This is a genomic window from Parabacteroides sp. 20_3, from assembly GCF_964238835.1.
Classification (GTDB): domain Bacteria; phylum Bacteroidota; class Bacteroidia; order Bacteroidales; family Tannerellaceae; genus Parabacteroides; species Parabacteroides distasonis.
In genome coordinates, this window is the sequence record NZ_CAXSNO010000007.1 from 1 (window position 1) to 57,671 (window position 57,671).

Sequence of the window (57,671 nt, forward strand, 5' to 3'; positions counted from 1 at the left end):
AAGACGAAGGCTAAGAACTCCGATATCGGTAACAGCACGACCCTTTGGGTAAGCTCACTCTCGATTCTGGTATCTATCGCCGGTTTATTAGTGAACATACTTAAATAATAGTTGACAGGTGACAGTTGATAGTTAAAGATTATTGATAAACGGATAAATAATGAACTATATAAAATACGATGGTAGACGAACGAAATAATAACACAGGGATAGAGAACGAGGGACAAGATATCAATTTATATGCTTTGTTCTTCAAGTATATGGTTTATTGGCCATGGTTTGTAGCAAGTGTATTGGTTTGCTGTATAGGAATGTATATTTTCTTGCGTTATCAAACTCCCGTTTATAATATCACTTCTTCCGTATTAATAAAGGAAGATGAAAAGAAAGGTGGTAATGCTGCTGCAAATGGTTTAGCAGCAATTCAGGATTTGGGAATGTTCTCGATGAGCAATAATTTTGATAATGAAGTAGAAATCTTGAAGTCGCGTACCTTGATTAAAAAAGTGGTAAACGATATGAGACTTTATATAAGCTTGGAACAGAAGAATATTTGGGGCTTTAATCCTCCTTTATATAAAAACTCTCCTGTGGATGTCTTTATTACGCCTGAAGAAGCGGAGCGTTTGGTTAGCCCTGTAATTTTGAGTATGCATTATACTAAAGATGGAAAATTAACGGTTGAGGCAGAATATAAAATAGAAAAGAAGGGAGATGCGATATTGTTAAAACAGTCTTTTGAAAGTCTGCCAGCTATCCTACCGACACCGGTCGGTGTGTTCAGTTTTACAAGTTCAGACTCAATACCGGAGTTAGAAGATGGGAAAATTGATTTGGTAGCTCAAATCTATACACCCACGGCTACGGCGAAGGCATATGGAGAAGACTTAAGTGTGACACCTTCTTCCAAAACTACGACAATTGCAGAGATCGCATTAAAAAATACGGTGGAACAACGAGGAACTGATTTCGTGAATCGCCTAGTCGCTTTTTACAATCAAGATGCCAATGACGAGAAGAATGAGGTCGCTCAAAAGACCGCTGAGTTTATAGAGGAACGAATAGCTATCATCAATAATGAGCTGGGAACGACAGAGAACGAGCTGGCCGCTTTCAAGCAACGCTCTGGCTTGACTAATTTGACAAGCGATGCCCAGATGGCTTTGCAGGAGAGCTCTCGTTATGAGCAGCGGCGTATGGAGAACGCCACGCAAATCAGCTTGGTTCAGTATCTTCGCAATTACATGAATGACCCGGTGAACGAGGACGAAGTGATTCCGGCGAACGTGGGTTTGCAGGATCAAAACCTGACCTCCGTCATCGATCAATATAATACGATGCTAATTGAGCGTAAACGTCTGTTGCGTACCTCTTCGGAAAGCAACCCAGCAGTGATCAACATGAACGCCGGTATTGAGGCGATGCGCCGCAACGTGAAAACTACGGTGAACAGTGTCCTAAAAGGCTTGCAGATTGCGAAGGCCGATATCGATCGCCAGGCGAGCAAGTTCGAGAGCCGCATCAGCGATGCCCCGAGGCAGGAGAAAGAATTCATGACCATTTCCCGTCAGCAGGAGATTAAGGCCACATTATATATCATGTTATTGCAAAAGCGGGAGGAGAATGCCATCACCTTGGCAGCCACGGCTAACAACGGACGTATCATAGAAGACCCGCAGGCGGATGAGCATCCTGTGGCTCCGAGGAAGTTCCTTTTTATGCTGGCGGCTCTAATTCTTGGCTTTGCCATTCCGATAGGAACTGTCTACCTGCATGATCTATTGAAATATAAGATCGAGAACCGGGATGACGTGGAGGCGCTAACCAATGTGCCGATTTTGGCGGAATTACCCTTGGTCAAGAAGAAGGGTGAAGGTGCCATCGTGGTACGAGAGAATAAGAACGATATCATGGAGGAGACTTTCCGAGGCTTACGCACCAACTTGCTTTTCATGCTGGGCAAGGATGAGCGTGTAATCATGTTTTCCTCGACCCAGCCCGGTGAGGGAAAGTCGTTCGTGGCAGGTAATACTGCGGTCAGCCTAGCCTTTTTGGGAAAGAGGGTGATTGTGGTGGGCATGGACATCCGAAAGCCGGGTTTGAACCGCGTCTTCAATATTTCCCGTAAGATGGAAGGTATAACGAATTACCTAAGCGACCCAGATCATGTCGATCTATTCAGCATGATTCAAAAATCAGATATCAGCGACAACCTCGATATCCTTCCGGGAGGTCAGATACCGCCTAATCCTACGGAGTTGGTCGCTCGTGACGTGCTGGATAAGACCATCGCATTGTTGAAGGATCATTATGATTATATCATCCTGGATACAGCCCCGATCGGAATGGTGACGGATACGGCGATCATCGGTCGTGTAGCAGATATGTGCGTATATGTCTGTCGTGCTGACGTGACCCCGAAAACCGGCTTTAGCTACATCAATGTCTTGCAGAGAGAACATAAGTTCTCTAAGTTGGCCACGGTGATCAATGGCCTTGACATGAGTAAGCGTAAGAACAACTATGGCTACGGTTTCGGTAAGAAGTACGGCTATGGGAAGGGCTATGGCTATGGCTATGGCTATGGCTACGGGTATGGCTATAGTTATGGTTTTGAGTCGGTTGATAAGAAGAAATAAAAGAGATAATATGAAAGGAATCGTTTTAGCCGGTGGCTCGGGCACCCGATTGTACCCGATCACCAAGGGAGTGAGCAAGCAGTTGCTCCCTATCTTCGATAAGCCGATGGTGTATTATCCCATCAGCGTATTAATGTTGGCGGGTATCAGGGAGATCTTGATTATATCAACGCCATACGATCTGCCGGGATTCAAGCGACTGCTTGGGGATGGTTCTGATTATGGAGTGCGTTTTGAGTATGCCGAACAACCTTGGCCGAATGGATTGGCGCAGGCATTTACCATTGGCGCCGAATTCATCGGCGATGACAGCGTTTGCTTGGTGCTGGGCGATAATATCTTCCATGGTAATGGATTTATCTCGATGCTGAGAGAGGCGGTATGTACCGTGGAGGAGGAGAGAAAGGCTACGGTATTCGGCTATTGGGTGAGTGATCCAGAGCGTTATGGGGTGGCCGAGTTTGATCAGGTGGGTAACTGCTTGAGCATCGAGGAGAAGCCGACCCAGCCGAAGAGTAACTACGCCGTGGTAGGTCTCTATTTCTATCCGAACAAGGTGGTAGAGGTGGCTCGTAATGTCAGGCCCTCCGCTCGTGGCGAGTATGAGATTACCACGGTCAACCAACAATTCTTGGAGGATGGGGAGCTGAAGGTGCAGACTTTAGGCCGTGGTTTCGCATGGCTGGATACCGGTACGCACGATTCCTTGAGCGAGGCATCTACCTATATTGAGGTATTGGAGAAGCGTCAAGGCTTGAAAGTGGCTTGTCTGGAGGGGATCGCATATCGTCAAGGTTGGATAACGGAGGAGCGTATGCGAGAGTTGGCGCAGCCGATGCTGAAGAACCAATATGGCCAGTATTTACTAAAGGTAATAGAGGAATTAAAAGGGACAGGAAAACCAAATTTAGAATAAGAAAAGCAGAATCATGACAAAGCAAAATATTGTAATAACTGGTGGAGCAGGCTTCATTGGCAGTCACGTGGTACGCTTGTTTGTAAACAAATATCCGGAGTATAAGATTATCAATTTAGACAAGTTGACCTATGCAGGAAACTTAGCTAATCTGAAAGATATCGAAAACAAACCGAACTATAATTTTGTAAAGATGGATATCTGTGACTTTGAGGCGTTCTATAAACTAATGGAGGAGGAACGGATTGACGGTATCATTCATTTGGCGGCAGAGAGCCATGTCGATCGTTCTATTAAGGATCCATTCACTTTCGCTCGAACGAATGTGATGGGAACTTTAGCTTTGTTGCAAGCAGCCAAGTTGTATTGGGAGAGCTTACCTGAAAAGTATGAGGGTAAACGTTTTTATCATATCTCCACAGACGAAGTTTATGGGGCATTGGTAATGAATCACCTTGATGGAATAGAACCTCCGTTTACGACAACAGCGTCCTCCAATAAACATCATTTGGCTTATGGAAATGAATTTTTCTATGAGACGACGAAATACAATCCCCATTCGCCCTATTCGGCAAGTAAGGCGAGCAGTGACCATTTTGTGAGAGCTTATCATGATACCTATGGAATGCCGACCATTGTGACCAATTGTAGTAACAATTATGGCCCGTATCAGTTCCCTGAGAAGTTGATACCGCTTTTTATCAACAATATCCGTTTCCGTAAGCCACTGCCTGTCTATGGTAAGGGTGAAAATGTACGAGACTGGTTATTTGTAGAAGATCATGCACGAGCGATTGATGTTATCTTTCATGAAGGAAAGGTGGCGGAGACCTATAATATCGGTGGTTTTAATGAGTGGAAGAACATTGACATAATAAAGCTTGTGATAAATACAGTGGATCGCCAGCTAGGGCGTAGAGAGGGAGAGGATATGGATCTCATCACCTATGTGACTGATCGATTAGGACACGATGCTCGCTATGCCATCGATTCCACTAAATTACAAAAAGAACTCGGTTGGGAACCGTCCTTGCAATTCGAGGAGGGGATAGAGAAGACTGTGAAATGGTACTTGGACAATCAGGATTGGATGGACAATGTGACTTCTGGTGATTATAAAGTCTATTATGAAAACATGTATAAAGGAAAATAAATAATTGATTATGGATAATAAAATGATTACGGTAACTTCACCGTTACTGCCAAATTTAAATGAATTCAACGAAATATTAAAACAGATTTGGGGGAGTAAATGGATTACTAATAATGGCTCATTCCATAAACAACTGGAAAAAGAGCTTGCTGATTATTTAGGTGTCCCTTACGTAAGTCTTTTCACGAATGGTACGCTTCCTTTACTTATCGCTTTACAGGCTTTGAGAATAACAGGTGAAGTAATTACTACTCCCTATAGTTTTGTCGCTACGAGTCATTGTATTTGGTGGAATGGTTGTAAGCCTGTTTTTGTCGATATTGATCCTGCTACAGGAAACCTTGATCCTGATAGGATTGAGGCTGCTATAACTCCTAGGACAACAGCAATTATGCCTGTGCATGTTTATGGAAAACCATGTGAAACTCAACGTATTCAAGAAATCGCAGATCAATATGGTTTAAAGGTGATTTATGATGCGGCTCATGCTTTTGGTGTAGAAGTCAATGGAAAAAGTATTCTTAATGCAGGAGATATGTCTACCCTAAGTTTTCATGCGACAAAAGTCTATAATACGATTGAAGGTGGTGCTTTGATTATGCAAGATGAACGGACGAAAAAGCGAATTGACTATTTGAAAAACTTTGGTTTTGCAAATGAAGTAACGGTTGTTGGGGCAGGTATTAATAGTAAAATGGATGAGGTTCGTGCCGCCTATGGATTGCTTAATTTGCGACAAGTAGATAAAGCGATTGAAGCTCGACATCAAGTTGCTATGCGTTATCGGGAAGCATTGAGAAATGTGCTAGGCATTACATTTTTTGATGATATGACAGGTGTAAAACACAATTATTCTTATTTTCCTATATTTGTTGATGCGAAATTATATGGAATGACACGGAATGAATTATATTTTAAAATGCGTGAAGTAAATATCCTTGGGCGTCGATATTTTTATCCGTTGATATCGGAATTTTCAGTATATAAGGGACTCCCTTCTTCTGTTAAAGAAAATTTGCCGAATGCTCATAAGATGGCAGATCGGGTAATTTGTCTACCTATGCACCATGAGATGTCTGAAATTGATATAGATCGTGTTATAGAAATTATCAAGCGATAATTTTTATAGTAATTATTCGAGTTTATATAGAATAAGGAATAGGGATATTGAAAATCAATACCTTAAAACTTTAGGTTGATATATTGTTTCAAAATCAATATGCAAGGCTCATTAAAAGGGAAAACAGTTCATGGCGTAATATGGAGTCTAATAGATAATGTGTCAAGTAGTGGTGTTATCTTCTTTGTAGGCATCATATTGGCCCGTCTTTTGACTCCGGAAGAATATGGAGTTATGGCTATGGTTTCTATATTCATAGCCATATCAAATTCTATCATTGACAGTGGTTTCTCTAGTGCTTTGATTCGTAAGGTGAAGGTTAAGCCGATTGAATATAATACGGTTTTTTATTTTAACTTACTGATAAGTATATTACTTTATATTTGTTTATTTTTTATATCTCCTTTCATAGCTTTATTTTTTAGAGAGCCTATTTTATGTGAAGTTATGCGTGTAATAGGCTTAATTTTGATTATCAATGCATTGTCTATTATACCATACACGATTTTTGTTCGAGAAATAAATTTTAAGACACAAACAATTATATCTTTGATAGCGTCTGTTGGGAGTGGTGTCATCGGAGTATGGATGGCTTTTTCTGGACAAGGGGTTTGGAGTTTAGTCGGGCAACAATTGGGTCGGCAATGTCTGAACACACTATTCTTATGGTTCTTTTGTCATTGGAAACCTACGGTGAGCTTTTCAATGACAGCATTTAAAGAAATGTTTGGTTTTGGGTCGAAATTGCTATTGTCAGGACTTTTGGATACAATCTATAAGGATATTTATTATATTGTTATTGGGCGATGTTTTTCATCTTCTATATTAGGTCAATATACTAGAGCTAAGCAATTTAGTATGGTCTTCTCGACAAATCTGACTACGGTTGTCCAACGGGTAAGTTTTCCAGTACTAAGCAGTATTCAGGATGATTCAATCCGTTTACGTGAGGCGTATAGGAAAGTTATTAAATCAACAATGCTTGTTTCTTTTGCTTGTATGCTAGGACTAGCTGCTATCGCAAAGCCTCTTTTAATTCTTTTGATAAGTGATAAATGGTTACCGGCTGTTTATTTCTTACAAATAGTTTGTTTTTCTAATATGCTCTATCCATTGCATGCAATCAATTTGAATATTCTAAAAGTAAAAGGTCGTTCAGATGTCTTTCTTAAATTGGAGGTGATTAAAAAAGTATTAGCGATTTTCCCTATACTGGTAGGTGTGTATCTAGGCATAGAAATGATGCTTTGGGGCAGTGTCATTATATCTGTAATATCTTATTTTCTAAATGCTTATTATTCAGCAAGTCTAATAAATTATTCAGTGTATGAGCAACTTAAGGACATATTCCCTTCATTTATAGTTTCTCTAGGAGTCGGATTTTTGATGTGGAGTATTTCATTGTTATCCATTTCTTATTATCTCATGCTGATTATCCAGCTTTCAACAGGTTTCATTTTGGCTTATTTGATTTATAATTGGTTGAGACTTGATGAGTTTTTAGAGATAAAAAGTATTGCGAATAACTTTGTAAGAAAATTTTGTAAAAGTAAGTGATGATATGCATAGTAAAGGTTTAAGGTATAGTACGTTCTCTATATATAGTATTCTTTTGGCCATGTGTGCGTCTATGGAATTGTATTTTACATGGAAGCTTCCTATATCTTTTGTTAATATAATGTGTGCCTGTGTTTTACTTCCTTATTTAATGAATCTTCGGAAGTGGGATTTATCAATAGGGGTCTGTCTTTTATCTGTAGTGTGTTGGATCTATAATTTCACTCACAATACAATTGATTTTTCTTTATTTGCCTATTTGAATCTATTAAGTGTGATTTTTATAACAATCACTTTTTTTGTATCTACAACCTCTTTTAAGATCAATTTATATCATACGTTTGATTTCTTTATAAAAGTTATTTGTTGCATATCCCTTTTGGGATGGCTGTTATATTTGGTAGGAATAAATTTGCCTCATTATCGCTCAGAGACTAGTGATTTTTACATTCATGATGTTTATTATTTCTTTGTTATGGGAGCTGATAATATGTTTGAAATTCTTCCTCGATTTTGTGGAATGTTTTTGGAGCCAGGGCATGTTGGTAGTACTAGTTGCTTGTTGTTGTATATTAATAAGTTTAACTTTAAGAATAAATCCAATTACATTTATCTTTTATCTATTATATTCTCGCTTTCTTTAGCGGCCTACTGTCTTTTTTTTATAGGTTTATGTTTATATTTTTATTTGAGAGGTAAAGATCTATTTAAATATTTGTTAATCCTTGCTGTATTTGCGGGTGTATTTACATATATAGGTTTGAATTATAATCGAGGAAATAATGTGATTAATGAAAAAATTCTAAGCCGACTGATTATTACAGATGGAGAGTTATCAGGAGATAATAGAACATCTATGGTTTTTGATAAATATTATGATAATTGGCTTAAACATGGGGATATATTTAATGGATATGGTAGAAAGGCTTATGGTGATGGTAATGCAACATCTAATATTTTACATGGATGTGCAAGTTTTAAAAGATTTTTCTTTATCAATGGCATAATAGGAACGGTATTGATTTGTTTGTTGTATTTATGCTTGTATCTTCGATATCGATCTAAACAAGGGTTTGGCTTTTTTCTGGTAGTGATCATCTGCAATATGATACGTGATTATCCATATAGGTTAATGTGGATGTTTTTATTTGTTTTAGGTATAACAGTTCTATATACTTCAAATAAGGTTGGATATATAGAGAGTTTAAATGATAAGTAATTGTTGTATTAATGAGGCCCTATTTTATTTGTTATATATCAGTGTTTTTGTTGGTGAAACTATGCTTTATTTGTGATATTTACGCTCAGGAAACATCGATTTTTGTAAGTACTTACTTGAATGAACGTAACGAGCTAATTATTGATCGTCTGCCAAAAAAATACTCAAAACTTGTCGTGGATAAGACTTGTGATTTAGCAGGTAAATGTTTACGATTACCCGCTAGTGCGGAATTATGTATAGAGCAAAATGGATTAATAGATAATGGCATAATACAAGGAAGAGGAAATAGTCTTTCTGTTTTAAATATAGATAAACCTGTTATAGGATGTAAATTACGCATTTTGGGTGAATGGAAGAATCAAGTTGTATTTGATAGTTGGTTTTGCTTTGATAAATCTCCAAGTTTTGTGTCAAATGATATTATTAAAAATATTTTATCATTGACGGATGGAGAACATTTCTGTCATATTTATTTTCAGGCAGATAGAACTTACTATTTTGAGTTACCTTATAAAGGGGAAACCAATTTTGGGGATAAGGTTTCATTTACGATGTCTGGTAATAAGAAGAAACGGAAATGGTCTGATCTAAATAAAAATGAATATTCTTTTCTGAGAATATTTACAATTCCTTCCAACACTCATTTGACAATAGATAACCGTTTTCAGATGCTTCCGACGAATCAAGGTGTTTATTATATCTTTTGGGAATATGGAAAACAGAATATTACAATTGATGGTAAGGGGTGTATTGCGGGTGATGCTAAAAATCATATCTATAATTCTCCTATAGTTAAGGGATCTAAGTATTATGGAGAATGGGGGTATATTTTTTGTTGTCAAGCTTGTTCTAATTTTAAATTTTCGGGTATAACATTGGAATATGCTTTTGGAGATTGTATTTCGTATACGGCAGACTATTCAAATGAAAATATTCGTAACCGGGTAGCAAATGATTTGTTGATAGATAATTTGAAAATAAGGTATGCACGTAGGAATGGAGTGACAGTTGCGGCCACCAATGTTATTGTTCAAAATACGTTTTTTGAAGGATGTGGAACTAACTCTATCCATGGAACAGCCCCTAAGTCTGCAATCGATTTTGAACCCGATGAAATACGCCAATTTCCAGAAATAGGAAATGTAAATGTTCAAATGAGATATTGTCGTTTCATCAATAACATACATGATGTTTCGTCTACTTTTAACAATTTGTATGATTATGGAAAGATTGTGACCCGAATTTCAAATTGCATATTTACAGCACCAATCCGACTGAATACAACGAATTGGATTGAATTTTCCAATTGTGTGATTCCTGATATAACAAATTACCAAAATAAGATTGCAAATCATTGTCCAGTTAGGCAAGTACTGTTTAAGCAGTGTCATATAAAAAAAATGCCTCGCATATTATTTTTACGGGATTGGTATAACAATTTTGAAGATTGCCAAATTGACAAAATTTATGAATGACTAACTTGAAGAAAATAAATTCTAAAATCTACTTATAGTATGAACTTACATCTTTGTCTAGATGGCAATTTTATTCAGCAAGCCATCGATGCATTTGAACGGTTTTATCCAAAAGATAACCTTTTCATAATGTTCAATACTTCAAAAAAAGGAAAATATATAGATGATGTTTTTCTCTACCGTTATGAGCTGGATGATCCTGATATCCTAATGAAAATTCAACATATATGTTGTGAGTATAAAATAAAACATGTTGTTATTCATGCTTTAGTGTTTCAGTATTATCCTATATTAATACAGCTGAAAGAAAAAAAACTATATGATGGACAAGTGTTTTGGATTTTTTGGGGGTATGAACTTTATAATGCTTTAGGGGAAATAGGTGCATATAAACTGATTGATAATATGTCGCCATTTTCTTGGTTGACTTATATTGTTCCGACTCCATTAAGTCGAATTGTAAAGAAGGTATTAGGAAAGAATTTGCGGTCAGAATATTTGAAAAAATCACTCCCGTATATAGATTATTTCTGTACATGGTTTTCTTATGATTTTGAATTGCTGAATAAATATTTTGATTCTAATTTGAAATTTAAGTATTTTAAGTATTTGTCCCCATATAAAGATACTGTTAAAAACGATAAAATATTTCTTTGTTCTAAGAAAAAGGATTTGATTATGGTTAATCATCAAGCTTCATTGACAGGAAATCATATTACATTGTTTCATAAATTGAAATCCTTAAAAGGTATAGATTATTTTACGATTTGTACTCCATTATCCTATGGATCAAAATATATTAGGAAAAATGTATTAAGGCAAGGTAAACGTGATTTTGGCTTAAAATATGTTCCTCTTTTAAAATTGTTGCCAGTAGATGAATACAATAAGTTTTTAGATTCAATACCAGTAGCAATATTTGGTGCGCTTCGTCAGGAAGCTGCAGGAAATATTATGAGATTGTTGAAAAGTGGTACAAAAGTATTTCTTCGGGATGGAAATCCATTATTATCTTATTATCGGGAAAAAGGATTTATTGTATTTTCTTTTGAAAGAGATTTGAATAGTATTGAAGATCTTCAGCCTTTATCACAGGAGCTGCAATTGCGTAACATGAAGATGGCTATAGATACACGGATTTTCTATGAGGATTATATGCCGACTTTTTTTGATTGATTGGATTTAATGTCTTGTTAATTATTGTGTTGATATGAAACAGTTAGTTATTGTTGGAGCTGGAGGGATGGGACGGACTTTCTATTCTAACGCTTTGGAGAGTGTAGGATATGGTAATGAATTTGTCATTAAAGGTTTTATTAATGATTATCCATCATTGGGTAATTTTCAAAATTATCCAGCTATTATTGGGACAATTGAAGATTATGAACCGATGGAAGATGATGTTTTTATATGTTCTATAGGTGATAAATTAAGGAAGAATTGTATTGAGAAAATTCGAGCAAAAGGAGGAAAGTTTATAAATTTAATTCATCAAACTGCTCGTCTTTATACCAATGTGGAAATTGGTGTAGGTAATTTTATAGGAGCTTATACCGTAATAGGAAATGATGCTAAAATTGGTGACTTCAATATGATTCAATCTTATACGGTTATCGGGCATGATGACATAATAGGAGATTGGAATCGTATTGATACACATGTAACTTGTGTTGGTGGTATTGTAATAGAAAATCATGTTAATATCCATACGGCAGCTGTTATTGGTCATCATGTTGTAGTCGAGTCTGAGGCAAATGTAGGTGCATGTAGTTTTGTTATTCGACGAGTGAAGTTTGGAACTACAGTTTTTGGTAATCCCGCAAGAAAATTGATTTAAGTAACAATAATATTCAGTATTAATTTTACAGCAATGGAAATACAAGAGTTTATTCAGAATTTTGCGGATCAGTTTGATGATACTGACACTAGTGTTTTTACTCCGGAGACTGTTTTTCATGATTTGGAGGAGTATTCATCGATTGTCGCTCTTTCTATTATTGCGATGGTGGATGAGGAGTATGGGGTGACGTTGAAAGGGGCGGAGATGAGTGCCGCTGTTACGATTCAAGATTTGTTTAATATGGTCCAAGCTAAGTTGTCTTGATGGTTGGGTATAATCCTTTTTCTCTTCAAGGAAAAACGATCTTAGTTACCGGTGCCTCTTCTGGTATCGGGAGGGCGACTGCAATCGAGTGCTCGTACTTGGGGGCGAAATTGTTTGTAACCGCCCGGAATGAAGAACGGTTGCGTGAGACTTTTGATGCTCTGGAGGGGGATGGCCATGCGATGGTCATTGCGGATGTGGCCAAGAGCGAGGAGATGGATTCGTTGGTTGGATCCGTATCTGCGCTGGATGGTTTTGTTTGTAATGCAGGCATTACCAAGCGAAGACCGATTCATTTCATTAAAGAAGATGAGTTGCGTGAGGTGTTCGAGATTAATACGATCTCGAGTATTTTGCTGACGAAAGCGTTGGCCAAGGCGAAGAAATTTAATAAAGGAGCCTCGATCGTGTTTACCTCTTCTAAGGCTGCGAGAATCGTGACTCCCGGTAATTCTATGTATGCGGCTTCTAAAGCGGCTATAGAGTCCTTCGCGCGTTCTTGCGCTTTGGAGTTTGCGGCTAAAGGGATTCGTTCGAATGCGATATTGCCGGGGATGGTGGAGACGCCTCTTGTTTTGAACGGTACGCTTTCGGAAGAGGACCTGGAGCGGGATAAGGCCAAGTATTTATTGAAAAGATATGGTAGGCCGGAAGAGATTGCTTGGGCTATTATCTATCTTTTGTCTGACGCAAGCGCTTGGGTAACATCTACATCTGTTGAGATTTCAGGATAAGGCAATTGTTTATCAAATTGTTAAGGTATGAGATTATTAGAAAATAAAGTTGCATTGATAACTGGTGCGGGTCGTGGTATAGGCAGGGTTATCGCCGAGCGGTTCGTCCAGGATGGCGCTACCGTTTATGTCAACGATCTGCAAGAAGGGGATATGCAGGTCTGGGTAGATGAATACGCCTCAAGGAATGGGGGTAAAGTCGTGCCTGTTTGTTTCGATGTGACGGATACCGCCGCTTTAAAGGCTGGCTTGATGTCTATATATAAGGCTGAGGGGCGCATTGATTGTATTGTTAATAATGCCGCTATCATAGCAAATCAGAAATTGGGTATGGTGACGAAGCCTTTGCTGGAGAAAATGTATTCGGTCAATGTTTTTGCCGTAATCGATATGCTCCAGATTGCGTCACGCTTGATGGCTCGTAATGGAGGGGGGTGCTTTGTGAATATCGCTTCTATAACGGGAGTCGTGGGAAGTCCCGGACAGGTGGCTTACAGCTCTACGAAAGGTGCTGTCATCGCTCTGACGAAATCTGCGGCAAAGGAACTCTCACCTATGAATATCCGGGTAAATGCTGTGGCTCCCGGTATTATTGCGACTGAACGCTTCAAGGAGTTGTATGAATGCGATGGGGATAAAATAGATGGGCGTATCTCTCGTATAGCGTTAGGGCGGCTAGGTACTCCACTGGATGTGGCTGATGCCGTCTCTTTCTTGGCTTCTGATCGTGCGAGTTATATATCCGGTCATATTTTAGGAGTGGATGGTTGTGCGTCGATTTAATGTTGTTGCGTATGTTTTTGAATTTAGATAGGAAAGATCCGAGTGCTTTAGCGATCGTTGATGATAGCGGAGAACGATTAACCTATGGCGATTTATGTGATAAGGCGAAAGAGTTTTCGGAGGTGCTTCCTTATCGGACGCTTATTTTTATTCTTGCTGAGAATTGCAATGGATCGCTTTTAGGATATACTTCTGCGTTAAGTAATGGTATTGTTCCGCTTATTATTAGCAGTCATACCGAGCAATCATTGTTTGATGCCCTTTATGAGAGATATCAGCCGGAATTTCTTTGGCTTCCGACGGCGAAGATAGTGGATTATAATTTGCGGGAGGTTATTTATTCGACTTCCGGCTATTCGCTTACTAGAACAGGGTTTGTGACTCCTGCTTTGTATGAGGACCTTTCATTACTATTGCCTACGTCTGGCAGTACGGGAAGCCCTAAACTTGTCCGTCATAGTTATCGTAATATCGAGGCTAATGCGGAAAATGTCATGAATTTGTTTGGCTTGACATCCTCAGAACGGGCGATGGCGGTACTTCCTATGCACTATACGATGGGACTTTCGGTCATAGCGAGTCACTTATATGCGGGGGCAACCGTGCTATTATGCGGCAAGTCATTGCTTGACCCTGGTTTCTGGAAAATGTTGAAAGACGGGGCTACCAGTTTTACGGGAGTACCTTATAGCTTTGAATTGCTTTCCAAATTGCGTTTCTTCCGTATGGATCTGCCAGATCTTAAGATCGTGACTCAGGGAGGTGGTAAATTAACAGAAGAGATGTGGATGCAATTGGCAACTTATGCGAAGGATAAGGGTAAAAAGTTTATTGCTACCTATGGTCAGAGTGAGTGTACGGCGCGTATGGCTTATCTTCCAGCTGAATTAGCCTCTGCCAAAATCTGTAGTATTGGTATGGCTGAGCCTGGTGGACAGCTCTCTATCATCGACAATGACGGCAATGAGACCTTTGATGGGGAAGCTGTCGGAGAGATGGTGTATCGTGGGGAGAATGTTACGTTAGGTTACGCTACTTGCAAAGAGGATTTATTGAAAGGTGATGAGAATCATGGGGTCATGCACACTGGCGATTTAGTAAGGAGAGATATGGATGGCTGTTATTTTATCGTAGGCCGCTTGAAGCGTTTCCTGAAGATTTTCGGATTGCGTATAGGGCTTGATGAGGTAGAGAACTTGATTCGGAGCAATTTCGACACGGACTGTTATTGTAGTGGCGATGACGAGCATTTGCTGATTAAGTTGACCAATGCGAATATTGCCAGTCGGATACCTTCTTTTATAGAGGAAAAGACACGTCTGTTTTATCAGAGGGTTCAAGTGGAGATTGTAGATAAAATTCTTAGAAACGAGGCCGGTAAGGTTATAAATCAATAATAATAGAAATAGTTATGGCTAATATAGATAAATTGAACGAGATTTTTTGCGAGGTGTTTAATGTGAATGGTTCCGCTCTTGGAAAAGGGTTTGATAAAGACAGTGTGGATGGTTGGGATAGTGTACGCCAATTGTCCTTGACCTCTTCTCTTGAAGACACCTTCGATATCATGTTGGATCCGGAAGACATAATCAGCTGTAATTCGTATGAGGCTGCTAAATCCATGCTTTCTAAATACGAGATTGAGTTATAATGGCACAATGGCAAATTAAGAATGTAGCTCTTAGGGGGGTGACAGGCACTGTGCCTAATAATCCTAAGACTACAATGGATTTAGGCCTTTTTACGCAGGAAGAGGCGGATACGTTTGATAATACCGTAGGTATCAAAAAGCGTTATGTGGCGACAGATGACATTTGCGCCAGCGATCTTTGTTATGATGCTGCAGAACGTTTGCTTGTTAGCTTGGGGTGGGAGAAGGATAGCGTAGATGTCCTCTTGTTTGAATCAGTCTGCCCTGATTATAGGACTCCTCCTACGTCAGGTATTTTGCAATATCGCTTAGGCTTACCTGCATCAACATTTGTGATGGATATACCTATGGGATGTTGTGGCTGTATCTATGCTATTAATGTTGCCGGTAATTTGTTGACAAATGGGAATGTCAAGCGTGCATTGCTGCTTGTGGGTGATACCGCAACAAGAATGGGGTCACCTACAGATAAGAGCCGTGTACCATTATTTGGAGACTGCGGAACAGCTCTTGCGCTAGAGTATGACCCAACAGCAGAGGATATCATAATAGATTTTAATACGTTAGGATCCGGCTATGAAGCTCTTATGACACCTCATGGTGGATTCCGCCATCCTGTTACGCCTCAATCTTTCGAGTATGAGGATTTTGGTAATGGCATTATACGTGCTCCCAAAGATACATTAATAAACGGAATGGATGTGTTTGCTTTCGCTATTTCAAGACCGCCTGTAAGTATTAAGAAAGTGATGCAAGAATATGACCTTAGCTCAGATAATGTTGATTATTTTCTTATTCATCAAGCAAATAAGCTTATAGTTGATAGAATAGTGAAGAAGTTGAAACTACCATTGGAAAAGACTCCATATGATTTACAGGAGTTTGGCAACTTAGGTGGCTGCTCTATCCCAATGCTAATGACATATAATCTTAAGGAAGAGTTAACTACACGTTCTTTGACATTGGTATGTTCTGCTTTTGGCTTAGGATTAACATGGGGAACTATGGTGTTGAGAACCCAGAAGATGGTTGTGGAACCTGTGAACTACCGTGCTATCGAATGAGCTGCATTTAAAAAAGCCTTTACGTTTTACTGTCTCGTTCATAGTGCTTTACATTTGTAGTGAATCTAGTTGTAAAAAGGGCTTTCCAAGCCGTAAGTTATTCACTTGGGAAACCATATATAGTGCCACTGGAGAGCAATGAAAAGTTCGTCAGAATTGGCAAATATTTTATTTGACCACTAGCCCCAATACGCTGACCGCAAATCTCTAAACCAGCGCAATCAGATTGAAAATGAATTCCGTCAATGGGTATATATAATGTAAAGCAGCGAAGACTTAGAGCTTTTTTATTTACAGTGTCATGCTGCGTCATCGCAAATATTGAATTAAGAACTTGTTTTTAACACAACTCGATCTAGGGCACGGTAAAGTGTCCTTTCAAAGGGATATGCCCTAAATTGAGTACTTACAATCTATATTTTATTATGTATTTGATATTTAAACGATTGATTGATGTTTTGGTCTCATTGGTTATCCTTTTGTTTTTATTCCCATTTTTGATATTAGTTGTCTTTTTGATAAAAATAGATTCAAAAGGACCTATTTTCTATTTGCAAAGTAGAGTGGGTAAAAATAGACATCTTTTTAAGGTCTATAAGTTTCGTACTATGACTAATAAGCAGAGAGATCCTAATGCTAAGCAAACATTTTGGGATGACCCTGATATAACTAGGATAGGTGGTTTATTAAGACGTTTTAAAATTGATGAGTTGCCTCAAATATGGAATGTATTTGTCGGGGATATGTCATTGGTTGGACCTCGTCCAGCTTTGCCTAGTTTATATGAAAAGTATGGTGACTTAGCAAATAAACGGTGTTGTGTTAGGCCGGGGATGACCGGATGGGCTCAAGTGAATGGAAATATCTATTTACCTTGGGAAAAGCGTTTGCTTTTGGATAGTGAATATGTTGATCGTATATCGTTTATGTTTGATTTGAGAATTTTAGTTAAAACAGTTGCGATCGTTTTACTTGGAGAAGATAAATTTATAAAGAAATGAGAGTTGGGGTAATAGGCAGTGTAGGCAGTAGTTTGTTGACATTGCAAAAGCTGGTTGAATATTCATTTAATATTGTTGGAGTTTGGGGCTATGAGCCTCATTCTACTTTAAATGTAAGTGGGTATTGCTCAATGCGTAAGTTGGCCGAGGATAATAAAATATCTTATTATCCTTTTGTGAAAATAAATTCTAACGATATTAAAGAACAAATTAGAAAGTCTTCGGTAGATATTCTTTTTGTGGTTGGTCTATCACAGTTGATAGATGAGGATATTATTAGAATGCCTAGGTTTGGATGCGTAGGTTTTCATCCTACAAAGTTACCGAAAGGACGAGGTCGTGCTCCTATGGCATGGCTTATTCTTGATAGAGGAGAGGGCGCTGCTACATTTTTTAAAATAGATACGAAGGCTGATGAGGGTGATATATTTGTGCAGGAACCTTTTTGTATAGATGATAAGGATGATGCTTCTTCAATTGGCATCAAGTTGAAGGAGGCTATGGTACGGGCTTTGGATCGTTGGCTTCCTTCTTTGTCTTCTGTCGGATTAAAAGGGATTCCTCAAGATGGGAAGGCGGCTACTTTCTATGCTAGGCGGGCTCCTTTGGATGGTTGTATAGATTGGTCGAACACGGCGAAAGATATTGATCGTTTGATAAAGGCTAGTACATCGCCTCATCCCGGGGCTTTCTCTTTCTATGGTAATAATAAGGTTCTGATATGGAAATCTAATTATTATGCTTCTGGATATGCGAAAGGTGTTATTGGTCGTGTAGTGAATTTCAATAATGATAATCCTGTTGTTCAAACAGCTGATGGTTATGTTGAATTGGTGAAATATAACATGGTTGATTATTTGGATAGACCAGTCGATGAGCATTTGGTTGTAGGTTCTAGATTAGGTTATTATGATCAACATGAGATTTTCCGTTTGCGGAATGAGATAGAAATGATAAAGCAAGATTTAACGTTGTTGAAAAATGAAAAATAATGTTTTGTTTATCGCACCTCATGCGGATGATGAAATATTGGGCTGTGGGGCAACTATTTATAAGATGATACAAGAAGGTCATAATGTGTATGTGCTGATTATGACAAATGCCAGTAAATCTGATCCAAATATTTTTTCCGAAAAAGGTATTCAGCGTGTTAGAACAGAGGCACTGGAGGCTCATCGTTTACTAGGTGTAAAACAGACCTTTTTCTTTGATTTTCCGGCTCCTGCATTAGATCAATATCCAGGTTATATCATGTCTCGTGAAGTTTCAAAATGTATATCCGAAAATCAAATAGATACAGTGTTTATTCCCCATAGAGGAGATATACATAAAGATCATCGGATGGTCTTTGACAGTGTATTAGTCGCTTGTCGTCCTGTTGGAGATTATACGGTTAAGCGAGTTTATACCTATGAAACGTTATCTGAAACGGAATGGGCTGCTCCTTATGCGGATGATGCTTTTATTCCCACGGTATTCATTCCTTGTAGTCAAGATGGAATGAAAATGAAATTGAGAGCGATGGAGTGTTATCAATCTCAACTAAGGCGGTTCCCTAGTTCTCGTTCTTTAGAGGCTTTGGAAGCTTTGGCGAAATATAGAGGTGCTACAATTAGCGTAGAAAGAGCTGAGGCTTTTATGCTGATCCGAAGTATTTTCTAAAATCACAATAATAATGAATAAACGAATTTACCTTTGCCTTGCTCACATGAGCGGCAAAGAACAAATGTATATCAAAGAAGCCTTTGATACGAACTGGGTCGTGCCTTTAGGTCCGAACGTGAATGGATTCGAGAAAGATCTGGAGGAATTCGTGGGTGAAGGTAAACATGTGGTAGCTCTGTCTGCCGGTACTGCCGCAGTGCATTTGGCGTTGCTTGCCTGTGGCGTGAAGCCGGGGGATGAGGTGCTGGTACAGAGCTTTACCTTCTGTGCTTCCTCGCATCCGATCATGTATTTGGGAGCTACGCCTGTATTCGTGGATTCGGAGGTGGATACTTGGAATATGGATCCTGTGTTGTTGGAAGAGGCTATTAAAGATCGTATCGAGAAGACGGGAAAAACACCGAAAGCGATTGTACCGGTGGCCTTATATGGGATGCCTTATAAGGTGGATGAGATTATGGCGGTCGCTGATCGGTATGGGATTCCGGTCATTGAGGATGCGGCGGAGGGTTTTGGCTCTCGTTATGATGGACGTATGTTGGGTACGTTTGGAGAATATGGGGTGCTGTCGTTCAATGGGAATAAGATGATTACGACCAGTGGCGGTGGTGCGTTGATTTGTCCGGACGGGGAGGCTAAGCGGGAGATCATGTTCTACGCTACGCAGGCTCGGGAGGCTTATCCGTATTACCAGCATGAGCGGATCGGGTATAATTACCGGATGTCGAATATTTGTGCGGGTATCGGGCGTGGTCAGATGACGGTGGCTGATGCTCATGTGGCTCATCATAAGCATACGTGTGATTTATACCGGGAACTGTTGAAGGATGTGAAAGGGATCACCTTGCATGAGAATCCTTCCGGTCGTTTTGATAGTAATTATTGGTTGAATACGATTGTCTTGGATCCTTTAGTGAGGGTGAAAGGGCAGGAGGATGCTTATCAAGCAATGGTACAAGGTGCTGTTGGTGGTGCGGGCGGTGTGACTCACGCGGCGGTTAACGCACATACGGATTGCGAGCCGAATGCCAATGTTGAGGCGATGCGTGTGGGACTTGATGCGATGGGTATAGAATCCCGTCCTTTGTGGAAACCGATGCATAAGCAACCTGTCTATAAGGATTGTCCGGCTTACGTGAATGGGGTGAGCGAATCTTTGTTTAAGGTCGGGTTGTGCCTGCCTTCCGGCCCGTATGTAACGGATCGGGATATTGAGTATATCGTTGGAGGTATAAGGGGCTTGATTGAGCGTTGATTTTAACAGCTTTCATGAGCTAAATTCGTTTTACTGTGTAGGCCTAAGTAAAGGCTAATCATAAAGATTTTATTTTTGTTACGAGGAGGGTGTGTCATTTTTTGATGTACCCTTTTTGTGTTCTTTAGCTGAACTTTTCCTTCGCCCCAAAGTCTTACTCTATTCGAGAGCGGAGTTTATGACCATGTGTGAGAGAGCTAGGATCGTGTTCCTACGCATTGGGTATTGGGAAAATATTGCAATCGGCTCAAATATTGCGGTAAAGATACGAATATCGGCTCAATTTGAGCCGATAGTTGAAGGAAAATTAGTACTTTTGAGCCGATTTAGTGAAAGGAATGTTATGACTATCGAAACAGAAATCCTACAGGTATTGCACTATCATCCGCTATCAAATAGAGGAGCGATAGCTTCCATGCTGGTAAATGCACCAAGCGACAGCACCATGAAAAGACTCTTGGCTGATGCTGTCAGCAAAGGTCTTATAGAAGTGTATGGAAAAGGACCTGCTACCAAATACTCGCTTACTCCACAAGCTCAGGTAACGATGCCTTTGGATATTGATACCTATTTCAAGAATGAAATGGATGATCGTACTGTGCAGGAAAATTTCAATTTCGAACTCATAAAACAGATTCTGCCAAAGGTTTCACTTTTCACAGAAGAGGAATGTAAACGTTTGGATAAAGCTCAGTCCATTTTCAGAACCCACCTTGAAGAACTTTCTGAAACAGATTACAAAAAGGAGATGGAAAGACTGGGAGTTGACCTGTCATGGAAATCTTCACAAATCGAGGGCAATACTTATTCCCTGCTAGAAACGGAGCGCCTGCTGAAAGAAAGACAGGAAGCTACTGGTAAGACAAGGGAAGAAGCTATCATGCTGCTCAATCACAAGGATGCGCTTGATTTTGTTCTCAATGTGCCCGACTATCTTAAGGAAATATCCGTCCACCGCATAGAGGACATCCATTCTTTACTGACCAAGGACTTAGGTGTGGAAAGAAACATACGACGCCGACGTGTGGGTATCACAGGTACGAACTATCGTCCCCTTGATAACGAGTTCCAGATTCGTGAGGCATTGGAAGATTCCTGTAAACTTATCAATGGCAAAGACAATATCTTTGAGAAGTCATTACTTGCACTGGTTCTCCTTTCTTATATTCAGGCATTTTCGGATGGAAACAAACGTACTGCCCGTATCACAAGCAATGCCATACTGATAGCCAATGGTTATTGCCCAATCTCATTCAGAACGGTTGATTCCATAGACTACAAAAAAGCCATGCTGATATTCTATGAACAGAATAACATTGCCGCTTTCAAGAAGATATTCATAGAACAATTTGAATTTGCTGTCAAAACTTATTTTTGATTTCTTTTGTGAAAACTAACGGACTATTGTATTTACGAAACTACTTCTACTACTGAACAATTATAATTATGCCCCCGTCTTTCTTTCCCTTAGGGAGGATGAGAGAGACGGGGGCTTTTTTATGCTTCTAAACATGGAATGATAATTGGTTGGGATTTGGATAATCGCTAACTTGTCGGCGCTGAATCCGTGAAATTCCTTGCAGATTGTAAGCACCTACTAAATCATTCACGTTATGGAAATACATCTTGATAACTATTTGCCGGAATATCCTTCCTTCGTTTCCGGTATTCGCCGTGCTCCCGATCGCGGCTATTCGCTTACGCCCGCTCAAACAGAAACGGCATTGATGAATGCGCTTCGTTACATCCCTGTTGAATTACATGAGAAGCTAGCTCCTGAGTTCATGGAGGAATTATTGACCCGGGGACGGATCTATGGTTATCGTTACCGTCCGCAGGGAGACTTGAAAGCGAAGCCTATCTCTGAATATAAAGGTAAATGTATCGAGGGAAAGGCCTTTCAAGTAATGATCGATAATAACCTTTGCTTTGATATCGCTTTGTACCCTTACGAGTTGGTTACGTATGGCGAGACTGGGCAGGTCTGCCAGAATTGGATGCAATATCGTTTGATTAAGAAGTATTTGGAGGAGCTGACCGAGGAGCAGACCTTGGTGATCGAATCCGGGCATCCTCTGGGATTGTTTCATTCCAAGCCGGATGCCCCACGGGTGATTATCACGAACTCCATGATGGTGGGAATGTTCGATAACCAAAAGGATTGGCATGTCGCCGCCCAGATGGGAGTCGCTAATTATGGACAGATGACGGCCGGAGGTTGGATGTATATTGGCCCGCAAGGTATTGTACACGGTACGTTTAATACATTGTTGAATGCCGGACGTAAGAAATTAGGGATTCCACAAGATAAGGATTTGCGAGGCTATCTGTTTGTATCTTCCGGTTTAGGAGGAATGAGTGGCGCTCAACCTAAAGCCGCCGTGATTGCCGGTGCTGCCAGTATAATCGCCGAGGTAGACGCTTCCCGTATCGAGACACGCCGATGCCAAGGATGGGTCCAGCATGTGACGGATGATATGGGGAAAGCTTTCTCCTTAGCCGATGAGGCGATTCGTAAGAAAGAACCGATCTCTATCGCTTTTCATGGCAATATCGTGGATTTATTGGAATATGCCGATAAACAGGGTCTTTCCATCGACCTATTGAGTGACCAGACCTCGTGTCATGCGGTCTATGAAGGTGGTTATTGTCCGGCAGGCGTGACGTTTGAGGAACGTACGGAATTATTGGCTCATCACCGGGAAGATTTTTGTGCTTTGGTCGATAAAACGTTGAAACGACATTTCGAGGTGATCAAGCGTCTGGTTGCCCGGGGTACCTATTTCTTTGACTATGGGAACTCCTTCATGAAAGCGATCTATGATGCCGGTGTACATGAGATTTCCCGTAACGGTGTGGACGAGAAAGATGGTTTTATATGGCCTTCTTATGTGGAAGATATCATGGGGCCGGAATTATTTGATTATGGGTACGGTCCTTTCCGCTGGGTATGTTTAAGCGGTAAGCCGGAAGATTTGATTCGCACGGATCATGCGGCTATGGCGTGTATCGATCCGACTCGAAGAGGGCAGGATATGGATAATTATAATTGGATACGTGACGCGGAGAAGAACCGTTTGGTGGTGGGTACGCAAGCCCGGATCTTATATCAAGACGCTGAGGGGCGCTTGAAGATCGCCCTTGAGTTTAACCGAATGGTACGTGATGGGGAGGTTGGCCCGATTATGTTGGGACGAGACCATCATGACGTGAGCGGTACGGATTCTCCATTCCGTGAGACCTCTAATATACGGGACGGAAGCAATGTGATGGCTGATATGGCGGTGCAGTGCTTCGCTGGAAATGCCGCCCGGGGTATGAGCTTGGTCGCTCTTCATAATGGTGGAGGGGTTGGTATCGGTAAGGCGATAAACGGAGGTTTCGGTATGGTTCTCGATGGTAGTGAGCGGGTGGACGAGATACTTCGCTCTGCTATGATATGGGACGTGATGGGGGGTGTCGCTCGTCGCTCATGGGCCCGTAACCCGAATGCGATGCGTACGAGCGCTACTTTCAATGAGAACCGTGGCGAACAGTATCATATTACCCTCCCGTATATCCCGGAGAGGGCGTTTATTCATGAAATCGTACAAACATCATTAAATAAAAAGGTATGAGTACTTGGAATAAGATTATGGAATGTGTCCCTAACTTCAGTGAAGGACGGGATCTGGAGAAGATAGATAAGATCGTAGCGCCTTTCCGGGCTAAGACGGGTGTTAAACTGTTGGACTATAGTAATGATGAGGATCACAATCGCTTGGTTGTTACCGTGGTAGGGGAGCCAGTCGCTTTAAAACAAGCCGTATTGGAGGCCATTGGAGTTGCCGTTGAGCTGATCGATTTAAACAAGCATAGCGGTCAACATCCTCGAATGGGGGCCGTAGATGTGGTTCCTTTTATACCGATTCGCGGATGTACGATGGAAGAGGCGATCGCCTTGTCTAAGGAAGTAGGGGAGGAAGTGGGCGCTCGTTATGCCGTGCCGGTCTTCTTATATGAAAAATCGGCTTCCGCCCCTTACCGGGAGAATCTGGCGGCGATCCGTAAAGGAGAGTTTGAAGGGATGGCAGAGAAAATCCATCAACCGGAGTGGAAACCTGATTTTGGTCCGGCCGAAAGACATCCGACAGCCGGTACGGTCGCCATAGGTGCCCGCATGCCTTTGGTCGCCTATAATGTGAACTTAGGAACGAATCAATTGCAGATCGCTACGGATATAGCGAAGAAAATCCGTTTCATCGGCGGAGGTTTACGTTATTGTAAAGCGATGGGGGTTGAGTTGAAGGAACGTGGTATCGTACAGGTCTCTATTAATATGACCGATTATACCCGTACGGCCTTGTACCGGGCCTTCGAGTTAGTTCGTATCGAGGCTCGCAGATATGGTGTTCCGGTGGTGGGGAGCGAGATTATCGGCTTGGTTCCTATGGAGGCGTTGATCGATACGGCCTCTTACTATTTGGGATTAGAGGACTTCTCTATGAATCAAGTATTGGAAGCCCGTATTATGGAATAGCGTATGGAGAATAGCAAGATATTAATCAGGAATGCTGCCCAGATCGTCACTTGTCATGGGGATAAGGCACGACGGGGAGCGGAGATGTCTGATTTAGGCGTTATCGAGGATGGAGCCGTAGCGATGTCTGATGGGGTTATTACGCATGTAGGACCTACGGAGGAGGTACTTCGAAACATCCATGCGGAGGATTATTTGGAGATTCGGGCGGAGAACCAAGCGGTGTTACCCGGATTTGTAGATAGCCATACGCATTTTATCTTTGGCGGTTACCGGGAGGAGGAGTTCTCTTGGCGATTGCGGGGAGATAGTTATATGTCGATCATGGAGCGTGGTGGAGGTATCGTGAATACGATGAAAGCTACCCGTGAAAGTGATTTCGATACACTATGGGACAGAGGGGAAGAACGTTTGGATGAGTTATTCTCCATGGGTGTTACCACGGTGGAGGGGAAAAGTGGTTATGGTTTGGATTTGCAAACAGAATTAGTTCAGCTTCGTGTCATGTCGGACCTGAATGAGTCTCATCCGATGGATGTCGTATCGACCTTTTTGGGAGCTCATGCTGTTCCTCCTGAATTTGCCGGTCGTACGGACGATTATGTGGATTATATGATCGAGGAAGTTCTTCCTGCCATACGAGCCGAACATACGGTTACGTTTTGTGATGTGTTTTGTGAGAAAGGCGTTTTCTCGTTAGAACAGAGTGAGCGCTTGCTTCGTGCCGCCCGTCATCATCGTTTTAAATTGAAGATGCATGCGGATGAGATCGTTCCTTTCGGAGGGGCGGAACTGGCGGCCTCCTTGAAGTGTGTAAGTGCTGATCATTTATTACATATATCGGATACAGGCATCAAACGTCTGGCAAGAGCGGGTGTCGTAGCTACCTTACTTCCGCTGACTGCCTTTTCCTTGAATGAGCCGTATGCGCCTGCCCGGAAAATGATAGATGCCGGTTGCGCGGTGGCTTTAGCTTCCGATCTAAATCCGGGAAGTTGTTTCTCCGCCTCGATCCCGATGATGATAGCCTTGGCCTGTATCTATATGAAGATGACCCCTGAAGAAGCGGTAACGGCATTGACCATTAATGGAGCCGCAGCTGTGGGACGTGCCTCCGAGATTGGAAGTATCAGCGTGGGAAAACGTGCGGACGTGATCTTGCTGAAATACCCGTCTTATAAGTTCCTACCTTATCATGTGGGAATGAATCTCGTGGATACCGTAATTAAGGATGGGGAACTTTATATGATGTAAGATAAGAATTGTTGAATCATTTAAATCAAAATACTATGTTAGCAGACTTGACAATTAAAGATTTTTTGACGGAAACGGCGGGTAGTGCTCCCGTTCCCGGTGGTGGAAGTATATCTGCCTTGAATGGCGCTATAGCGGCAGCTTTGACAGAGATGGTGGCCCATCTGACTGTTGGCAAAAAGAAATATGCGGAAGTGGAAGGACAAATGAAGACGATCGCTACCGAGGCGGCTTTGATCCGTGAGCGTCTTACTGAATATATCGATAAGGACAGCGAGGCTTATGATCGTGTATTCTCCGCTTTTAAGTTACCGAAAGAAACGCCTGACGAACAGGTGATCCGTACGAATGCGATACAGAGCGCTACTAAAGAGGCGGCTATTGTTCCGATGAGGGTGGCGGAGGAGATCGGTTCCGTAATGGAGACGATTATCTATGTGGCTCACAAAGGTAATCAGAATGCCGTCACGGATGCTTGCGTGGCGATGATGGCTGCCCGTACTTGTGTATTGGGGGCTTTATTGAATGTCCGAATTAACTTAACGTCCATCCAAGACGAGGTGTTCGTCGGAATGATGCGGAAGAAAGCGGATGAACTGGAGGCGAACGCTATCCGTGTAGAGCAAAAGTTATTGGATTGGGTGAAGACTAAATTATAGCATATGAGTAATGTTTATTATGTGGGTTCCGAGCCTCTCTCTTTTGAGGGAATCGAACGGATACTTACTCAAAATATGAAGTTGGAGCTTTCACCCGAGGTGAAGGAGCGCATCCAGCGTTGCCGGGATTACTTGGATCATAAGATCGAGCAACAGGAGGGGCCTTTGTATGGGATTACTACCGGTTTCGGGTCCTTATGTAATAAGAATATCTCTCCGGACGAATTGAGCACCTTGCAAGAGAACTTGGTGAAAAGTCATGCCTGTAGCGTAGGGGATGAGGTAAGTCCGGTGATCGTCCGTTTGATGATGTTATTGAAGGCGCATGCCCTTTCGTTGGGGCATAGTGGCGTACAGGTGATCACCGTACAACGTATTCTGGACTTTTTCAATAATGACGTGCTTCCGATCGTGTATGATCGTGGCTCTTTAGGCGCTTCCGGTGATTTGGCACCTCTGGCGAATTTGTTCCTGCCTCTGATCGGCGTGGGTGATGTTTATTATAAGGGCCGCAAACGGGAAGCGATCAGCGTATTGGACGAGTTCGCTTGGAAGCCTGTGAAGCTGAAAAGCAAGGAGGGGTTAGCTTTATTGAACGGTACGCAATTTATGAGCGCCAATGGCGTATTCGCCTTGATGCGTGCGTTTAGCCTGTCCAAGAAAGCGGATCTGATCGCCGCTTTATCCTTGGAGGCTTTCGATGGGCGTATCGATCCTTTCATGGATTGTATCCAGCAGATGCGTCCGCATCCCGGACAAATCGAGACCGGGGCCGCTTTTCGACGGCTATTGGAGGGAAGTGAGTTAATCGCCCGGAAAAAGGAACATGTTCAGGACCCGTATTCATTCCGTTGTATCCCTCAAGTGCATGGGGCTACGAAAGACGCTATCAATTATGTGGCGAATGTCCTGCTTACCGAAGTAAATTCCGTGACGGATAACCCGACGATCTTCCCGGAGGAGGATAAGATTATTTCCGGCGGTAATTTCCACGGTCAGCCCTTGGCGATTTCTTATGATTTCTTGGCGATTGCCTTGGCTGAGTTAGGAAATATATCGGAACGTCGTGTCGCTCAATTGATCATGGGTTTGCGGGGATTGCCTGAGTTCTTGGTCGCTAATCCCGGCTTGAACTCCGGTTTCATGATCCCTCAATATGCGGCCGCCAGTATGGTAAGCCAGAATAAGATGTATTGCTATGCGGCGAGCAGCGATTCTATCGTGTCTAGTAATGGACAAGAGGATCATGTGAGTATGGGGGCGAATGCGGCGACGAAATTGTTTAAGATCATGGACAACTTGGATCATATCTTGGCGATCGAGCTGATGAATGCGGCACAAGGAATCGAGTTCCGTCGTCCGGCTAGGACTTCTCCGGTATTAGAGAAGTTCTTGAAGGATTACCGGAAAGAGGTGCCATTTATCGACGAGGATATTATTATGTACACGGAAATACATCGTACGGTGGCGTTTATTCGTAGGAAAGACTTTGTATATTAATGAATATCGTTAATAGAGGTTAGAAATCCAGCTGAATCTCCTATTCGGCTGGATTATTTTGTATTTTCGCCGTCAATCTAAACACAATCGATCTACTTTATGCAAAATGTAACAAATCCTACCGTGAAAACACACGTAGTTTGGCTGGATGTCGTACGCTTGATAGCCATGTTTACTGTTGTTTGCTGTCATTGTACAGACCCGTTTAATTTCTATCCCGGAGATTCTCCGATTATTGGGGATATTAAGTTTTGGGGAGCTGCCTATGGGGCTTTTCTTCGTCCTTGTGTACCTCTGTTCGTTATGATTACGGGAGCCTTGTTGCTACCGGTCCGGGAAGAGACTTCTATTTTCTATAAGAAAAGGATATTGCGTGTATTCTGGCCTTTCTTGATTTGGTCTGTTATTTATAATTTATTTCCTTGGTTTACGGGACTGCTTGGTTTGAGGCCGGAACTTATTCTTGATTTCTTCCCTTATTCGGGAGAAGAGGTGACTCGTCAATCGTTGAGCGTATCTTTAGACTATATCGCCCAGATACCGTTCAATTTCTCATTGTTGGATGTACATATGTGGTATATCTATTTACTGATAGGTTTATATCTTTATTTGCCGATCTTCTCCGCTTGGGTCGAGAAAGTTTCGGATAAGGCGAAATTATGGTTTCTGGCAGGTTGGGGAGTGACTTTGTTTATTCCTTATTACCGGGAATTCGTATCTCCTTATATTTGGGGTGGATGCTCATGGAATGAATTCAGTATGCTTTATTATTTCGCCGGGTTTAACGGTTACTTGCTATTGGGGCATTATCTGCGGAATCATGATTGGTCGTCAGGAAAGATCGTTGGGATAGGCATTCCTATGTTTGTTGTGGGCTATGCCATTACTTTCTTCGGTTTCCGCTATACGACAGCTTTGCCTGCTTACACGGAGGAACAGTTAGAGTTATTCTTCTACTATTGTTCTCCCAATGTGGTGATGATGACGATTCCTATCTTCTTGCTGGCGAAGAAGGTGAATGTGAAATCAGGCACGATCAAACGAATGTTAGCGAACTTAACGGTATGTGGTTTCGGAATCTATATGGTACATTATTTCTTTACGGGACCCAGCGTGCTGTTGGCGAGAGCCTTGAATATCCCTTTGGGTTTACAGATTCCTGCCGCTTCTGTGGTAGCATTCGCTGTATCTTGGCTGATTGTGTTGGGTATCAGAAAGATTTGCGGTAAGAAAGCCAAGTATATTGTGGGCTGAATTTATACGTACGTTCGCATAGGCTGATACGTATATAGGCGTAGGCCAATGCGAGCGTACGTGTAGGACGATACGTATATACGTGCGAGACCACACGTATATACGTATAAATCATCTTTATTTCTTGGTTACAATCACTCGCTCTGTCGGAGCCAGATGCTCGTTGCGATAGTCTATCTGCTTGACTACATTCTCGGCCAATTCTTGGAATGCCTTACCTGTGATCGAGTCCGGGTTCAACGCTACCGGCTTACCTTGATCTCCTCCTTCGCAGATACTTTGTACGATAGGAATCTGTCCCAGTAACGGCACGTTCAGTTCCTCAGCTAGGCGTTTACAACCTTCCTTTCCGAATATATAATATTTGTTTTCCGGTAATTCCGCTGGGGTAAACCAAGCCATATTCTCGATCAATCCTAAAACAGGGACATTAACCTTATCTCCAGTGAACATGCTGATACCCTTACGAGCGTCCGCTAAAGCAACCTCTTGCGGCGTACTTACCACCACGGCTCCGGTTATCGCTAGTGTCTGTACCATTGTCAAATGGATATCACTCGTTCCGGGAGGTAAATCGATTAAGAAATAATCAAGCTCACCCCAGTTGGCGTCGCCGATCAATTGCTTCAATGCGTTGCTAGCCATTGCTCCACGCCATAGGACTGCGTCGTTTTTATTTACGAAGAAGCCGATGGATAACATCTTGACACCATAATTTTCGGCCGGCTTGATCAGTTCCCTGCCCTCTACCTCTTCCATATAAGGGCGAGCCTCTTCTAGGTTGAACATCTTGGGTTGGGACGGCCCGAATATATCGGCATCCAGCAATCCTACCTTATATCCTTGTAAGGCCAATGCGACAGCTAGATTAGCGGCAACGGTACTTTTACCAACTCCTCCTTTACCGGAAGATACGGCGATAATATTTTTTACTTGCGGTAATAATTTATCCGGTTCCGGGCGAGCTAACTGACGGGCTTTTACCGTGATGTTTCCCTTGATATTCACCTCCGGGCTTACATAGGTTAAGATAGCTGTCTCCGCAGCTTTTACTACGGAGCGGATAAACGGATCATTCGGTTTCTCGAATAATAACGAGAAGGTGACATTCATACCATCGATACGAATGTTGTCTTCTACGAGGCCCATGGAAACGATGTCCTTTCCGGTACCCGGGTAACGAACGTTCTTCAACGCCTCAATAATCAGATTCGGATAGATTGTCATATCTGTTGATTTTTTTAAGTCATTCTTTTATTTACCGGAAGCCAAAGCGCTTCGTTTACTGCGATTAAAGCTACGATAAGGATCTAACTCTATTTCTACGTCAGGTTCCACCAATCGTTCCCTTTCCTCACAAACAAACTTGATGTATTTGATGTTTAATCCACGATCCAGCCATTGTTGCTCGTAATAGGTCTTGATGGATAAGATCTCATCCGCCAGATTGGAATGATATAGGTCGTCTGTACTGAACAATACGGGATAATGGTTCGCTTTTACCATCTCGCACGTATAGGTATACATAAAGTTACTATCCGTTTTTAAATGGATAATACCATCTCCGGAAAGGATTTCCCGATACATTTTCATGAAACGGGTTCCGGTCAGACGCTTATTGACCTTTTTCATTTGAGGGTCCGGAAATGTGATCCAGATCTCGGCTACTTCGCCCGGAGCAAAGAAATAGGAAATCAATTCGATACTGGTACGTAGGAAAGCCACGTTATTCATCCCGGCTTCCAGCGATTCTTTCGCTCCGGTCCACATACGTGCTCCCTTGATATCGACACCAATAAAATTCTTATTTGGGAAAAGCTTTCCCAAACCTACGGTATATTCCCCTTTTCCACATCCCAATTCCAAAACAATAGGATGGTCGTTCTTGAAAAAACGTTCATGCCACTGTCCTTTCATATCAAACCCTTTTTCTTGTAGGGCGGCGAAAGGGTATTGGAATACGTGCGGATAGCCCGCCATATCGTCAAACTTAGCTAATTTATTCTTTCCCATGTCGCGAAGATAATACTTAAAAAAATGCTTTTTACGTTTTTTCTACTGTTTTAGATAGGGGTTTTTATGCGTTGGCGAGTCTTTTGAACATATAGGCTGTCAGAAGTTTTATTTGAAAGTGGAGTTGTAACGAATAAAAAAGGATATGTTGAGAGTATTTTTTAGATGCCCGATATTTAAGAATCCGAGGTTTGTCGGATTTGTTTGGTTTGCGACGGCCCTTGTCGCTTGCTTATTGAAATTACCTGTGGGAAGGACTTATAATAACTTTATGATTTATAGGGCTTCCTTTTTCTATGCGTTAGAGTTGAAAGACCTTTATATATATTATCCGAATGAATACCACGACCGGTTTTTATACGGGATCCCTTTTACGGCTATAATAGCGCCTTTCTCCCTCTTCTCTCCTTATATCGGGATGTTGCTATGGTGTCTCGCGAATAGCTTGCTGCTTTATATGGCTATCCGTAAACTCGGATTGGCGGATTGGAAACAGGCGTTTGTCATTTGGGTATGCTTGAATGAGTTATTTACGTGTGTTCTTATGCAGCAATTTAACATAGCCATAGCCGGCATGATTTTATTCTCGTTTATTTTTATTGAGCGGAAACAGGAGTTTTGGGCGGCGCTAATGATTGTCTTGGGTACGATGACTAAGATTTATGGCATTGTCGGTCTTGCTTTCCTGCTATTCTCAAAACGCCGGATCGCCTTTTTGAAAGGACTTATTTTCTGGGGCATAGTCTTGTATGTTCTTCCGATGTTATATACGTCTCCTCAATATGTGGCAAGTCAATACGTGAAATGGTATGAGGTACTTCTCGATAAGAATGTAGAGAATTTATTTACTCCTTATACAAATATCTCTTTGTTGGGGATGGGTCGTAAGATTTTGGGAGTCAATACGTATAGTGATCTCTGGTTGGTTATCCCCGGGCTACTTTTATTTATTGCTCCTTATTTTAGGATAAATCAATATGATAACCGGCGGTTCCGCATGCATTTTCTTTGCTCTACTCTTTTGTTCATGGTTCTTTTTAGCTCCGGAACAGAGAATAGCGGATATTTGGGAGCCATGATAGCCGTCTGCCTTTGGTATATAGGTACGCCTACCCGTAAGACGACTCCTGTCTTGAATACGGTACTATTCGTTTTCTGTTTTATTCTTACATCCCTTTCTCCAACAGATATATTTCCCTGTTATATCCGGAAAACGTATGTTATTCCTTATGCGTTGAAAGCACTACCTTGTGTGTTGATCTGGTTTAAGATCGTATGGGAGCAATTGACATTGGATTTTTCAGAGCCGCTTCATCGGCCGAAGACTCTCCCGGGTAAAGAGGAGGCGATCGACCTTATCTTGCCTTGTTATAACCCACAAGAAGGCTGGGAACGTTTGATGATCGAGAAACATGCGGAATTGGTAAAGATGCTTAAAGGTCGCTCACTTCGTTTTATCGTCGTGAATGACGCTTCGAAGAGAGGATTTACGAAGGATGCGGTGGGACGTCTTCTGGAGGCTCTCCCTGATACGATGATCGTAAGTTATGATACGAATAAGGGAAAAGGAGCCGCTGTTAGGGCTGGCTTGTCTCATTCCACTTCATCCATTACTTTATATACGGATTATGATTTTCCGTATGAGACGGATTCTATCTGCCGGATGGTAGAATGGTTGGAATCGGGATATGATGTCGTTATCGCCGTGCGGAATCATACTTATTATACCCATTTAAGTACTCGAAGAAAGATTATGAGTTATGCTTCCCGTATATTGAATTTTACGCTTCTAGGATTAACGCATACGGATGCTCAAGGAGGTTTGAAAGGTTTTAACCAGCGGGGAAAATCGTTTTTGGCCTCAACTCAGGTGAATCGCTTTTTATTTGATACGGAGTTTATTTATAAGGCTTCGCAGGAGTCGGATGTACTTATTAAAGACATGCCCGCTGATTTGCGGGATAACGTTCATCTTCCCAATATGCGTCGTGGAGTCCTTGCGGAAGAATTAAAGAACTTATTTTTAATCGCTTGGAGAGGGTAGGAGGATTACAGGGTTGTTAATAACCCTGTTGAAAACCCTGTGAATAACGGAAAAAGAACAAAAGAAAAAAGAGATACCTATTAATAGGTATCTCTCTCTTTTTGCTCTTCCTCTTGGACTTGAACCAAGGACCCTCTGATTAACAGTCAGATGCTCTAACCAACTGAGCTAAGGAAGAATCAGTTTTTAACTTTTTAATCTCTATATGAAAACTCTTTTCGCTCTTCTTCTTGGACTTGAACCAAGGACCCTCTGATTAACAGTCAGATGCTCTAACCAACTGAGCTAAAGAAGAATGTTTTTCAGTCTTTCCTGATGTCTTTTCGCTCTTCCTCTTGGACTTGAACCAAGGACCCTCTGATTAACAGTCAGATGCTCTAACCAACTGAGCTAAGGAAGAATTTTTTCGCTCTTTCAAAGGTTATTCCGTAACCCCTTTCTGAAATTGCACTGCAAAAGTACGGGGTATTTTCGAAATATGCAATATCTTTGCGAAAAAAATTACGAAAAAATGAATACAATAGGTTTAGGAAACGCTTTGGTTGACGTTTTATTGAGGCTTGAAAATGATGATGTCCTATCGGAAATCGGGATACAGAAAGGAGCTATGGATATGATTAACAGGGAACAAATGATCGCTATCCGTACAACTTTAGCCGGCTTGCCACGTACGCAAACCCCGGGAGGATCTGTCTGCAACACGATGCGTTCGATGTCTTCTTTAGGGGCGAATTCCGGTTTTATCGGTAAGATCGGGGATGATTCGATCGGCAGATTTTATGAGGATGCGTTGGAAAAAGCGGGTGTCACTTCCTATTTTATCAAGACGGATGGACTTACAGGTAGCTGTACGGTGATGATTTCTCCGGATGGGGAACGTACGATGGGGACTTTCCTTGGCCCGGCCCCGACAATAACCCCGGATGAGATCACCGAGGAGATGCTAAGTAAATATCAATGTATTTATATAGAAGGTTACTTGCTCGTAAACGAACCGTTGGTTCGTTCTACGATGGAGAAGGCTAAAAAGTTGGGCTTGAAAGTAGCGCTGGATTTGTCGAACTTCAATATCGTGAATGCTTTTAAAGGAATGCTGGAGGATATCATTCCTAAATATGTGGATATTTTGTTCTCTAATGAGAGTGAGGCTGAGGCTTTTACCGGGCAGAAGGCTGCTGAGGCCGTACATACCTTGTCTGAGTTGGTAGAGGTCTCATTGGTCACTTTGGGAAAGGAAGGTGCCTTGATCGGTAGTCATGGTCAATTTTATTCTGTCCCGGCTGAGGGGGGCAAGCCTGTTGATACGACTGGCGCCGGTGATAACTTCGCCGCCGGATTCTTGTACGGTCAATCCATAGGAGCGTCTTTGGTACAATCCGCACGCATCGGATCGATGTTGGCAGGCTATGTGATCGACGTGGTTGGCCCGGAGATTCCGTATGATAAATGGGAACAAATAAAGTTAAAAGTAAAAGGGATATTGGCTTAGGCGGCGTATTATTCCTTACATTTATGCCGTTAATTAACTAAATATTGTATGTACAGATTGGTTCAACGAAGAGGAATTATAGGTTTATTTTGCTTGCTGTTCGTCGCAAGTAGCGTAGTGCCGGGATGGGCGCAAAAAGATAACCGCTTTGAGGTGAGTAAGAACCTAGACATTTTCAATTCTTTATTGAAAGAAGTAGAGATGTTCTACGTGGATTCAGTGGATGTGGATAAAACCGTTCAGCGGGGAATCGAGGCAATGTTGGCTGGTTTAGATCCTTATACGGAATACTATCCTGAGCAAAAAACGGAGGAATTGAGTCTGATGACGACCGGCGAATACGGAGGTATCGGTTCCTTGATCCGTCAGCGTAACAATGAGGGAGGCGTGATGATTGCCGAGCCTACCGAGGGAATGCCGGCCGATTTAGCGGGTCTGAAGCCGGGCGATCTGATCTTGGCGATCGATACGATCGATGTTTCCAAGGCGACAAACTCCCGGGTCAGCGAGTTATTGAAAGGTGTTCCCAATACGAAGATGGTTTTGACGATCCAACGTCCGGGCGAGAAGAAACCCCGGAAGTTCGAGATTACCCGTAAGCAGATCACGACACCTCAAGTTACTTACTACGGGGTTAAGAATGACAGTATCGGTTATATTTATCTAAAGGCATTTACTATCAAGAGTGCTCAAGAGGTGAAAGAGGCGTTTTTGGATTTAAAGAAAAATCATAATATTAAGTCTTTGGTACTGGATTTGCGCGGTAACGGCGGCGGCGTGCTGGAAGGTGCCGTACAAATCGTAGGTATGTTCGTACCGAAAGGCAGCGAGGTGCTTTCAACGAAAGGAAAGATCAAGCAATGGGATCGTACGTACCGAACCTCTACGGAGCCTTTGGATACGGTAATGCCGTTGGCTATATTGATCAATGGAGGTACGGCTTCCGCCGCTGAGATCGTATCGGGATCTTTGCAGGATATGGATCGTGCCGTGTTGGTGGGACAACGTTCGTTTGGTAAGGGGTTGGTGCAAGCTCCTCGTGACCTGCCTTATAATGGGAAAGTGAAAATCACGATGAGTAAATACTATATCCCGAGTGGTCGTTGCATCCAGCAAATCGATTATTCGCACCGGAAAGAGGATGGTAGCGTGGCGGCTATTCCGGATAGCTTGACTTCCGTATTCTATACGTCCAAGAAGCGTCCGGTTCGTGATGGGGGTGGCGTACGTCCGGAGTTTGAGGTGAAGGAGCCGAAAGTGCCTACCATGATGTATTATTTGGCGGCGGATACGGTCTTGTTCGACTTCGTTACGGATTGGGCACAAAAGCATAAGACAATCGCTCCCATCGAGGAATTTACGGTTTCCGATGAGGATTTCGAAGCTTTGAAGCAATACGCCAAGTCCAAGAATTTCACGTATGACCGCCAAAGCGAGAAAGTATTGAAGAACTTGAAAGAAGTGGCTGAGTTCGAGGGGTATCTGGAGGAGGATTCTACTGCGTTCAAGGAATTAGAGGCTAAGCTGACTCCGAATCTGGAAAGAGATTTCGATCGTTTCAAGGATGAGGTGAAACGAGTAATGGCCGCTGAGATCGTAAAACGTTATTATTACCAACGAGGAGAGTTGCAAGAAAGCTTGAAAGATGATCTTGTATTGGAGAAAGCGTTGGAGGTATTGGGCGATCCGGATTTATACAGGCGTACATTGAGCGTGCCGGTTGAGTTGGAAGCGGCCACCAAGGGTACCGAATAGGCGGGTTTCTGCCGATGCCCATTCAAAGGGCCTTACAATGCCCATTCAAGCGAGCTTACGATGCCCATTGTCAGCTCCCTTGAATGGGCATCGTGCTTTTCCCTCTTTCGCCAGTCTGTTTGGGGGCTTTGAAGCGGATATGCAATACGACCAATTCCGAGACGGTTCCCACCCGATAAGGAGGTCCTGCTATACCAATGCCGGAAGATACATAGAATTGCGTAGGTCCTTTCTTATAATATCCGTACGGGCATTCATACACAAGTTTCATCAGTAGGGGATAAGGCCATAACTGCCCGTTATGCGTATGTCCGTGCAGTCCCAAATCCACCCCATTCATATTCATCTCGGCGAACGACCAAGGTTGATGATCCAAAACGATAATCGGTTTGCCGGTATCCACCCCTTCCATTAACGAATGAAGCGATTTTCGTTTCTTATGGATGAAATCATCCCTCCCTATCAAATAAAAAGTTGAGTCCGGTTGGACCACCGAGTCTATTAGTAGCGTACCTCCGGTCTTTTGCAACCAACGATATTTCGCGTTCCGGTTTGCCCGGTATTCATGATTCCCGTAAACGATATATACGCCCAACGGAGCTTTTAATTGTTTTAAATCATCCTCGATGTGGGCGTTTTCCGCGAATCGGGATTCATAATCCATGATATCCCCCGCTAATACCACCATATCCGGATGCTGTGCGTTGCTGAGCGCCACATATTTTTGTACCAAGTCCTTCCCGATAACCTCTCCGATATGTAAGTCGCTCATCATGACAATAGTCAGGCTATCCCGATCCCCCGCGGCTTTGGGCAACGTGATATATACGTTCTTAACAATCGGATTCATTACCGTATGGTATGCGTGAATCATTAAACCGGTAACACCGAATACGATAAGAAAAAACAGGGTTAGCTTGGTTTGTTGCCAATGCCCTTTCATCCATTTGGGGAACCATGGCTTGATACGTTGGGAGAGCCTGATCAACTCAAGTACCAAGAGAGATAAAGTGATATAAATGGACGCTATATACCAAGTGTTACAGATGTATTGGATCGTGATTATCACGTTATCAGGTAGTTCATTCCTAAAAATAAATCCGAAAAAATAAAGCGATAGTTCGAGTACGAAAAACAAGATAAAAGGAATCCGGCAACTTTTCTTAGGAGGAAGCGCTTGATATCCTCTCCAGAAAATATACGGATTTAGTAATAGCTGCGCTACGATCGATTGAATAAATACTTTCATCTTTACTCTTTGAATGTAATATTGAACACCACCATCTCGCTGTCCGTCCCGATACGGAAAGGCGGTCCCCACAAAGATAAGCCGGATGAGACATAAATCGTACTATTTCCGATTTTTTTAATCCCGTAACTTAATTCGAACAGATGATCCACGATCCAGTTCATCGGCCATACTTGTCCTCGATGTGTATGTCCGCTAAACTGTAAGTCTACGCCAGCCTCTTCCGTTTTCTCTAAATCGTAGGGTTGATGGTCTAGTAAGATAACAGGTTTGCTTTTATCAAGGTTCGCGGTAAGCTGACCTAAAGTTTTCCGTCCTTTGTTATGCCGGTCGTCCCGTCCTACGAGTTGGATCTGATTGGGCAAGATAGCCACGGAATCCCTTAAAAGTACGATGGGCGTCTGCGCTATGAATTTCTCGCTCTCCTCTATGCCACTGATATACTCATGGTTACCCGGTACCATATAAACGCCTAATGGAGCGTATATCTTGGACAGTTCCTCTTCCATATGCTCGTATCGCAGAGGTGCGACACTGTTGTCTATCAAGTCTCCACCGATAAGAACGATGTCCGGGCGTTGGGCGTTTATCATATCCACATATCCGGCAAGCATCGTCTTGTTGGTAGCGTATCCTAAGTGTATGTCGCTAATGGCTACGACCTTCAGCGACTGTCCATCGGTATCGGCCGGTTTGTTGATAACCATGTTGATAACTCGTGTATCAGGATGTTGGTAATTATAGTTTCCATATCCTAATAAGCTGAGTGTTAAGAATAAGGATAAATAGAATGAGTATTTGAAACGTAGGTGGAAAAGTCGTAAGATATCAAATGCCAACAGGGCCAATACCATGTATAAAGTGAACACGAGCCATCCTGTTCCTACTTGAGAAACTGTTTGAGCGAAAGAAGCCGGCATATCTAGGTTCCTGAATAGAAAACTACTGAAGAATGATAAAGCTCCTCCCCAAAAAACAATGGATAACAACACTTTAACTCCGGTAGACTGGCTTTTCAAAGCCTGTTTTCCCTTTAGATAAATGTAAATATTCCCTGCAAGATACAGGATTGGAAGTATGATAAAGAACGTCCACATCTCAATTAATTTTCCGCGAAGATAATGAAAACTCTTTAGGTAGCAAACGCTGCACGCTACGTCCCTATAGGATCGATATAAATTCCAAACAATAAGTTTGGTAATGAAAAGAATTATATAATATACTGATTGTTAGTATGCTAAAAACAGGATGATCTTTTACTCAAAACATGTACGTGTTTTTGGGAAAAGTCGTACGTGTTTTTCAAAAAAGTCGTACGTGTTTTTCCCGAATCATGTGATAGGGAACAAGGGCGTATCTAGAAATCTACAATAAGCCCCCTTAATTACGATGAGGAGAGTTGGTCTTTTTTTGATAATATATATCCAACTCCTTTTACGGCATCTATTGAAAGTGTGGTATCTTTTTCCAATAATTTGCGCAAACGCGAGATGCTGTTGTTTAGGCTATCATGAACTTCTTGCCCATCCCATATTTCATGAAAAAGCTTTTCTCTGCTTACTGGCTGATTTAATTGCTCGGATAACAGATAGAATAACTTGAAATCTTTAGGACTTAATGTTTTTGACTGTTCTTGTTTATAGAATAATTTATGAGTGGAGAGTTCCAGTTGGTAATCTCCAATAGATATACTATTTGATATCGGACTGGCCTTTTTACAAAACCTTTGGATTAGGAAATCTATTTCTTGTATATCATACGGTTTTTTGGTGTAATGATTAGCTCCGGCTTCATAGCAGCGTGTTATTTCCTCCCCTTCGTTGTGGGAAGAGGCTATCAGTACAGGCAATGAAGGATGCTTTGAACGAATAAAAGGCAAATAATCCAATGCGTTTTGATTGCCAACTTCCAGATCGAGAAGCAGGATATTAGGGTAGTCTTTTTCTATCATGTCTTGAATACCGCTTAACGTGTTGGCGTAGTAAACCTCGTATCCTTTACTTTGCAAGGCCAATACGATGATTAATCCAAGGTTTGGGTCATCTTCAATAAAGATCACTTTCAGCTTATCTTCCATATCGTGTTATGTGTTTTCGGCCGGCAAGTTAATGAAAAATGTTGAACCTACATTTTTCTCGCTCTGAAAAGTTAGGGAGCCGCCCATTTCTTTAGCCATTAGCATTACGCTACTCAACCCTAATCCATATCCCGGTTGCGCTGGCTTGTCGGCTTGTTTCACCCGGAAGAATTGTTGTCCGAGTTTCTTCTGGGCTTTCTTGGGGATTCCCCAACCGGTGTCTTTTATGGCTATTCGGTAATGGTTGTTTTTCATAGTCAACGTTACGGTGATTCGTACATCGTCATCCGAATATTTCAATGCGTTCTCTAGCAAATTCCGTAGGCAACGTTCCAGACGAACGGTATCAGCTTCGATCATGTCGGGGAAATCCTCGCTTTTCTCAAGCTTGAACAAGGGGTTCTTGTTAGGATAGAGCCTAACTATCGCTTGATACGTTTGCTCGATAAATGACTTGATTTCTATAGACGACCTTCGTGCGCTCTCTTTTCCATCCGCTGTTTTCAGTAGGGATAGCATGGATTCGATGATCTCTATCAATTGTCGGATTTGTGTTTTTCCGATATTTAATATGTTAGCTTTCATCGGCTCTTTCTCTTGGCTAGCGATAAAATCTATAGAGGCATATGTTGTGTTCAGCGGGGATTTCAAGTCGTGGATGGCGCTGTGAACGGCTATTTCACGGTCTCGGAGTTGGGCGTGGGCTTTACGTATTGTTCTTAATAAATAATATAGGCAGCTCGCCGAGGTAAGGATGATTAGACAAGATACGGTAAAAGCCAAGAGCATTCGTTGGACAATGTCAGAAAGAGGTAATTTAACGAAAGCCTGTACATATTGTAATCCTTGCGTTCCTATCGGGAGCTTTTCTGTTTGGAACTTATAAAATGAAAGGTTGAATTTTTTTCCTACCGTATTTACGGTTTGCCGGGTAGAGTCTGATATTTCTATATAAGATATTGCTTGTAAATTGTGATCAGTTAATGTTTTATTGAATAGGCTGTCTAATACATTTGGTTTTAAGGGTTTATTCGCATTACGTAGACCGTCTTGCATACGTTGCGTTAAAAGGTCGGCATAGTTATCTTTTAGATTCCGATTTTTTATTTGTGATAAGGTTATGGTATCTCCTTTTAGCTTGGCTCGTTCCTCTGGTGTCATATCACTAGCTCTTCTTATGATTCTTTTGGGGTTGCTGAGGTCTTTCGGTTTGTTGCGAACCATTCGCTTGGACATTTCTTGCTTGATAGCCTCTTCGAATAGCTCTTCAAGGATTTCTTGCGTTTTATATTTTTCAGCGTTATATATATTGTATAACCAATATCCTTGGGAGAGTGTTAAGGCTAGCAACATAATGGTCGTAATATATAAGGAGTGTTTCATGATATATTCGTTATTTTGGATGTGAAGATAATGAATAATCTTAAAAAAGATACGTTTTTCTCGTTTTGTTAGCTTTTTGTTAGACAAAAATTAGGTGTTTGTTAGATATAGTACGAAATTTTACTTATATTTTTGTAACAGACTAAAAAGCATATAGATATGGAAACTGGTGATTTGTTGTCGAAGGAAGAACTTTCCGCCATTAAGGGTGGTGAATGGATTTATGATGAAGAGACAGACGAATGGTATTGGGTTGAGAATGGACGAGGTGTGCCATATTTCCTCAAAGAACCTTAAATATCATTCTTGGAAGACGATTTTATTCTGTTGTATACATTTCCATTTTGGTTAAACTCTCTGCCATTTTGGAAAAGTGTTAGAGAGAGAATTTTAGACTTTATAACTATAATGTTATGAGACAAATAGAGAAAGAAGAACGACTACTATTTGATGATCTTGTCCTTTCTGATGATGAGCTTTTTCTTGTAAGAGGTGGGGCTACACGTAGCTGTGGATCTAATTGTGGTAGTGTCTGTGGAACCAATTGTGGTAATAATTGTGGTAACACATGTGGAACGGGTTGCTCTGGGGCTTAATCAAAGGAACGGCGGTTCGGATATTTTTAATATTAGAACCGCTGCGTTCGAGTTTTGTGTAGCCATAAAAGAAAACGTTTATGAAAAAAAGTAATTATAATATCTTTGTTAAGCAAAAAGGTTTTGTTATTTGTTATAACTCATTTACACATACTCTCATCTGTGTAAGTAATCATGTATATGACTCATTCATGTCTATGGCAGAGTCTGATTTCAAGAGAACATTTAAATCGCATTATGATACTTTAGTAAGTAGTGGTTTCTTGATCTCTGACGAACGGGATGAGTTGGCAGAAATAAGACTGAAGCATAAAATTGCGACATTTAGTCCTAGCCGAAGATTACGATTGATGGTTTATCCTACTCAAGACTGTAACTTAAAATGTTGGTATTGCTATGAGAGCCATGTGGCAAACTCGAAGATGGGCGATGAAGTAAAGCAAAACATATTGAAATACATAGAGAAAAAAGTTCAGTTAAGACAAGTGGACTCTTTCGTTTTGAGTTTCTTTGGAGGAGAACCTTTACTCTATTTCGATGAGATAGCATATCCTTTAGCAGATAAGGCTCGTGAGATCTGTAAAAGAGCTGGTGTAAACTACACTTCGTTTTTCATAACCAATGGAACCCTTATCAATAAGGAAAATATAGACAAATTGCGATCAACGAATCCTGTGTTTCAAATAACATTGGATGGGAACAAGGAGAAACATGACAAAGTGCGTATAGGGAAAATCAATAATGCGGAAACATACGATAAAATACTGGATTCATTATACCTTATCTCTGATAACATTCCTGCTTTGGAAGAAGATTTTGTGGTAACCCTTCGAATAAATTATGATGATGCGACTTTGGGAAATATAGATCCTTTGATCAAGGATTTACAAGGCTTGGATCGTAGTAAATTTTTAGTCCACATGGAACGTGTCTGGCAAACAATGGAATCTGCCGGTGATAAAGAGCAACGATCCTTATTGCTAGAAACAATTCGTAAATTCCAAAAAGAAGGCTTTACGGTTCAGTCTGGGAATATGAAAATTCGAGATTATTCCTGTCCTGCGGAAGATTATGATTTTGCCATCATAAATTATGATGGCAATGTATACCGTTGTAATGGGCGAACCTTAAAGAAAGAAAATGCAGAAGGCATATTAACCCATGCGGGAGATATCGTGTGGAATCAAGTTACTCTGTCAAAAAGGCTTGGTAGAACTACATTTGAGAATCCTATGTGCTTGGCTTGTAAGATGCTTCCTGTTTGTATGGGACCTTGCAGCCAAAAGTGTATGGAGTTAAATTGGAAAGATTTGCATAAAGTATGCTCCATGCAACATATGGGTATGTCTATCGACAAATATCTACTTCTTTGGGCGGAGCAAATGTTTCTGCAAAGCAAGAAATCTAAAATCTAACAAAGATTACACCTTAAATAGATAATGTGCTATGAAACAATTATTGCTTTTCTTCTCCTTGCTAGTGAGTTTTCATATTCATGCAATTCTTGTAACAGGAATAGTCGTTAATAAGGAAACAGGTGAATGTATCGAGGGCGTAAGTATTCTTACGCTAAATTCCGACTCGGTTGTTGTCTCCCAGGATGCAACGCAAGCGGATGGAAAGTTTCGTATTAATATTCCCAAAGTAGGCGATTATGTATTGCGTTTTTCCAATATAGGATTTCGTTCAACCTTGATAGACGTAAGGAATGCGCAGGAGAATCTAGACTTTGGAACTATCGAGCTTATTCCGGTCACTCAACAATTGGATGAGATTGTGGTTTCGGCAGACAATTATACGAAAATGGACCGACAGGTGATATTCCCCCCTATAGGAATCGTAGAAAGGTCGTTCTCTGCCTTGGAGATGATTCACCAACTCATGCTGCCGGGATTAATCGTAAATGTGGGCGATCGTTCAATTTCGTCCATTAACGATCGGCCCGTACAATTACGCATTAATGATATTGAGGTGACAATAGATGAGATTACTGCCCTCGATCCACAAAAGATTAAAAAAGTGGAATATATCGATTTGCCAGGCATGCGCTATGGCAATGTCGGCACCGTGATAAATTTCGTTCTGAAACGAATAGAGTATGGATTATCCCTTGGAGGAAATGCTCAGATAGCTCTTACTTCACCTTATACGAACGACCAAGTTTTTCTAAAATACAACAACCGAAAGTCGGAGTTGGGCTTGAATTACCGTATCTCCTATTCGAAGTATAAAGACAGTTTTAAGGATGAGTACTTGAAGCTGTTTTTGCCGAATCAAAAACTTGTATTATCCAAAGAGGGAGTGAAAGAACCCATAAAATCGGAGAGACATGACCTATCTCTTTCTTACAATTGGCACAATGAGGAAAAGACTGTCTTTAACGTGGTTTTTCGGAATCAATTTAGCGTACCTGATCAAGTTTCAAAACAAAATGTAATAGATGAATTAAACAAAATGAATTACACCTCTTTACTTCATACGAAAAACAGAAATTATACGCCATCAATTGATCTTTATTTTCAACAAGAACTCGGTAAGAATCAAACTTTTTTAACTAATGTGGTAGCGACGTATATTTCCTCTGATTATTTTCGAAACTATCAAGAAAATAATCAGAATGAATCCCTGTATAACTATTCATACAATACAGATGGAAAGAAACAAACTCTGCAAGCAGAAGCCATCTATGAGAACCGGTTCAGTCAAGCTATTGATTTCTCCGTCGGATTACGCTTTACGCAATCTCACACAGAGAATATTTATACCATGGAGGGAGCGGATGTTACCAATACGATGAATAATTCGGACGTGTATGGGTATGCCCAGTTGCAAGGTGCATTAAGCAAGTTCAGCTATCAAGTAGGGGCAGGCTTTTCTAGGATATATTTCAAGGAAGAGGATACCCATTTTTCGAAGTGGCAGTTTCGACCGATACTAACACTAGCCTATTCTTTCAAGGAGAATATCTCATTTAGGTATAACTTTTTTATGTTGCAATTTTTGCCTACTCTGAATTATATGAGTGATTTCAAGCAATGGCAAAACCCTTATGAATTGTTTGTCGGAAATCCAAATGTGGTTCCTGCTGAGACCTATGCCAACAATTTTACGTTCAATTTTCGTAAGGGTGCTTTCTCCTTCGCCCCTCGGTTGTTCTACCAGTACACTCGTAACCTCATAAATAATTCTATTTACCTGCGGGAAGACCAAGGCCATCATTATTTAGAGTATCATCCGGAGAATCAAAAGTTCCATCAGCATATCCAAGGGTATTTGTATGCAAATTGGGAGGTTGTGAGAGATCGATTGAATCTGTCTGCTTTTGGCGTACTGAACCGATATATAGACAAAGGAAACAATTTTGAGCAATCTTTGACCAATACATTTGGTGGCTTCCAATTGGAAGGAAATTATAAGGACTGGTCTTTATCTGCCTCTTATACGATCAAGTCAAAGATGCAGTCAGGTGAGACAGTTCTGATTTTTCCTGCTCGAGCAAACATCTCGCTCCGCTATCGACATAAATCCATACAATATGAGTTGAGCGTGCAAAATCTGTTCTTGCCAGATGGGACACCCCAAAAAGAGTTACTGAACTCAGCGTACGTTCAAAAGAGTACGGCTTCTTACGTAAGAAACGAGGGAAACCAGGTAAGGCTCAGTATTGCTTGGAACTTTGACCTAGGGCGTAAGTACAAGGGATCGCAGAAACAAATCTATAATTATGTGGATGAAGATGCAGGAATCGTAAAATGATTAGGATATACAGATAGATGAATATTTTTATTAAGATCAAAAACCATGAGGAATTTAACAGTAATCATACCCTTTTTGAATGAAGGTGCTGAAATATGCGAGACCGTTAAAAGCATTAGGGAAACAGCAAGAGATAATGTGGACATCCTGCTGATCAATGATGCCTCGACCGACTCTTTTGATTATGAGGAGATCGGAAGGGTATATAAGGTTAAGTACATGGTGAATAAAAAACGTTTAGGACCTGCTTTTTCTCGAGATTTAGGTATCGGAATGATAGAGACCGATTATTTTTTGACTGTAGATGGACATATGCGATTCTATGATAATGACTGGTGGAAAAGAATCGTAGAGGTGACAAGTGACAATCAACGAGCGGTGTATTGCGCTAATTGCAAGACGTTAGACTTGAATGGAAACTTTGTCGAAGGAAAACCGCATTTTGGCGCATATATCAATTTCCAAGACAAGAATAACATCTTAAATCCTACGTGGATGAGAAAAGATTTGCATCCCGAACGTGAGATTGTTGAAATACCCAGTGTATATGGTGCAACCTATTGTTCCTCAAAACGATATTGGCAGTATATAAGAGGCTATGAAGGATTGAAACAATATGGATTTGAGGAACCCTACATCAGTATCAAAGCTTGGATGGAAGGAGGAGGATGTTATCTTATCAAGGATACGGAGATTGGCCATATATTCAGAACTGGTTTCCCATACGAAATGGATCTAAACTATTTTGTCTATAATAAGTTACTTATACTAGAGACTTTATTTCCTTCAGATCTAAAGAATGATATATACAATATGCTAAGAGAGACCTGTGGCATCTATCTTAGGAATGCTACGGAGATCATGCTAGAGCATCGAAAAATGTTGGAAAATCTCATAAAGGAGTACTCTACGATTTTAAAATCGGGTTTCGACTCATTTCTTGAGATAAACAAAAAGTATGAATCTTTAGCTAATGAGGATAGGTTTTGATTATGGCTATTGAAAAAGTAATACATCAAATATGGGATGGTGATAATGTACCTTTCCAGTTGAGGATCCTTTCATGTACATGGAAAAGATTTAACCCAAATTGGGAATATCACCTTTGGAATAAAAAGGAGATGGTAGAATTGGTGGATTCTTATTTCCCAGAGTGGGCTAATCTTTATCATTCTTTACCTTTTAATATACAGAGATTGGATATGATTCGATACATGATTTTATATTGCCATGGTGGAGTTTATGTGGATTTAGATATTGAATGTTTTAAATCTATAGACCCTCTTGTAGAAAACAAGTCATTCTTTTTGGGAATGGAACCTCCTGAGCATTGGGTCTGTTTTAATGGATCAAAGCAGAGAGTGGTAGGAAACGCCTTTATGGGTTCATCTAATAATCATAAGGGCTGGTTACGCATCTTGTCTGATATAGATTTTACTGTTAAAAACAGGATCTATAGAGATGATATCGTATTGAATACTACTGGTCCATATATGTTATCTAGGCTTATTAATCAGTTAAGGGATGAATATGGTGCATCTACGCTTTCTTCTTATTTGGTTTCTCCCGTCTGTAAGGAGGATTTTCAAAACTATAGGAAAGGTGTTGGTTCTGATTTATTCTATGGAAAGATAAAGAATGCCTTTTGTGCGCATTATTTTTTCGGGGCTTGGGATAAGAAGCTGAGTGTTTATAAGAAAAATGACAATACGGATGGTACGGAATCTTTTATTTGATTTGGATCGAGACACGGTTATTAAAGCAACACATCAAGCATTGTTTAGGGTGGACTTAATCTCAAATGTCGGATTATACAATGGGAAAATGGGAATGATTATATTGTTCTTCCATTATAGTAACTATAGTGGAGAATCGGAGTATAATGAATTAGCGGAAGGGTTGCTTATGGATTTATTAGAGAATCTCTCGTATAAAGAATCTGTTGATTTAGCTACAGGTTTGGCTGGTGTAGCTTGGGGATTGGTGTATTTGTTGGAAAATGGTTTTCTACACAAAGATATAACCGAAACAATTTTACGTATTAATAGATATATCCTACGGCAAGACTTGCGTAGACTAGAGGATCTCTCATTTGATACAGGATTGCAAGGTCTAATTCATTACTACAATTATGGAAAGACTGTATTAAACGATAAAAACATCCCGTGGTTTGATGAGTTATTTGTTAGTGACCTAACTACTATGGTAGATTGTTTACCTATTGAATCTAATCTACTATTGGATCAAATCCTGTCAGGAAACAAGATCATCTGTTTTAACATTGTACGTAGTATCATAAAATAATTAGTTTTTAATGAATAAGATCATACATCAGATATGGATTGCAGACAGTGAGGACATGATGCCCTGTAATCTAAGGATACTTTCCAATACATGGAAAAAGTATAATCCTGATTGGGACTATCATCTTTGGTGTTCAGCTGAGGTTGAGAGCTTACTATTCTCTGATTTCTCTGATTTCTATCTGCTGTATAAATCTGTATTTACCCAACGGCAACGTTTAAACCTAGCTAAATACATGATATTGTATCTTCATGGAGGACTCTATGTTAATTTAGACACCGAATGTTTCCAATCAATATCGCCATTATTCAACGACTCTCAATTATTTTTCACTAACCAACCAAAAGGACATTGTGATTTGCTAAAGATACATCCTTTGCTGGGTAACTCATTTATAGGCTCTACCGCTAAAAATGTTTTTTGGATATTTCTGCTGTCTCAAATCGAAGAGTCTATTCATAACAAGACTTTCTTCTACGGTGAAAACAACCTAGGTGCTTTAAAGATTACAAGATACCTAGATTATATGAAAAATCATTTTACTGTATCTGTTTTTCCATCGAAGAAGGTAATGCCTGTCTCACAAGAAGAATTCAAACAGTATTCATTAGGTTTGAACACTGATATTTTTTACAAAAAAATAAAAGAAGCTTTCTGTGTGCATTATTTTTTCTTGTGAATTGTGAAATGAAGTAATAAGATGTGAATAAAAAAATGAACAAATTCCCTCATATCAAACAACCAGACTCCATGGAATGCGGTGCCACTTGCCTTCGTATGATCGCCAAGTTCCACGGCAAGGAGTATTCCGCCGAGACGATGCAAAAGCTTTGCGTTGTCTCTCGAGAAGGAGTTTCCTTGTTGGGTATGGTTGATGCCGCCGAGTATATAGGATTCCGTACGATATGTGGACGAATGACCCTGGGGAAGATGGTGGATCAACGCCCTTTCCCCTGTATCCTCCATTGGAACCAGGATCACTTCGTCGTACTCTATGACGCTAAAAAGAAACGGGATGGTGAATATGTTTTCTATATTGCCGATCCCGGCAAGAATCTATTACGGATCAATGAGGATGAGTTTCGTAATGCGTGGATCAGTACCCGTTCGAGAGGGGAGGAAAAAGGGATATTGATGGCCTTGCAGCCGACTCCCGCATTTTACGAACGGAAAGATGAACGGCATACGGGGAAAGATCCTTTCCGTTTCTTGTGGGGATACATGAAACCCTATAAACGTTTCTTTATCCAATTGTTGCTCGGACTGGCGCTAGGCAGCGTCTTGCAATTGATCTTCCCGTTTCTTACGCAAGCGATTGTGGATAAAGGGATAGCCGGAAAGAATTTGAATTTGATCTATCTGATCTTGGTGGGACAATTGATGCTGGTGCTGAGCCGTGCCTCCGTGGACTTTATCCGCCGTTGGATCTTATTGCATATTAGCGCTCGGGTGAATATCTCCTTGCTCTCCGATTTCTTGATTAAGTTGATGCGTTTGCCCATGTCGTTTTTCGATACGAAAATGACGGGAGACTTGTTGCAGCGTATCCACGACCATGAACGGGTGGAACGTTTTCTCACGGCGCAGACATTGACGGTGCTCTTCTCCGCTTTCAGTTTCATCGTGTTTGGGGGGGTATTGCTTTATTATAACCGATTGATATTTGGCATATTCGTGCTAGGTAGCGCCTTATATGCGATATGGGTGACGCTTTTCTTGAAGAAACGCCGGTTGCTGGATTATACCTATTTTGAGCAGCGGGCCCGAAACCAGTCGAAGACGATGCAGATGCTGAACGGCATGCAGGAGATCAAGCTCCAGCATTGTGAGCGCCGCCGCCGTTGGGAATGGGAGGATATACAAGCGGACTTGTTCCGGACGAACATCGAATCGATGCGGCTGCAACAGAGTCAGGAGGCCGGCAGTATCTTGATTAATGAGGTAAAGAATATCGTGATTACGGTGATTGCCGCTACGGCTGTGATCGGGGGGAGCCTGTCGTTGGGTATGATGTTGGCTATACAGTATATTATCGGGCAGTTGAACGCTCCGGTGGAACAGTTCGTGCAGTTTCTTTATAGTTGGCAAGACGTGAAGATTAGTCTGGAACGGATGAGCGAGATCCATGATCGGGAAGAAGAGGAGACGCCGGAACGTATGATAACCGGTTTTAACGGAAGCGATAGGGACATTGAGATTCGTGACGTGACGTTTCAATATGAGGGCATCCATTCGCCGAAAGTCTTGGAGCGGATAAACCTTAAAATACCTCGAGGCAAGATTACGGCGATCGTAGGAACGAGTGGTAGCGGGAAAACAACCTTGATCAAGTTATTATTGGGCTACTATAATCCGGTAGAAGGTGATATCCGGGTGGGTGGAAATGATTTGCGATCTTTCAGCCTTTTATGGTGGCGTGACCAATGTGGTGCGGTGATGCAAGACGGTTATCTGTTCTCTGAATCGATCGCACGCAATATTGCCGTGGATGACGGTGAGATTGATAAATCTCGCTTATTATTGGCTGCTCGTATCGCCAATATAGAGGAATTTATCGAGCGCTTACCCTTAAAATATAATACGGTGATAGGTCCGGATGGTCAAGGTGTAAGCCAAGGCCAGCGTCAACGGATCTTGATAGCCCGTGCGGTTTATAAGAACCCATCTTATCTCTTTTTCGATGAGGCGACGAATTCGTTGGATGCCAACAATGAACGTGCTATAGTAGAGAATCTGACGGACTTTTACCGGGGTAAGACGGTAATAATCGTCGCCCATCGATTAAGTACCGTACGCAACGCCGATCAAATAGTCGTTCTTGACAAGGGCCGTATCGTGGAGGTAGGCACCCACGACGTGCTGATCGATCGCAAGGGTGCTTATTATAATTTAGTGAAGAATCAATTAGAGTTGGGGAGTTAAGGATATGTCAACATACAATGAGATGAAGAAAAAAGCGGAATCGGATCAAGACCGTATCGAGTTGCGTAGCGAGAAAGTCCGCAACATGATCGGCGAGATGCCTTCCTTCCTGATTCGTTGGGGGAATACGATTCTGGTGGTTATATTCGTGCTACTGGCTTTGATTGCTTGGTTTGCATTTTTCAAGAAATGAATGGAGGGATATCTTCTGTTTTTCTTATCTTCGTATCCTAAAGTTTACATATATGGCACAAGATATACGTTGGTTACAGCGATTTTCTAATTATTGTAAGGCTTTGGCTAAATTGGGCCAAGCGGTGGACATTGTATCTCGGCGGTTGGAATTAGCGAACGAGGTTGATGAACTTTTGCAAGAAGGATTAATCCAGCGTTTTGGATATACCCATGAATTAGTCTGGAAGGTGATGAAAGATTATGCGGAGTATCAAGGTTATACGGATATTCGAGGTTCACGTGATGCTATACGTAAGGCTTTACAAATAGGGCTTATAGAAGATAAACGATGGATGGAGACAATCGAGGATCGTAATTTGACTTCTCATAATTATGATGACGATGTGGCTTCTGAAATTTATGAGAATATCGTACGGGTTTATTATCCGCTATTTTGCCGGTTTGAAGAGAGGATGTTATGTATATCGGAAAATGAGACTAGATGAAGCTGTAAATGAAATATGGATTGAGTGACATAGAATTGAATAAGTTGCGTGAGTTTTTCGCTCGATACGAGGATATTGAGGAAGTAATACTTTACGGTTCGCGAGCTAAGGGAAACCATAAACCTTTTTCGGACGTGGATATATCTTTGGTGGGGCCAAACTTGACACGTAGTCGGTTAAATCAGATTGCGTTTGCGATTGATGATTTATTATTACCTTATCAGTTTGATCTCTCTATTTTTCATAAATTGACGAATATGGAATTGGTTGATCATATTCGGAGAGTCGGAATATCTATTTTTTGTAGAGATTGTTCTCAGCCTCCTGCGTGAGCGGTCTCGTAAGCCCACAAGATGACTCTCGGGGGCTTACGTGGGTGCTGACGTTATTTCGCGTATCCTACCGGATGATTGATCATCGGGATTTGGGAGTCGGATAGCTTTAATATCTTCTTCAACGCATCTGCCTCCATGCTGCCGCGGGGAACCGTTACTAAGCCACATCCGGAGCAGAACAAGGCGATATTCTGAGAGACCAGCCCGGCATCTAAGGCTCCAAAGCGCTCACGTAATTGTGGTGTACCTACATTGCCGAATTTGGAAACATCAGAAACCATCAATAGACAAGCGGGAGCTGAGTTCACGGAGGTTTGCTTTCCTCCGATCAGTGGACGGTGATCGCCTTCCGCTACCGGGTTCAGTTGATGGGCTTTCGGATCATACAGATAAGCGCCCTCTTCCATCAATACGTAGACATCCACATCTTGCTTATTCAAGGCGGAAGCGGCGGTACGTTTCCCATCCTCCCGGTTGATACCGATAGCGGCCCATATCAAATCGGAAAGATCTTGTTGGCTGAGTTTCTTGTTGGCGAACTCACGCTCGGAATGACGATCTGCCAAGGCTTTCATCACCGAAGCGCCTCGGGTCTTGTCGGGAGCATTCAACTTAATGGCTTTTAAACTCTGGGCCTGCATACCGGCTATGCCTAACATCAAAGTGGCTAATACACAAAAAATAGTTCTCATAATGTTGTTATTTAGAAAATTAGATGTACAAAAATAATGATATATTTCTTTTTTTAGACTTTTTGTGAGAAATAATAGCCAACGAATGTTTATAATGTTTTTATTTGTACGAATAAATCGTAAACGCAGTGTTATGAGTGGAATATATTGTGTTTTGTAATAAGTGACGCATGTATGGGAGAAAAGTTGTTAACCTTATTTATGGTACTGTTCCTTGCGCTTCCGCTGTATGCGCAAATGGATAAAGCCGGTTCTTTTACGGTTAAAGGCCAGGTGCTGGATTCACTGACAAATGAATCCGTACCGTATGCCACATTGAGAATCGCTTTGGCAAGTACCCCGGAGAAGCCAATCAAGCTGTTGGCGTGTGATATAGATGGGAAGTTCCAGACTCCGCTGAATAACATCGGAACGTATATTATCGTTATGCAATCTATCGGGAAGGCTCCGGCAGAGAAGGTATTCACCCTTTCGGATGAACGGAAAGTCATGGATCTCGGCGTGCTGTTTATGCAGGATAATAACCTGCGTTTGGAAGAGGTTACGGTCACGGCGCAGAAACCTTTGGTGAAAGCAGAGATCGACAGGATCATTTACTGTCTGGAGGATGATCCTGAGGCTCAGACCAATAATACGCTTGAAATGCTTCGTAAGGTCCCGATGGTTACCGTGGACGGTGAGGATAAGATTGAGTTGAAGGGGTCTTCAAATTTTAAGGTTTACATGAACGGTAAGCCATCGAATTTGTTAAGCAATAATCCGTCGGTAGTATTGAAAAGCATGCCGGCAAGCTCGGTGAAGAACATCGAGGTTATCACGGAGCCGGGTGTGAAGTATGATGCCGAGGGAATTGGGGGGATTATCAATATCATCATGGTGAAAAACACCTTGCAGGGTTATACGGGATCGGTAAGTTTGAACACCATCACCAATGGGCGTATCTTCGGGAGCGGCTACCTGTCGCTGAAAGCCGGCAAGTTCGGATTGTCTGCCAATTACAACTGTGACCGTGACAATACGCCTTGGAACGATGCTTCTTCCATGCGTGAGGATCTGAATAATAAGGAAGAACATTATCTGAATCAGGTGGGACGTAGTAAATCGAGAGCCCCTTATCATTTCGGGAATCTGGAAGGTAGTTATGAGATCGATTCGTTGAACTTATTGACTGTAGGGATTGGTCTGTACCTCGGAACCACGAGGAGCGTCTTGGAATATGCGGTGAAGATGCTGGATGCCGACCGGAACCCCGTTTATAGTTATAACCGTAATTCGGAATCGAGCCGCAAGTCCGGCTCAGCTGACATGAATGTGGATTATCAGCGTTCCACGCGCAAGAAAGACGAACTACTCACTCTCTCGTACCGTTTCAGTCGTTCCCCGAACGATAACGAGGATTATACGGAGTTGACGGATATTCGTAACTACGAGCCGTGGTTGGGCTATCCGCAAAATAATATCAATAAGGCATCGACGAACGAGCATACCGGGCAGTTTGACTATACTACACCTACTTGGAAAGATCAGAGCTTGGAAGCGGGCATAAAGTATATCTACCGTCAGAGCCGGAGTAATACGGATCGTAAGGCCTTCAACCAGACATCACAAATGTGGGAGGAGGCGACTCCTGCGGATAGCCATTTCGATCATTCGCAACAGATCTATTCCGCCTATCTGGGATATACGATGAAATTTGGAAAATTCGGGGTGAAAGCTGGTGCGCGGGCAGAAGGGACTTCCTTGAAAGTGAGGTATGAGCTGGCACCGGATATGAATTTCGGGAACGATTACTTCGACGTGGTGCCAAGCGCTGTCGTATCGTACCAGCTTAGTATGAGCCAGCAGCTTCGTCTGGGATATAATATGCGTATCCAACGACCGGGTATCTGGTACCTGAATCCGTATGTGAGCAATGCGGATCCGCAGAACATCTCTTATGGTAACCCGAACTTGGATTCGGAGAAGAGTAACGGTGTGAACCTGAATTATAGTATATTCGCCCAAAAGTTCAGTTTCAATACAAGTATCTCTTATACATTTATAGATAACTCAATCGAGCGGTATACGTTTATCGATCCGGCGGATCCAGGAATTTTCCGGACTACTTACGGGAATATCGGGAAGAGGCAGACTACCGGCCTTTTTGTTTACGGTAGTTGGAATCCGATCCCCCTGTTCCGCGTTAACTTGAATGGAAGCTTGAGCTATACGGATTTGAGGAGCGAAAAGAATGACATGGCGAACAGTGGCTTTAGCGGGCGTGTCTTCGCCGGGGCTCAGTTTAACTTACCACTCGATATCCGGTTGAATCTGAATGGAGGCTTTATCTCTTCGGCGATACAGCTGCAAGGGAGGCGTTCGCCGTTGAATTTCGCTACAGTCTATGTGAGCAGGGATTTTTTGAAGAAGAAACTGTCCGTATCCCTCTATTTTTACGATATGTTTTGGAAACGCAGGAAAATGGAGGCTACGATCTACGACGATACTTTCCATAGGCAAGATATCAGCTATTCTCCGACGCGTACATTTGGTATCGGCATCTCCTATCGTTTCGGTAATTTGAAAGACGCTATCAAGAAGGTGAAACGTGGTATAAGGAACGATGATGTAAAGGCTTTGGAGAGCGGTTCATAAAGGATATAGATGAGGAAATATGCAACTTATCGGTATCAAAGCTCGTCTTTGTATGAAAATAAAGTTTTTTCAGACTTTTTGTGAGGAAAAAATGCTTACGAACGTATATTAATGTCTTTATTTGTACGAATCAATCGTAAACAGTGTGATTTAGTACAAAAAGTTGAGAGATAAGTATAGTATTATGTAATAGATGATGAACGTATGAAAGAAAAATTGTTTGCCTTATTTTGGGTACTGTTCCTTGCGCTTCCTCTGTATGCGCAGGCTGATAAAACCGGTTCCTATTCAATTAAGGGACAGGTGTTAGATTCGCTGAGTAACGAGTCCGTACCCTATGCGACGTTGAGAATTGCTTTAGCGAAAACCCCCGATAAGCCGGTCAAGCTTTTAGCGTGTGATGTGGATGGTAAGTTTCAGACACCTTTAAGCAGTGCCGGCAAATACATCATCTCTATGCAATCGATAGGAAAAGCTCCTGCCGAGAAAAAATTTACGATCTCGGATAAACAGAGGAACTTGGATTTGGGTAAGTTATATATGCAGGAGGATAACCAGCGGCTGGGGGAAGTGACGGTTACGGCGCAGAAACCTTTGGTGAAGGCTGAGATCGATAAACTTACCTATAGCTTGGAAGATGACCCCGAGGCACAGACCAACAATACGTTGGATATGTTGCGCAAAGTGCCGATGGTAACCGTGGATGGAGATGACCAAATCCAATTGAAAGGTTCCACGAACTTCAAGATCTACATGAATGGTAAACCCTCTAACCTGTTGAGTAATAATCCTGCTGAGGTATTAAAGAGTATGCCGGCCAATTCCGTGAAAAACATAGAGGTGATCACAGACCCGGGCGCTAAGTATGACGCCGAGGGTATCGGTGGTATTATTAATATCATTACAACGAAAAATGCTTTACAAGGATATACTGGTACGGTTCGTGTGAACGGTAGTTCGTTGGGGCGTGTAGGCGGTGGTGGTTATGTATCTCTAAAAGCCGGAAAATTAGGACTTACCGCCAACTATAACTATAATCGGGAGCGGGACCCATGGAATGACGCTAACTCCGTACGGGAAGATTTGCAAAATGACGGGGAACACTTCTTGACACAAAATGGACGTAGAAAGAGTCGTGGACCGTTCCAATTCGGTTATTTGGAGGGAAGTTATGAGATCGACTCTTTGAATCTATTGACCGTTGGCGCGAACTTATTCCGTGGCGAGATGAAAAGTTTCTCGGAGTATAACGTGAATATGCAGGATATCAATCATAATCCGGTCTACAGTTATAACCGTAACTCGGAAACGACAGAGACATTTGGTTCTACGGACGTGAACGTGGATTACCAGCACTCTACCCATAAGAAAGATGAGTTGCTGACGGTCTCTTACCGTTTCAGCCATTCTCCGAATGATAGTAAGGATTATACGGAATTAGAGAATGTCGTGAATTACAATCCTTGGCTCGGCTATCCGCAAAATAATATCAATAAGGCTTCTACGAATGAGCACACCGGACAGGTGGATTATACGACTCCTACATGGAAGGACCAGACCTTGGAGGTTGGCGCGAAATACATATTCCGCCAGAGCCGGAGTAATACAGATCGTACCGCTTTCAACGATTCGCTGAATATATGGGAAGATGTTACTTCCAAGGATAGCCATTTCCGTCATACCCAACATATCTATTCCGCTTATCTGGGCTATTCGATGAAGTTTGATAAGTTTGGCGTGAAAGCGGGTGTCCGTGCGGAAGGAACTTCTTTGGATGTGAAATACGAGATGGCTCCCGATATGAATTTTGACACCCATTATTTCGACGTGGTGCCAAACGCTACGATCTCTTATCAACTGAGCATGGCGCAACAGCTTCGCTTGGGATATAATATGCGTATCCAGCGTCCGGGTATCTGGTATTTGAATCCTTATGTAAACAATGCGGATCCGCAGAATATATCCTTCGGTAACCCGAATCTGGACTCTGAGAAAAGTAATAATATTAACTTGAACTATAGTATGTTCGCCCAGAAATTCAGCATTAACGCGAGCGCTACTTATACGTTCGTGAATAATTCGATCGAGCAATATACCTTTATCGATCCGAAGAACCCGGGTATTTTCCAGACTACTTATGGTAATATAGGAAAGAAACAATCTACGGGCTTGTTCGTATACGCAAATTGGAACCCGGTTCCTTTGTTCCGTATTTAT

The 57,671-nt window shown here is 41.7% G+C and carries 49 protein-coding genes, 3 tRNA genes and 1 pseudogene (1 of these 53 running past the window's edge); 43 read left to right on the forward strand and 10 right to left on the reverse strand.

What is annotated here, in order from left to right:
• From ACESPU_RS14580 to ACESPU_RS14710, 27 genes and pseudogenes are all read left to right on the forward strand, one after another.
• A pseudogene (locus ACESPU_RS14580) lies at nucleotides 1-108 on the forward strand (polysaccharide export protein); the annotation flags it as partial.
• Between the two features lie 71 nt (nucleotides 109-179).
• Nucleotides 180-2,639, forward strand: coding sequence for a GumC family protein (locus ACESPU_RS14585; RefSeq protein ID WP_373133470.1), 2,460 nt, complete (start codon nucleotides 180-182; stop codon nucleotides 2,637-2,639).
• A 10-nt stretch (nucleotides 2,640-2,649) separates the two neighbouring features.
• On the forward strand, nucleotides 2,650-3,555 hold the full coding sequence (gene rfbA, locus ACESPU_RS14590; protein ID WP_121961488.1) for a glucose-1-phosphate thymidylyltransferase RfbA: 906 nt from the start codon (nucleotides 2,650-2,652) through the stop codon (nucleotides 3,553-3,555).
• A gap of 13 nt (nucleotides 3,556-3,568) precedes the next feature.
• The gene (gene rfbB / locus ACESPU_RS14595) at nucleotides 3,569-4,708 is read left to right on the forward strand and encodes a dTDP-glucose 4,6-dehydratase (protein WP_121961487.1); all 1,140 of its coding nucleotides are present in this window, start codon (nucleotides 3,569-3,571) and stop codon (nucleotides 4,706-4,708) included.
• Nucleotides 4,709-4,718: 10 nt separating this feature from the next.
• On the forward strand, nucleotides 4,719-5,828 hold the full coding sequence (locus ACESPU_RS14600) for a DegT/DnrJ/EryC1/StrS aminotransferase family protein (protein ID WP_121961486.1): 1,110 nt from the start codon (nucleotides 4,719-4,721) through the stop codon (nucleotides 5,826-5,828).
• Nucleotides 5,829-5,927: 99 nt separating this feature from the next.
• Nucleotides 5,928-7,385, forward strand: a complete 1,458-nt coding sequence (locus ACESPU_RS14605; RefSeq protein ID WP_373133471.1) for a lipopolysaccharide biosynthesis protein — start codon at nucleotides 5,928-5,930, stop codon at nucleotides 7,383-7,385.
• Between the two features lie 475 nt (nucleotides 7,386-7,860).
• The gene (locus ACESPU_RS14610) at nucleotides 7,861-8,604 is read left to right on the forward strand and encodes a hypothetical protein (RefSeq protein WP_147331032.1); all 744 of its coding nucleotides are present in this window, start codon (nucleotides 7,861-7,863) and stop codon (nucleotides 8,602-8,604) included.
• Between the two features lie 47 nt (nucleotides 8,605-8,651).
• Nucleotides 8,652-10,082, forward strand: a complete 1,431-nt coding sequence (locus tag ACESPU_RS14615; RefSeq protein ID WP_147331031.1) for a hypothetical protein — start codon at nucleotides 8,652-8,654, stop codon at nucleotides 10,080-10,082.
• 39 nt (nucleotides 10,083-10,121) lie between these two features.
• A complete protein-coding gene (locus ACESPU_RS14620) occupies nucleotides 10,122-11,258 on the forward strand; it encodes a hypothetical protein (RefSeq protein ID WP_121961482.1) in 1,137 nt (378 codons plus the stop codon).
• Nucleotides 11,259-11,292: 34 nt separating this feature from the next.
• Nucleotides 11,293-11,919, forward strand: a complete 627-nt coding sequence (locus ACESPU_RS14625; RefSeq protein WP_121961481.1) for an acetyltransferase — start codon at nucleotides 11,293-11,295, stop codon at nucleotides 11,917-11,919.
• Between the two features lie 33 nt (nucleotides 11,920-11,952).
• On the forward strand, nucleotides 11,953-12,186 hold the full coding sequence (locus ACESPU_RS14630; protein WP_373133472.1) for a phosphopantetheine-binding protein: 234 nt from the start codon (nucleotides 11,953-11,955) through the stop codon (nucleotides 12,184-12,186).
• Nucleotides 12,186-12,920, forward strand: a complete 735-nt coding sequence (locus ACESPU_RS14635; protein WP_121961479.1) for an SDR family NAD(P)-dependent oxidoreductase — start codon at nucleotides 12,186-12,188, stop codon at nucleotides 12,918-12,920. The genes ACESPU_RS14630 and ACESPU_RS14635 overlap by 1 nt, the downstream gene beginning before the upstream one ends.
• Nucleotides 12,921-12,947: 27 nt before the next feature.
• Nucleotides 12,948-13,703 (forward strand): SDR family NAD(P)-dependent oxidoreductase, encoded by a 756-nt coding sequence (locus ACESPU_RS14640; protein ID WP_121961478.1) that lies wholly within the window; start codon nucleotides 12,948-12,950, stop codon nucleotides 13,701-13,703.
• An 11-nt stretch (nucleotides 13,704-13,714) separates the two neighbouring features.
• Nucleotides 13,715-15,100, forward strand: a complete 1,386-nt coding sequence (locus ACESPU_RS14645) for an AMP-binding protein (protein WP_121961605.1) — start codon at nucleotides 13,715-13,717, stop codon at nucleotides 15,098-15,100.
• Between the two features lie 14 nt (nucleotides 15,101-15,114).
• Complete coding sequence (locus ACESPU_RS14650) at nucleotides 15,115-15,354, forward strand: acyl carrier protein (protein WP_121961477.1); 240 nt, start codon at nucleotides 15,115-15,117, stop codon at nucleotides 15,352-15,354.
• Nucleotides 15,354-16,418, forward strand: a complete 1,065-nt coding sequence (locus tag ACESPU_RS14655; RefSeq protein WP_121961476.1) for a 3-oxoacyl-ACP synthase III family protein — start codon at nucleotides 15,354-15,356, stop codon at nucleotides 16,416-16,418. Before ACESPU_RS14650 ends, ACESPU_RS14655 begins: the two co-directional genes overlap by 1 nt.
• A 425-nt stretch (nucleotides 16,419-16,843) precedes the next feature.
• Complete coding sequence (locus ACESPU_RS14660) at nucleotides 16,844-17,419, forward strand: sugar transferase (RefSeq protein ID WP_121961475.1); 576 nt, start codon at nucleotides 16,844-16,846, stop codon at nucleotides 17,417-17,419.
• Nucleotides 17,416-18,411 (forward strand): formyltransferase family protein, encoded by a 996-nt coding sequence (locus tag ACESPU_RS14665; protein WP_121961474.1) that lies wholly within the window; start codon nucleotides 17,416-17,418, stop codon nucleotides 18,409-18,411. The genes ACESPU_RS14660 and ACESPU_RS14665 overlap by 4 nt, the downstream gene beginning before the upstream one ends.
• Nucleotides 18,401-19,081 carry a PIG-L deacetylase family protein gene (locus ACESPU_RS14670; protein WP_009275880.1) on the forward strand — a complete coding sequence of 227 codons (681 nt, stop codon included), beginning with the start codon at nucleotides 18,401-18,403 and terminating at the stop codon, nucleotides 19,079-19,081. Before ACESPU_RS14665 ends, ACESPU_RS14670 begins: the two co-directional genes overlap by 11 nt.
• Before the next feature lie 13 nt (nucleotides 19,082-19,094).
• The gene (locus tag ACESPU_RS14675) at nucleotides 19,095-20,339 is read left to right on the forward strand and encodes a DegT/DnrJ/EryC1/StrS aminotransferase family protein (RefSeq protein ID WP_121961473.1); all 1,245 of its coding nucleotides are present in this window, start codon (nucleotides 19,095-19,097) and stop codon (nucleotides 20,337-20,339) included.
• Nucleotides 20,340-20,682: 343 nt separating this feature from the next.
• Entirely contained in the window at nucleotides 20,683-21,717 is a 1,035-nt protein-coding gene (locus ACESPU_RS14680) for a Fic family protein (RefSeq protein WP_270214899.1), read from the forward strand.
• A 235-nt stretch (nucleotides 21,718-21,952) separates the two neighbouring features.
• A complete protein-coding gene (locus ACESPU_RS14685; RefSeq protein ID WP_122369012.1) occupies nucleotides 21,953-23,956 on the forward strand; it encodes a urocanate hydratase in 2,004 nt (667 codons plus the stop codon).
• Nucleotides 23,953-24,858: a glutamate formimidoyltransferase gene (gene ftcD, locus ACESPU_RS14690; RefSeq protein ID WP_036611367.1), complete on the forward strand. Its 906-nt coding sequence runs from the start codon at nucleotides 23,953-23,955 to the stop codon at nucleotides 24,856-24,858. The genes ACESPU_RS14685 and ftcD overlap by 4 nt, the downstream gene beginning before the upstream one ends.
• Nucleotides 24,859-24,861: 3 nt before the next feature.
• Nucleotides 24,862-26,112, forward strand: a complete 1,251-nt coding sequence (gene hutI, locus ACESPU_RS14695) for an imidazolonepropionase (RefSeq protein WP_005859151.1) — start codon at nucleotides 24,862-24,864, stop codon at nucleotides 26,110-26,112.
• Between the two features lie 35 nt (nucleotides 26,113-26,147).
• Nucleotides 26,148-26,771: a cyclodeaminase/cyclohydrolase family protein gene (locus ACESPU_RS14700; RefSeq protein WP_121961471.1), complete on the forward strand. Its 624-nt coding sequence runs from the start codon at nucleotides 26,148-26,150 to the stop codon at nucleotides 26,769-26,771.
• A 3-nt stretch (nucleotides 26,772-26,774) separates the two neighbouring features.
• Nucleotides 26,775-28,271, forward strand: a complete 1,497-nt coding sequence (gene hutH / locus ACESPU_RS14705; protein WP_005859147.1) for a histidine ammonia-lyase — start codon at nucleotides 26,775-26,777, stop codon at nucleotides 28,269-28,271.
• Nucleotides 28,272-28,370: 99 nt separating this feature from the next.
• Nucleotides 28,371-29,525, forward strand: a complete 1,155-nt coding sequence (locus ACESPU_RS14710; RefSeq protein ID WP_121961470.1) for an acyltransferase — start codon at nucleotides 28,371-28,373, stop codon at nucleotides 29,523-29,525.
• 117 nt (nucleotides 29,526-29,642) lie between these two features.
• Here ACESPU_RS14710 and ACESPU_RS14715 read toward each other — a convergent pair whose 3' ends face one another.
• Both ACESPU_RS14715 and trmB read right to left on the reverse strand, forming a co-directional pair.
• A complete protein-coding gene (locus ACESPU_RS14715) occupies nucleotides 29,643-30,752 on the reverse strand; it encodes an Mrp/NBP35 family ATP-binding protein (protein WP_005859141.1) in 1,110 nt (369 codons plus the stop codon).
• A gap of 27 nt (nucleotides 30,753-30,779) precedes the next feature.
• Entirely contained in the window at nucleotides 30,780-31,538 is a 759-nt protein-coding gene (gene trmB, locus ACESPU_RS14720) for a tRNA (guanosine(46)-N7)-methyltransferase TrmB (RefSeq protein WP_005867819.1), read from the reverse strand.
• A gap of 145 nt (nucleotides 31,539-31,683) precedes the next feature.
• Here trmB and ACESPU_RS14725 point away from each other — a divergent pair, with 145 nt between their 5' ends.
• The gene (locus tag ACESPU_RS14725; protein WP_373133473.1) at nucleotides 31,684-33,582 is read left to right on the forward strand and encodes a glycosyltransferase 87 family protein; all 1,899 of its coding nucleotides are present in this window, start codon (nucleotides 31,684-31,686) and stop codon (nucleotides 33,580-33,582) included.
• A gap of 104 nt (nucleotides 33,583-33,686) precedes the next feature.
• On the opposite strand, the gene ACESPU_RS14730 is transcribed toward ACESPU_RS14725, so the two are convergent.
• From ACESPU_RS14730 to ACESPU_RS14740, 3 genes are all read right to left on the reverse strand, one after another.
• Nucleotides 33,687-33,760: transfer RNA gene (locus ACESPU_RS14730), tRNA-Asn, on the reverse strand.
• Between the two features lie 43 nt (nucleotides 33,761-33,803).
• Nucleotides 33,804-33,877 (reverse strand) — tRNA-Asn (locus ACESPU_RS14735).
• A 31-nt stretch (nucleotides 33,878-33,908) separates the two neighbouring features.
• Nucleotides 33,909-33,982, reverse strand: a tRNA-Asn gene (locus ACESPU_RS14740).
• Nucleotides 33,983-34,093: 111 nt separating this feature from the next.
• Here ACESPU_RS14740 and ACESPU_RS14745 point away from each other — a divergent pair.
• Together ACESPU_RS14745 and ACESPU_RS14750 are read left to right on the forward strand one after the other, a co-directional pair.
• Nucleotides 34,094-35,071, forward strand: coding sequence for an adenosine kinase (locus ACESPU_RS14745; RefSeq protein WP_122144038.1), 978 nt, complete (start codon nucleotides 34,094-34,096; stop codon nucleotides 35,069-35,071).
• Between the two features lie 48 nt (nucleotides 35,072-35,119).
• A complete protein-coding gene (locus ACESPU_RS14750; RefSeq protein WP_044546013.1) occupies nucleotides 35,120-36,826 on the forward strand; it encodes a S41 family peptidase in 1,707 nt (568 codons plus the stop codon).
• A 70-nt stretch (nucleotides 36,827-36,896) separates the two neighbouring features.
• Here ACESPU_RS14750 and ACESPU_RS14755 read toward each other — a convergent pair whose 3' ends face one another.
• From ACESPU_RS14755 to ACESPU_RS14770, 4 genes are all read right to left on the reverse strand, one after another.
• Nucleotides 36,897-38,075: a metallophosphoesterase gene (locus ACESPU_RS14755; protein ID WP_009016954.1), complete on the reverse strand. Its 1,179-nt coding sequence runs from the start codon at nucleotides 38,073-38,075 to the stop codon at nucleotides 36,897-36,899.
• Nucleotides 38,076-38,077: 2 nt separating this feature from the next.
• Nucleotides 38,078-39,172, reverse strand: a complete 1,095-nt coding sequence (locus ACESPU_RS14760) for a metallophosphoesterase (RefSeq protein WP_158532380.1) — start codon at nucleotides 39,170-39,172, stop codon at nucleotides 38,078-38,080.
• 287 nt (nucleotides 39,173-39,459) lie between these two features.
• Nucleotides 39,460-40,152 carry a response regulator transcription factor gene (locus ACESPU_RS14765; protein WP_122144036.1) on the reverse strand — a complete coding sequence of 231 codons (693 nt, stop codon included), beginning with the start codon at nucleotides 40,150-40,152 and terminating at the stop codon, nucleotides 39,460-39,462.
• Nucleotides 40,153-40,158: 6 nt separating this feature from the next.
• A complete protein-coding gene (locus tag ACESPU_RS14770) occupies nucleotides 40,159-41,535 on the reverse strand; it encodes a sensor histidine kinase KdpD (protein ID WP_122144064.1) in 1,377 nt (458 codons plus the stop codon).
• 159 nt (nucleotides 41,536-41,694) lie between these two features.
• Here ACESPU_RS14770 and ACESPU_RS14775 point away from each other — a divergent pair, with 159 nt between their 5' ends.
• The 11 genes from ACESPU_RS14775 (at nucleotide 41,695) to ACESPU_RS14825 (ending at nucleotide 52,125) form a co-directional block, all read left to right on the forward strand.
• Nucleotides 41,695-41,832, forward strand: a complete 138-nt coding sequence (locus ACESPU_RS14775; protein WP_181987512.1) for a hypothetical protein — start codon at nucleotides 41,695-41,697, stop codon at nucleotides 41,830-41,832.
• 379 nt (nucleotides 41,833-42,211) lie between these two features.
• Nucleotides 42,212-43,546, forward strand: a complete 1,335-nt coding sequence (locus ACESPU_RS14780) for a radical SAM/SPASM domain-containing protein (RefSeq protein WP_122144034.1) — start codon at nucleotides 42,212-42,214, stop codon at nucleotides 43,544-43,546.
• 31 nt (nucleotides 43,547-43,577) lie between these two features.
• Nucleotides 43,578-45,887, forward strand: a complete 2,310-nt coding sequence (locus tag ACESPU_RS14785) for an outer membrane beta-barrel protein (RefSeq protein ID WP_122144033.1) — start codon at nucleotides 43,578-43,580, stop codon at nucleotides 45,885-45,887.
• Nucleotides 45,888-45,932: 45 nt separating this feature from the next.
• Nucleotides 45,933-46,877: a glycosyltransferase family 2 protein gene (locus ACESPU_RS14790; protein ID WP_122144032.1), complete on the forward strand. Its 945-nt coding sequence runs from the start codon at nucleotides 45,933-45,935 to the stop codon at nucleotides 46,875-46,877.
• Between the two features lie 2 nt (nucleotides 46,878-46,879).
• The gene (locus ACESPU_RS14795) at nucleotides 46,880-47,623 is read left to right on the forward strand and encodes a glycosyltransferase family 32 protein (protein ID WP_122144031.1); all 744 of its coding nucleotides are present in this window, start codon (nucleotides 46,880-46,882) and stop codon (nucleotides 47,621-47,623) included.
• A complete protein-coding gene (locus ACESPU_RS14800) occupies nucleotides 47,601-48,191 on the forward strand; it encodes a lanthionine synthetase LanC family protein (protein WP_158593838.1) in 591 nt (196 codons plus the stop codon). The genes ACESPU_RS14795 and ACESPU_RS14800 overlap by 23 nt, the downstream gene beginning before the upstream one ends.
• 10 nt (nucleotides 48,192-48,201) lie before the next feature.
• Nucleotides 48,202-48,870 (forward strand): glycosyltransferase family 32 protein, encoded by a 669-nt coding sequence (locus tag ACESPU_RS14805; protein ID WP_122144029.1) that lies wholly within the window; start codon nucleotides 48,202-48,204, stop codon nucleotides 48,868-48,870.
• A 35-nt stretch (nucleotides 48,871-48,905) separates the two neighbouring features.
• Nucleotides 48,906-51,113, forward strand: a complete 2,208-nt coding sequence (locus tag ACESPU_RS14810) for a peptidase domain-containing ABC transporter (RefSeq protein ID WP_158532379.1) — start codon at nucleotides 48,906-48,908, stop codon at nucleotides 51,111-51,113.
• A 4-nt stretch (nucleotides 51,114-51,117) separates the two neighbouring features.
• The gene (locus tag ACESPU_RS14815) at nucleotides 51,118-51,306 is read left to right on the forward strand and encodes a hypothetical protein (protein ID WP_158532378.1); all 189 of its coding nucleotides are present in this window, start codon (nucleotides 51,118-51,120) and stop codon (nucleotides 51,304-51,306) included.
• A 52-nt stretch (nucleotides 51,307-51,358) separates the two neighbouring features.
• Nucleotides 51,359-51,793, forward strand: coding sequence for a nucleotidyltransferase substrate binding protein (locus tag ACESPU_RS14820; protein ID WP_195283826.1), 435 nt, complete (start codon nucleotides 51,359-51,361; stop codon nucleotides 51,791-51,793).
• 8 nt (nucleotides 51,794-51,801) lie between these two features.
• Nucleotides 51,802-52,125 (forward strand): nucleotidyltransferase domain-containing protein, encoded by a 324-nt coding sequence (locus ACESPU_RS14825; protein ID WP_158532376.1) that lies wholly within the window; start codon nucleotides 51,802-51,804, stop codon nucleotides 52,123-52,125.
• Between the two features lie 53 nt (nucleotides 52,126-52,178).
• Here ACESPU_RS14825 and ACESPU_RS14830 read toward each other — a convergent pair whose 3' ends face one another.
• The gene (locus tag ACESPU_RS14830; RefSeq protein WP_373133474.1) at nucleotides 52,179-52,820 is read right to left on the reverse strand and encodes a SagB/ThcOx family dehydrogenase; all 642 of its coding nucleotides are present in this window, start codon (nucleotides 52,818-52,820) and stop codon (nucleotides 52,179-52,181) included.
• A gap of 174 nt (nucleotides 52,821-52,994) precedes the next feature.
• Between ACESPU_RS14830 and ACESPU_RS14835 the strand changes: the two genes are divergently transcribed.
• Both ACESPU_RS14835 and ACESPU_RS14840 read left to right on the forward strand, forming a co-directional pair.
• Complete coding sequence (locus tag ACESPU_RS14835) at nucleotides 52,995-55,454, forward strand: outer membrane beta-barrel family protein (protein ID WP_373133475.1); 2,460 nt, start codon at nucleotides 52,995-52,997, stop codon at nucleotides 55,452-55,454.
• Nucleotides 55,455-55,658: 204 nt separating this feature from the next.
• Nucleotides 55,659-57,671, forward strand: the 5' portion of a protein-coding gene (locus ACESPU_RS14840; RefSeq protein WP_373133476.1) for a TonB-dependent receptor domain-containing protein. 462 nt of this gene lie beyond the right edge of the window; the window shows 2,013 of its 2,475 coding nt (coding positions 1-2,013); its start codon is at nucleotides 55,659-55,661; the stop codon falls past the right edge of the window.

Coding starts and splice junctions, on each gene's coding strand:
- ACESPU_RS14775 (WP_181987512.1), top strand. CDS start 41,695: ATGGAAACTGGTGATTTGTTGTCGAAGGAAGAACTTTCCGCCATTAAG.
- ACESPU_RS14785 (WP_122144033.1), top strand. CDS start 43,578: ATGAAACAATTATTGCTTTTCTTCTCCTTGCTAGTGAGTTTTCATATT.
- ACESPU_RS14660 (WP_121961475.1), top strand. CDS start 16,844: ATGTATTTGATATTTAAACGATTGATTGATGTTTTGGTCTCATTGGTT.
- ftcD (WP_036611367.1), top strand. CDS start 23,953: ATGAGTACTTGGAATAAGATTATGGAATGTGTCCCTAACTTCAGTGAA.
- ACESPU_RS14815 (WP_158532378.1), top strand. CDS start 51,118: ATGTCAACATACAATGAGATGAAGAAAAAAGCGGAATCGGATCAAGAC.
- hutH (WP_005859147.1), top strand. CDS start 26,775: ATGAGTAATGTTTATTATGTGGGTTCCGAGCCTCTCTCTTTTGAGGGA.
- hutI (WP_005859151.1), top strand. CDS start 24,862: ATGGAGAATAGCAAGATATTAATCAGGAATGCTGCCCAGATCGTCACT.
- ACESPU_RS14630 (WP_373133472.1), top strand. CDS start 11,953: ATGGAAATACAAGAGTTTATTCAGAATTTTGCGGATCAGTTTGATGAT.
- ACESPU_RS14835 (WP_373133475.1), top strand. CDS start 52,995: ATGGGAGAAAAGTTGTTAACCTTATTTATGGTACTGTTCCTTGCGCTT.
- ACESPU_RS14610 (WP_147331032.1), top strand. CDS start 7,861: ATGGGAGCTGATAATATGTTTGAAATTCTTCCTCGATTTTGTGGAATG.
- rfbA (WP_121961488.1), top strand. CDS start 2,650: ATGAAAGGAATCGTTTTAGCCGGTGGCTCGGGCACCCGATTGTACCCG.
- ACESPU_RS14790 (WP_122144032.1), top strand. CDS start 45,933: ATGAGGAATTTAACAGTAATCATACCCTTTTTGAATGAAGGTGCTGAA.
- ACESPU_RS14640 (WP_121961478.1), top strand. CDS start 12,948: ATGAGATTATTAGAAAATAAAGTTGCATTGATAACTGGTGCGGGTCGT.
- ACESPU_RS14715 (WP_005859141.1), bottom strand. CDS start 30,752: ATGACAATCTATCCGAATCTGATTATTGAGGCGTTGAAGAACGTTCGT.
- ACESPU_RS14765 (WP_122144036.1), bottom strand. CDS start 40,152: ATGGAAGATAAGCTGAAAGTGATCTTTATTGAAGATGACCCAAACCTT.
- ACESPU_RS14605 (WP_373133471.1), top strand. CDS start 5,928: ATGCAAGGCTCATTAAAAGGGAAAACAGTTCATGGCGTAATATGGAGT.
- ACESPU_RS14700 (WP_121961471.1), top strand. CDS start 26,148: ATGTTAGCAGACTTGACAATTAAAGATTTTTTGACGGAAACGGCGGGT.
- ACESPU_RS14635 (WP_121961479.1), top strand. CDS start 12,186: ATGGTTGGGTATAATCCTTTTTCTCTTCAAGGAAAAACGATCTTAGTT.
- ACESPU_RS14665 (WP_121961474.1), top strand. CDS start 17,416: ATGAGAGTTGGGGTAATAGGCAGTGTAGGCAGTAGTTTGTTGACATTG.
- ACESPU_RS14645 (WP_121961605.1), top strand. CDS start 13,715: ATGTTTTTGAATTTAGATAGGAAAGATCCGAGTGCTTTAGCGATCGTT.
- ACESPU_RS14675 (WP_121961473.1), top strand. CDS start 19,095: ATGAATAAACGAATTTACCTTTGCCTTGCTCACATGAGCGGCAAAGAA.
- ACESPU_RS14625 (WP_121961481.1), top strand. CDS start 11,293: ATGAAACAGTTAGTTATTGTTGGAGCTGGAGGGATGGGACGGACTTTC.
- ACESPU_RS14805 (WP_122144029.1), top strand. CDS start 48,202: ATGAATAAGATCATACATCAGATATGGATTGCAGACAGTGAGGACATG.
- ACESPU_RS14755 (WP_009016954.1), bottom strand. CDS start 38,075: ATGAAAGTATTTATTCAATCGATCGTAGCGCAGCTATTACTAAATCCG.
- ACESPU_RS14810 (WP_158532379.1), top strand. CDS start 48,906: ATGAACAAATTCCCTCATATCAAACAACCAGACTCCATGGAATGCGGT.
- ACESPU_RS14620 (WP_121961482.1), top strand. CDS start 10,122: ATGAACTTACATCTTTGTCTAGATGGCAATTTTATTCAGCAAGCCATC.
- ACESPU_RS14795 (WP_122144031.1), top strand. CDS start 46,880: ATGGCTATTGAAAAAGTAATACATCAAATATGGGATGGTGATAATGTA.
- ACESPU_RS14685 (WP_122369012.1), top strand. CDS start 21,953: ATGGAAATACATCTTGATAACTATTTGCCGGAATATCCTTCCTTCGTT.
- ACESPU_RS14825 (WP_158532376.1), top strand. CDS start 51,802: ATGAAATATGGATTGAGTGACATAGAATTGAATAAGTTGCGTGAGTTT.
- ACESPU_RS14680 (WP_270214899.1), top strand. CDS start 20,683: ATGACTATCGAAACAGAAATCCTACAGGTATTGCACTATCATCCGCTA.
- ACESPU_RS14745 (WP_122144038.1), top strand. CDS start 34,094: ATGAATACAATAGGTTTAGGAAACGCTTTGGTTGACGTTTTATTGAGG.
- ACESPU_RS14670 (WP_009275880.1), top strand. CDS start 18,401: ATGAAAAATAATGTTTTGTTTATCGCACCTCATGCGGATGATGAAATA.
- ACESPU_RS14655 (WP_121961476.1), top strand. CDS start 15,354: ATGGCACAATGGCAAATTAAGAATGTAGCTCTTAGGGGGGTGACAGGC.
- ACESPU_RS14750 (WP_044546013.1), top strand. CDS start 35,120: ATGTACAGATTGGTTCAACGAAGAGGAATTATAGGTTTATTTTGCTTG.
- ACESPU_RS14600 (WP_121961486.1), top strand. CDS start 4,719: ATGGATAATAAAATGATTACGGTAACTTCACCGTTACTGCCAAATTTA.
- ACESPU_RS14830 (WP_373133474.1), bottom strand. CDS start 52,820: ATGAGAACTATTTTTTGTGTATTAGCCACTTTGATGTTAGGCATAGCC.
- ACESPU_RS14770 (WP_122144064.1), bottom strand. CDS start 41,535: ATGAAACACTCCTTATATATTACGACCATTATGTTGCTAGCCTTAACA.
- ACESPU_RS14820 (WP_195283826.1), top strand. CDS start 51,359: ATGGCACAAGATATACGTTGGTTACAGCGATTTTCTAATTATTGTAAG.
- rfbB (WP_121961487.1), top strand. CDS start 3,569: ATGACAAAGCAAAATATTGTAATAACTGGTGGAGCAGGCTTCATTGGC.
- trmB (WP_005867819.1), bottom strand. CDS start 31,538: ATGGGAAAGAATAAATTAGCTAAGTTTGACGATATGGCGGGCTATCCG.
- ACESPU_RS14800 (WP_158593838.1), top strand. CDS start 47,601: ATGGTACGGAATCTTTTATTTGATTTGGATCGAGACACGGTTATTAAA.
- ACESPU_RS14710 (WP_121961470.1), top strand. CDS start 28,371: ATGCAAAATGTAACAAATCCTACCGTGAAAACACACGTAGTTTGGCTG.
- ACESPU_RS14650 (WP_121961477.1), top strand. CDS start 15,115: ATGGCTAATATAGATAAATTGAACGAGATTTTTTGCGAGGTGTTTAAT.
- ACESPU_RS14725 (WP_373133473.1), top strand. CDS start 31,684: ATGTTGAGAGTATTTTTTAGATGCCCGATATTTAAGAATCCGAGGTTT.
- ACESPU_RS14780 (WP_122144034.1), top strand. CDS start 42,212: ATGAAAAAAAGTAATTATAATATCTTTGTTAAGCAAAAAGGTTTTGTT.
- ACESPU_RS14585 (WP_373133470.1), top strand. CDS start 180: ATGGTAGACGAACGAAATAATAACACAGGGATAGAGAACGAGGGACAA.
- ACESPU_RS14760 (WP_158532380.1), bottom strand. CDS start 39,172: ATGTGGACGTTCTTTATCATACTTCCAATCCTGTATCTTGCAGGGAAT.